At 61.7% G+C, this 55333-nt stretch carries 57 protein-coding genes and 1 riboswitch (2 of these 58 cut by a window edge); of the genes, 24 read left to right on the top strand and 33 right to left on the bottom strand.

All coding sequences use genetic code 11. The features are described from left to right. Positions 1 to 889, top strand: the end of a protein-coding gene (locus AD663_RS06420) for a PAS domain-containing hybrid sensor histidine kinase/response regulator (RefSeq protein ID WP_003179051.1). It extends 2582 nt beyond the left edge of the window; only the last 889 of its 3471 coding nucleotides appear in the window; its start codon lies beyond the left edge, outside the window; its stop codon occupies positions 887 to 889. Between the two features lie 146 nt (positions 890 to 1035). On the opposite strand, the gene rmuC is transcribed toward AD663_RS06420, so the two are convergent. Further along, positions 1036 to 2421, bottom strand: coding sequence for a DNA recombination protein RmuC (rmuC, locus tag AD663_RS06415; protein WP_172680588.1), 1386 nt, complete (start codon positions 2419 to 2421; stop codon positions 1036 to 1038). A 188-nt stretch (positions 2422 to 2609) separates the two neighbouring features. Next, positions 2610 to 2933 carry a hypothetical protein gene (locus tag AD663_RS06410; protein ID WP_003179045.1) on the bottom strand — a complete coding sequence of 108 codons (324 nt, stop codon included), beginning with the start codon at positions 2931 to 2933 and terminating at the stop codon, positions 2610 to 2612. A gap of 886 nt (positions 2934 to 3819) precedes the next feature. Here AD663_RS06410 and AD663_RS06405 point away from each other — a divergent pair. From AD663_RS06405 to AD663_RS06395, 3 genes are all read left to right on the top strand, one after another. Next, positions 3820 to 4044 (top strand): hypothetical protein, encoded by a 225-nt coding sequence (locus AD663_RS06405; protein WP_003179043.1) that lies wholly within the window; start codon positions 3820 to 3822, stop codon positions 4042 to 4044. Positions 4045 to 4319: 275 nt separating this feature from the next. Beyond that, on the top strand, positions 4320 to 4802 hold the full coding sequence (locus AD663_RS06400) for a hypothetical protein (RefSeq protein WP_053213448.1): 483 nt from the start codon (positions 4320 to 4322) through the stop codon (positions 4800 to 4802). 144 nt (positions 4803 to 4946) lie between these two features. Continuing rightward, positions 4947 to 6230, top strand: coding sequence for an OmpP1/FadL family transporter (locus AD663_RS06395; RefSeq protein ID WP_053213447.1), 1284 nt, complete (start codon positions 4947 to 4949; stop codon positions 6228 to 6230). Between the two features lie 90 nt (positions 6231 to 6320). Here AD663_RS06395 and AD663_RS06390 read toward each other — a convergent pair whose 3' ends face one another. The 3 genes from AD663_RS06390 to AD663_RS06380 all read right to left on the bottom strand — a co-directional run bounded on the left by AD663_RS06390 (position 6321) and on the right by AD663_RS06380 (position 8721). Next, the gene (locus AD663_RS06390) at positions 6321 to 6872 is read right to left on the bottom strand and encodes a glutathione peroxidase (RefSeq protein WP_003179037.1); all 552 of its coding nucleotides are present in this window, start codon (positions 6870 to 6872) and stop codon (positions 6321 to 6323) included. A gap of 183 nt (positions 6873 to 7055) precedes the next feature. Next, on the bottom strand, positions 7056 to 8264 hold the full coding sequence (locus AD663_RS06385; RefSeq protein ID WP_003179033.1) for an MFS transporter: 1209 nt from the start codon (positions 8262 to 8264) through the stop codon (positions 7056 to 7058). Positions 8265 to 8316: 52 nt separating this feature from the next. Beyond that, complete coding sequence (locus tag AD663_RS06380; RefSeq protein ID WP_003179032.1) at positions 8317 to 8721, bottom strand: MarR family winged helix-turn-helix transcriptional regulator; 405 nt, start codon at positions 8719 to 8721, stop codon at positions 8317 to 8319. 372 nt (positions 8722 to 9093) lie between these two features. Between AD663_RS06380 and AD663_RS06375 the strand changes: the two genes are divergently transcribed. Next, the gene (locus AD663_RS06375; protein WP_033045937.1) at positions 9094 to 9369 is read left to right on the top strand and encodes a response regulator transcription factor; all 276 of its coding nucleotides are present in this window, start codon (positions 9094 to 9096) and stop codon (positions 9367 to 9369) included. Between the two features lie 58 nt (positions 9370 to 9427). Continuing rightward, entirely contained in the window at positions 9428 to 10162 is a 735-nt protein-coding gene (locus AD663_RS06370) for a response regulator transcription factor (RefSeq protein ID WP_053213446.1), read from the top strand. Between the two features lie 43 nt (positions 10163 to 10205). Here AD663_RS06370 and AD663_RS06365 read toward each other — a convergent pair whose 3' ends face one another. The 10 genes from AD663_RS06365 to cobO form a co-directional block, all read right to left on the bottom strand. Continuing rightward, positions 10206 to 10937 (bottom strand): adenosylcobinamide-GDP ribazoletransferase, encoded by a 732-nt coding sequence (locus AD663_RS06365; protein ID WP_003179028.1) that lies wholly within the window; start codon positions 10935 to 10937, stop codon positions 10206 to 10208. A gap of 2 nt (positions 10938 to 10939) precedes the next feature. Continuing rightward, entirely contained in the window at positions 10940 to 11515 is a 576-nt protein-coding gene (gene cobC, locus AD663_RS06360) for an alpha-ribazole phosphatase family protein (protein ID WP_053213445.1), read from the bottom strand. Next, on the bottom strand, positions 11512 to 12567 hold the full coding sequence (cobT, locus tag AD663_RS06355; protein WP_003179023.1) for a nicotinate-nucleotide--dimethylbenzimidazole phosphoribosyltransferase: 1056 nt from the start codon (positions 12565 to 12567) through the stop codon (positions 11512 to 11514). The genes cobC and cobT overlap by 4 nt, the downstream gene beginning before the upstream one ends. Further along, a complete protein-coding gene (gene cobU / locus AD663_RS06350) occupies positions 12564 to 13085 on the bottom strand; it encodes a bifunctional adenosylcobinamide kinase/adenosylcobinamide-phosphate guanylyltransferase (RefSeq protein WP_053213444.1) in 522 nt (173 codons plus the stop codon). Before cobU ends, cobT begins: the two co-directional genes overlap by 4 nt. 122 nt (positions 13086 to 13207) lie before the next feature. Then, positions 13208 to 14659, bottom strand: coding sequence for a cobyric acid synthase (locus AD663_RS06345; protein WP_003179019.1), 1452 nt, complete (start codon positions 14657 to 14659; stop codon positions 13208 to 13210). Beyond that, the gene (gene cobD / locus AD663_RS06340; protein ID WP_003179016.1) at positions 14656 to 15648 is read right to left on the bottom strand and encodes a threonine-phosphate decarboxylase CobD; all 993 of its coding nucleotides are present in this window, start codon (positions 15646 to 15648) and stop codon (positions 14656 to 14658) included. Before cobD ends, AD663_RS06345 begins: the two co-directional genes overlap by 4 nt. Continuing rightward, positions 15641 to 16549, bottom strand: a complete 909-nt coding sequence (gene cbiB, locus AD663_RS06335; protein ID WP_003179014.1) for an adenosylcobinamide-phosphate synthase CbiB — start codon at positions 16547 to 16549, stop codon at positions 15641 to 15643. The genes cobD and cbiB overlap by 8 nt, the downstream gene beginning before the upstream one ends. Further along, the gene (bluB, locus tag AD663_RS06330) at positions 16546 to 17196 is read right to left on the bottom strand and encodes a 5,6-dimethylbenzimidazole synthase (RefSeq protein WP_003179012.1); all 651 of its coding nucleotides are present in this window, start codon (positions 17194 to 17196) and stop codon (positions 16546 to 16548) included. Before bluB ends, cbiB begins: the two co-directional genes overlap by 4 nt. Continuing rightward, positions 17193 to 18605, bottom strand: coding sequence for a cobyrinate a,c-diamide synthase (locus AD663_RS06325; RefSeq protein WP_003179010.1), 1413 nt, complete (start codon positions 18603 to 18605; stop codon positions 17193 to 17195). Before AD663_RS06325 ends, bluB begins: the two co-directional genes overlap by 4 nt. Further along, positions 18602 to 19213: a cob(I)yrinic acid a,c-diamide adenosyltransferase gene (cobO, locus tag AD663_RS06320; protein WP_003179008.1), complete on the bottom strand. Its 612-nt coding sequence runs from the start codon at positions 19211 to 19213 to the stop codon at positions 18602 to 18604. Before cobO ends, AD663_RS06325 begins: the two co-directional genes overlap by 4 nt. 80 nt (positions 19214 to 19293) lie before the next feature. Then, positions 19294 to 19503, bottom strand: a riboswitch (cobalamin riboswitch). Positions 19504 to 19662: 159 nt separating this feature from the next. On the opposite strand from cobO, the gene AD663_RS06315 reads away from it, so the two are divergent. Both AD663_RS06315 and AD663_RS06310 read left to right on the top strand, forming a co-directional pair. After that, the gene (locus AD663_RS06315; protein WP_053213443.1) at positions 19663 to 20247 is read left to right on the top strand and encodes a hypothetical protein; all 585 of its coding nucleotides are present in this window, start codon (positions 19663 to 19665) and stop codon (positions 20245 to 20247) included. 106 nt (positions 20248 to 20353) lie between these two features. After that, on the top strand, positions 20354 to 21664 hold the full coding sequence (locus tag AD663_RS06310) for a sorbosone dehydrogenase family protein (RefSeq protein ID WP_053213442.1): 1311 nt from the start codon (positions 20354 to 20356) through the stop codon (positions 21662 to 21664). Positions 21665 to 21809: 145 nt separating this feature from the next. Here AD663_RS06310 and AD663_RS06305 read toward each other — a convergent pair whose 3' ends face one another. The 5 genes from AD663_RS06305 to AD663_RS06285 form a co-directional block, all read right to left on the bottom strand. Then, the gene (locus tag AD663_RS06305) at positions 21810 to 22343 is read right to left on the bottom strand and encodes a C40 family peptidase (RefSeq protein WP_003179003.1); all 534 of its coding nucleotides are present in this window, start codon (positions 22341 to 22343) and stop codon (positions 21810 to 21812) included. Positions 22344 to 22508: 165 nt separating this feature from the next. Continuing rightward, positions 22509 to 23135 carry a C40 family peptidase gene (locus AD663_RS06300; RefSeq protein ID WP_003179001.1) on the bottom strand — a complete coding sequence of 209 codons (627 nt, stop codon included), beginning with the start codon at positions 23133 to 23135 and terminating at the stop codon, positions 22509 to 22511. Between the two features lie 212 nt (positions 23136 to 23347). Next, positions 23348 to 24052, bottom strand: a complete 705-nt coding sequence (gene hda / locus AD663_RS06295; RefSeq protein ID WP_003178999.1) for a DnaA regulatory inactivator Hda — start codon at positions 24050 to 24052, stop codon at positions 23348 to 23350. Between the two features lie 169 nt (positions 24053 to 24221). Beyond that, a complete protein-coding gene (locus AD663_RS06290) occupies positions 24222 to 25295 on the bottom strand; it encodes an AI-2E family transporter (protein ID WP_003178997.1) in 1074 nt (357 codons plus the stop codon). A 30-nt stretch (positions 25296 to 25325) separates the two neighbouring features. Continuing rightward, on the bottom strand, positions 25326 to 26375 hold the full coding sequence (locus AD663_RS06285; protein WP_003178995.1) for a DUF2066 domain-containing protein: 1050 nt from the start codon (positions 26373 to 26375) through the stop codon (positions 25326 to 25328). A 365-nt stretch (positions 26376 to 26740) separates the two neighbouring features. Here AD663_RS06285 and purM point away from each other — a divergent pair, with 365 nt between their 5' ends. The 4 genes from purM (at position 26741) to AD663_RS06265 (ending at position 29656) form a co-directional block, all read left to right on the top strand. Further along, positions 26741 to 27799, top strand: coding sequence for a phosphoribosylformylglycinamidine cyclo-ligase (purM, locus tag AD663_RS06280; protein ID WP_053213441.1), 1059 nt, complete (start codon positions 26741 to 26743; stop codon positions 27797 to 27799). Next, on the top strand, positions 27799 to 28449 hold the full coding sequence (purN, locus tag AD663_RS06275; protein WP_003178991.1) for a phosphoribosylglycinamide formyltransferase: 651 nt from the start codon (positions 27799 to 27801) through the stop codon (positions 28447 to 28449). The genes purM and purN overlap by 1 nt, the downstream gene beginning before the upstream one ends. Positions 28450 to 28457: 8 nt before the next feature. Beyond that, a complete protein-coding gene (locus AD663_RS06270; protein WP_003178990.1) occupies positions 28458 to 29171 on the top strand; it encodes a DUF3108 domain-containing protein in 714 nt (237 codons plus the stop codon). 290 nt (positions 29172 to 29461) lie between these two features. Continuing rightward, on the top strand, positions 29462 to 29656 hold the full coding sequence (locus tag AD663_RS06265) for a hypothetical protein (protein ID WP_003178988.1): 195 nt from the start codon (positions 29462 to 29464) through the stop codon (positions 29654 to 29656). 126 nt (positions 29657 to 29782) lie between these two features. Here AD663_RS06265 and AD663_RS06260 read toward each other — a convergent pair whose 3' ends face one another. The 5 genes from AD663_RS06260 to cysM form a co-directional block, all read right to left on the bottom strand. Then, positions 29783 to 30322 carry a DUF2058 domain-containing protein gene (locus AD663_RS06260; RefSeq protein ID WP_003178987.1) on the bottom strand — a complete coding sequence of 180 codons (540 nt, stop codon included), beginning with the start codon at positions 30320 to 30322 and terminating at the stop codon, positions 29783 to 29785. 26 nt (positions 30323 to 30348) lie between these two features. Then, complete coding sequence (gene mazG / locus AD663_RS06255) at positions 30349 to 31182, bottom strand: nucleoside triphosphate pyrophosphohydrolase (RefSeq protein ID WP_003178985.1); 834 nt, start codon at positions 31180 to 31182, stop codon at positions 30349 to 30351. A gap of 129 nt (positions 31183 to 31311) precedes the next feature. Continuing rightward, positions 31312 to 33558, bottom strand: coding sequence for a GTP diphosphokinase (gene relA, locus AD663_RS06250; RefSeq protein ID WP_003178984.1), 2247 nt, complete (start codon positions 33556 to 33558; stop codon positions 31312 to 31314). 101 nt (positions 33559 to 33659) lie between these two features. Beyond that, on the bottom strand, positions 33660 to 35030 hold the full coding sequence (gene rlmD, locus AD663_RS06245) for a 23S rRNA (uracil(1939)-C(5))-methyltransferase RlmD (RefSeq protein ID WP_053213440.1): 1371 nt from the start codon (positions 35028 to 35030) through the stop codon (positions 33660 to 33662). After that, complete coding sequence (gene cysM, locus AD663_RS06240; protein ID WP_053213439.1) at positions 35030 to 35932, bottom strand: cysteine synthase CysM; 903 nt, start codon at positions 35930 to 35932, stop codon at positions 35030 to 35032. The genes rlmD and cysM overlap by 1 nt, the downstream gene beginning before the upstream one ends. A 286-nt stretch (positions 35933 to 36218) precedes the next feature. Between cysM and AD663_RS06235 the strand changes: the two genes are divergently transcribed. From AD663_RS06235 to AD663_RS06220, 4 genes are all read left to right on the top strand, one after another. Next, positions 36219 to 38969 (top strand): response regulator, encoded by a 2751-nt coding sequence (locus AD663_RS06235; RefSeq protein WP_003178978.1) that lies wholly within the window; start codon positions 36219 to 36221, stop codon positions 38967 to 38969. Between the two features lie 66 nt (positions 38970 to 39035). Beyond that, positions 39036 to 40025, top strand: a complete 990-nt coding sequence (locus AD663_RS06230; protein WP_003178976.1) for a 2-hydroxyacid dehydrogenase — start codon at positions 39036 to 39038, stop codon at positions 40023 to 40025. A 199-nt stretch (positions 40026 to 40224) separates the two neighbouring features. Then, positions 40225 to 40659, top strand: coding sequence for a hypothetical protein (locus AD663_RS06225; protein ID WP_003178974.1), 435 nt, complete (start codon positions 40225 to 40227; stop codon positions 40657 to 40659). After that, positions 40659 to 41063, top strand: a complete 405-nt coding sequence (locus AD663_RS06220; protein ID WP_003178972.1) for an META domain-containing protein — start codon at positions 40659 to 40661, stop codon at positions 41061 to 41063. Before AD663_RS06225 ends, AD663_RS06220 begins: the two co-directional genes overlap by 1 nt. Before the next feature lie 158 nt (positions 41064 to 41221). On the opposite strand, the gene AD663_RS06215 is transcribed toward AD663_RS06220, so the two are convergent. After that, positions 41222 to 41689, bottom strand: coding sequence for a TlpA disulfide reductase family protein (locus tag AD663_RS06215; RefSeq protein WP_003178970.1), 468 nt, complete (start codon positions 41687 to 41689; stop codon positions 41222 to 41224). A gap of 113 nt (positions 41690 to 41802) precedes the next feature. Between AD663_RS06215 and arsC the strand changes: the two genes are divergently transcribed. The 3 genes from arsC to AD663_RS06200 are packed head-to-tail and all read left to right on the top strand — an operon-like array spanning position 41803 to position 43176. Continuing rightward, complete coding sequence (gene arsC / locus AD663_RS06210; protein WP_003178969.1) at positions 41803 to 42156, top strand: arsenate reductase (glutaredoxin); 354 nt, start codon at positions 41803 to 41805, stop codon at positions 42154 to 42156. Beyond that, positions 42153 to 42758: an NAD(P)H:quinone oxidoreductase gene (wrbA, locus tag AD663_RS06205; RefSeq protein ID WP_003178967.1), complete on the top strand. Its 606-nt coding sequence runs from the start codon at positions 42153 to 42155 to the stop codon at positions 42756 to 42758. Before arsC ends, wrbA begins: the two co-directional genes overlap by 4 nt. Beyond that, positions 42751 to 43176 carry a DUF2069 domain-containing protein gene (locus tag AD663_RS06200; RefSeq protein WP_003178965.1) on the top strand — a complete coding sequence of 142 codons (426 nt, stop codon included), beginning with the start codon at positions 42751 to 42753 and terminating at the stop codon, positions 43174 to 43176. Before wrbA ends, AD663_RS06200 begins: the two co-directional genes overlap by 8 nt. An 89-nt stretch (positions 43177 to 43265) precedes the next feature. Here the strand turns inward: AD663_RS06200 and AD663_RS06195 are convergent, their stop codons facing one another. Then, entirely contained in the window at positions 43266 to 43940 is a 675-nt protein-coding gene (locus AD663_RS06195; RefSeq protein WP_003178964.1) for a DNA-3-methyladenine glycosylase I, read from the bottom strand. Between the two features lie 67 nt (positions 43941 to 44007). Further along, complete coding sequence (gene ttcA / locus AD663_RS06190; protein ID WP_003178962.1) at positions 44008 to 44832, bottom strand: tRNA 2-thiocytidine(32) synthetase TtcA; 825 nt, start codon at positions 44830 to 44832, stop codon at positions 44008 to 44010. Between the two features lie 390 nt (positions 44833 to 45222). Here ttcA and AD663_RS06185 point away from each other — a divergent pair, with 390 nt between their 5' ends. Together AD663_RS06185 and AD663_RS06180 are read left to right on the top strand one after the other, a co-directional pair. Next, positions 45223 to 45825, top strand: a complete 603-nt coding sequence (locus tag AD663_RS06185) for a Yip1 family protein (RefSeq protein ID WP_003178961.1) — start codon at positions 45223 to 45225, stop codon at positions 45823 to 45825. A 162-nt stretch (positions 45826 to 45987) separates the two neighbouring features. Beyond that, entirely contained in the window at positions 45988 to 46482 is a 495-nt protein-coding gene (locus tag AD663_RS06180) for a SprT family zinc-dependent metalloprotease (protein ID WP_003178959.1), read from the top strand. 123 nt (positions 46483 to 46605) lie between these two features. Here the strand turns inward: AD663_RS06180 and AD663_RS06175 are convergent, their stop codons facing one another. Both AD663_RS06175 and AD663_RS06170 read right to left on the bottom strand, forming a co-directional pair. Beyond that, positions 46606 to 47787 carry a CaiB/BaiF CoA-transferase family protein gene (locus AD663_RS06175; RefSeq protein WP_053213438.1) on the bottom strand — a complete coding sequence of 394 codons (1182 nt, stop codon included), beginning with the start codon at positions 47785 to 47787 and terminating at the stop codon, positions 46606 to 46608. Positions 47788 to 47994: 207 nt separating this feature from the next. Further along, positions 47995 to 49347 (bottom strand): dicarboxylate/amino acid:cation symporter, encoded by a 1353-nt coding sequence (locus AD663_RS06170; protein ID WP_003178954.1) that lies wholly within the window; start codon positions 49345 to 49347, stop codon positions 47995 to 47997. A 333-nt stretch (positions 49348 to 49680) separates the two neighbouring features. Here AD663_RS06170 and AD663_RS06165 point away from each other — a divergent pair, with 333 nt between their 5' ends. Next, positions 49681 to 50679, top strand: coding sequence for an AraC family transcriptional regulator (locus AD663_RS06165; protein WP_003178952.1), 999 nt, complete (start codon positions 49681 to 49683; stop codon positions 50677 to 50679). 162 nt (positions 50680 to 50841) lie between these two features. Here AD663_RS06165 and AD663_RS06160 read toward each other — a convergent pair whose 3' ends face one another. From AD663_RS06160 to AD663_RS06150, 3 genes are all read right to left on the bottom strand, one after another. After that, positions 50842 to 52188: an ATP-binding protein gene (locus AD663_RS06160; protein ID WP_003178948.1), complete on the bottom strand. Its 1347-nt coding sequence runs from the start codon at positions 52186 to 52188 to the stop codon at positions 50842 to 50844. Continuing rightward, on the bottom strand, positions 52185 to 52862 hold the full coding sequence (locus AD663_RS06155; RefSeq protein WP_003178946.1) for a response regulator: 678 nt from the start codon (positions 52860 to 52862) through the stop codon (positions 52185 to 52187). Before AD663_RS06155 ends, AD663_RS06160 begins: the two co-directional genes overlap by 4 nt. A 103-nt stretch (positions 52863 to 52965) precedes the next feature. After that, positions 52966 to 53565 (bottom strand): outer membrane beta-barrel protein, encoded by a 600-nt coding sequence (locus AD663_RS06150; protein ID WP_003178945.1) that lies wholly within the window; start codon positions 53563 to 53565, stop codon positions 52966 to 52968. A gap of 152 nt (positions 53566 to 53717) precedes the next feature. Here AD663_RS06150 and AD663_RS06145 point away from each other — a divergent pair, with 152 nt between their 5' ends. Together AD663_RS06145 and AD663_RS06140 are read left to right on the top strand one after the other, a co-directional pair. Next, positions 53718 to 54509 carry a dienelactone hydrolase family protein gene (locus AD663_RS06145; protein ID WP_003178943.1) on the top strand — a complete coding sequence of 264 codons (792 nt, stop codon included), beginning with the start codon at positions 53718 to 53720 and terminating at the stop codon, positions 54507 to 54509. 105 nt (positions 54510 to 54614) lie between these two features. Beyond that, positions 54615 to 55333, top strand: partial view of a 4'-phosphopantetheinyl transferase gene (locus tag AD663_RS06140; RefSeq protein ID WP_003178941.1) — the 5' portion only. Its footprint extends 7 nt past the window's final position; the window shows 719 of its 726 coding nt (coding positions 1–719); it begins with the start codon at positions 54615 to 54617; its stop codon lies beyond the right edge, outside the window.

Genomic DNA, 55333 nt, shown 5'->3' with positions numbered 1-55333 from the left:
AAACGGCAAGATCAACCCCGACCGCAAGCCCTTCGCCCTTAATGAGCTGTTCGATATCCTCGGCGCCGAGTTCACCGCGCTGGCCCAGGAGCAGGGCCTGAAGTTTCGCGTGCGAGGCTCACACCTGCGGGTGGACAGCGACATCAAGCTGCTGCGACGGGTCTTGCAGAATTTCCTTACCAACGCCTTTCGCTATGCCAAGGGACCGGTGTTGCTGGGCGTGCGCCGACGCAGCGGCGAGTTGTGCCTGGAAGTCTGGGATCGCGGCCCGGGTATTGCCGAGGATAAGCAGCAGGTGATCTTCGAAGAATTCAAACGCCTGGACAGCCACCAGACCCGCGCTGAAAAAGGCCTGGGGCTGGGACTGGCAATCGCCGATGGGCTGTGCCGCGTGCTGGGCCACACCTTGCGCGTGCGCTCTTGGCCGGGGCGCGGCAGCGTGTTCAGCGTCAGCGTTCCCCTGGCCCACGCACCGGCAGTCGTACCCGCCGCCGTAGCCGAACCCAACGGCCATTTGCCCAGCGGCGCGCAGGTGCTGTGCGTGGACAACGAAGACAGCATCCTGATCGGCATGAACAGCCTGCTGACACGCTGGGGCTGCCAGGTGTGGACGGCGCGCAACCGCGATGAATGCGAGCGTTGGCTTGCCGAGGGGGGACGGCCGCAATTGGCCCTGGTGGACTTCCATCTGGACGACGGCGAGACCGGTACCGAGTTGATGGCCTGGTTGCGCACGCGCATGGGTGAGCCGATCCCGGGTGTGGTGATCAGCGCCGACGGTCGCCCCGAGATGATCGCCCAGGTGCACGCGGCGGGACTGGATTACCTGGCCAAACCGGTGAAGCCAGCGGCGTTGCGGGCGTTGTTAAGTCGGCATTTGCCGTTGTAGGGAACTCGGGGGATGTAGGGTGGCCTCTGTGGCGAGGGAGCTTGCTCCCGCTTGAGTGCGCAGCTTTCACAAAAAGGGGCTGCTGCGCAGCCCAGTGGGAGCAAGCTCCCTCGCCACAGGGTTTTGCATCAAGCCTAAGGGTTTCATTAATCCTGGGCTTTTGCCGTTTCTTCCGGTAACTCAGGCAACCCATCCGCATCCGTCATCGCCCGTTCGAGCAATTCGGCAGGCAAGCTCTTGCTGGCCCGGGCCCCGAGCAGCTTGAGCTGTTCGCTGCGGCTGATCAGGTTGCCACGCCCTTCTGTCAGCTTGTTGCGTGCGGCGCTGTAGGCTTTGTCCAGTTGCTGCAAGCGACCACCAATCTCGTCCAGGTCCTGGATGAACAGCACGAACTTGTCGTACAGCCACCCCGCCCGCTCGGCGATTTCCCGGGCGTTCTGGCTCTGGCGTTCCTGTTTCCACAAGCTGTCGATCACCCGTAAAGTCGCCAACAGCGTGGTCGGGCTGACGATCACGATGTTGCGGTCGAAGGCTTCCTGGAACAGGTTCGGCTCGGCTTGCAGGGCGGCGGAGAACGCCGCTTCGATCGGCACGAACAACAACACGAAATCCAGGCTGTGCAACCCGTCCAGACGCTTGTAATCCTTGCCGGCCAAGCCTTTGACGTGGGCTCGCAATGACGCCACATGTTGCTTGATAGCATGCTGGCCGATGGCGTCATCTTCGGCGGCCACGTACTGCTGATACGCGGTAAGACTGACCTTGGAATCGACCACTACTTGTTTGTCGCCGGGCAGATAAATCAACACGTCAGGCTGGAAACGCTCGCCGTCCGGGCCCTTGAGACTGACCTGGGTCTGATATTCGCGCCCCTTCTCCAGGCCCGCGTGTTCGAGCACCCGCTCCAGGATCAATTCGCCCCAGTTACCCTGGGTTTTCTGGCCCTTGAGTGCCCGGGTAAGGTTGGTGGCCTCATCGCTCAGGCGCAGGTTCAGCTGTTGCAGCCGCTCCAGTTCCTTGCCCAGGGAGAAACGCTCGCGCGCCTCGGCCTGATAGCTTTCCTCGACGCGTTTTTCGAAAGATTGGATGCGCTCTTTCAGTGGATCGAGCAACTGGCCCAGGCGCTGCTGGCTGGTTTCGGCGAAGCGCTGCTCACGCTCGTCGAAGATTTTGCCGGCCAGTTCGGCAAACTGCGCCCGCAGTTCGTCTCGTGAACCTTGCAAGTCCTCCAGGCGCTGTTGATGGCTGTCCTGTTGCTCGCGCAGCTCGGCCTGCAACGACGCCGCCTGGGCGTCGAGCCGCCGCAGCTCGGCTTCTTTGTTGGCGCGCTCAAGATTCCAGGCGTGGGCCGCGTCCCGGGCGTTGTCGCGCTCGATCTGCAACAACTCGACTTCGCGACAGGCGGCGGCGAGTTCAGCTTGCTTGGCGGCGTTGGCCTGGCTCAGGTCGCTGATTTCATCGCGGCAAGCGTCGAGCTGGGCGTTCAGGCCGTCGTGGGCCATGTGGGCAGTGGCGAGGCGCTCTTCCTGCAGCGCCAGCTCGGTCCGCGCGGCACTGGCCTGGCGTTGCAGGTGCCATGACAGTGCGAGCAACGGCAACGCTGCCCCCGCCAGGCCCAGCAACAAGCTGGTCAAATCCATAGCCATGACATTTCCTGCCGATGAGATAAAGCCCGAAGGTTAACCAAGCGGCTGGGGGTTGCCCAGCTCGGACTGCGGTTTCAGTCTTCGATTTCGCCGAGGGCCTGACGAGCCCGGTGATCGCCGGCCCGTGCAGCCTGGCGCAGCAGGTCGTGGCCGATACGCCGGTCCCGGGCATTACCGCATTCGCGGCACATCAATTGCCCGAGGCGACTTTGCGCGGCCACCACGCCTTCACGGGCTGGCTGCTTGAGCAGGCGACCGGCCAGGTGTTTGACGCTGGGGCTTTCTCCCAGGCGCGGACTGTCGAGCAACCACTCAGCCACTCGCATCGAAATGCGCTTGGGTGGGGTAACACTGGCGGGCGTGGAAGTAACAGAATTTGATACTGAGCGAAACTTCATAAAGCACTGTGAGACAGATCGGAAGGCGCGCCACTCTACTCTTTTTTTCGCGCGGGTAAAGCCGAAAAAAACCGGCACGCCCGTGCTAGAGCAAGCGCTTGGGACAATCCACAGAAGCTGTGGATAACTCAGTGGACAACCTACCCTGAACTCGCCGCAAGCCCTGTGGAACGGGGCCTGCGCTTAAACTGACGATTTTTTCACCAGTAAAAAAAAGCGATGTTTTTCATTGACTTAAATTTTGGATACAGGCACCCACCCTCAATTGTTCCCACATGACAGTACGGTGACAAGCGGCGTGGCGAGTGTGCACAAGTAACATGCGAACGGGTTATAACGCTGCTATTTTTCTGGCGCATCGGGTCGCGAAACCCGAGCTTGAAGGTGGTGAGGGCATCGGCTTGCGACCCGCTTGAATATTTTTTGACCAATGCCCTTCCCTTCAGGGATTCGATCCGTTAGTATCCGCGACGTTAGTACCAAGCTGAAAGTCAATTCCGGGTCGAACACATCTCTGCGGTCAGCCATCCCTCAAGGGACGCAGCACCGATAAAAAGAGACCGGCCCCCTCGATGGTTTCCAGGTAAACCTTGCGCCAACACAGCCTTTGATCGAATGCAAAGGGTGTTGCCAGGCTCATTACTCTGACCGAACCAACCTGCAAATTGATCAGGATCTTCACCCCGGGCCCAGAACCTTTGCCCTTGATGTGTTGCCTGCCCTCCTAAGTACCTACCTGCCAGCCCAAGCGCGCACTTTTTATAGCGCTCAAACTGGCTGCTTTGTTCCAGTCGGGTTCTTCGTTCGACCAATGGTGGTCGACGTTACTGGAACGTTTTAACGTTGCACGGTTCTTAACCGTGTCATTTGTAGGAACACCCATAACATGTCTAATCAAATCCATACACAGGATGCCATCCGCACCCTAACCAACGCTTTTGCTCCAATGAACTGCCTGATCATGGCCGCTCGCAAAGGCTGCTTCAGCTTTACCCTGGTCAACGAACATGGCATCGCTCGTCACAGCGAACGCCTGTACCCCGATCAATACTCCAGCGCCGAACCGCTGCAGGCCGTGATCGAGCGTACTCGCCAGGCACTGGTTGCCTGATACGCCAGAAAGGCTGAAACCCCAAAGGCCCCGCCCAGAAAGCGGGGCTTTTTATTGCCTGGAATTTCTCGATAAAGCGCAACGGCGTAAGCACCAAGGGATATAACGGTTATAACCGTTCGCTGAAGATGTTTTAAAAACAGCCCTTTACAGCAGGAATATGACACTACACTTCAACTCAAGCGGCATGATCCGCTTTCGGCGGGGCCTGAACCGATCCACCGCTGCCAAGCCCACACCTTCAGGCTCCGCCCATCTCGCATTCCGAGGGCTTTATGGGTATCGCTGCCAGCGAACTGTGTCGATATGTGATCCGCCCGACGCTCCTTTACCTGGGGCGTCATAGCGCAACCGCGGAATCCTTGTTGCTGGGCATAGCCGCCAGCCAGTCGGCGCTGGGTTCGGCCCTCCATGACCGGCGCGGGCATGGCCTGTATCGCATCACCGAACCTCGACACCAAGCGCTTTGGGATCATTACCTCGCGCTGGACCCGGAGCGCGCCAGCCTGGTTCGCGGCCTGGCCAGCCAACACGCCTTTCTCAGCGGCCCGCACCTGGAATTGACCGTCAACCTGCGCTATGCCACTGCCATCGCCTGGCTGCTGGTGGAGGAACAGAACACCACGCTTCCCGAAGCCAATGATCTGCTCGGGATGGCCCGCATCTGGCGGCAAGCATTCCACCCTCAGGGACGCCTGCGAGATTTCACTTGTGCCTGGCAGAGCTGTGTTTCACCACTGAATCAGGTCGCTTGCTGATGGGAAATTCGGAAAGTTCCTACAACGGTCGCGATTCTGGTCGGATTGTCCTACAAAACCCCTCTAAATCAAGCCATACAAGCTATAGCGCTTGAACGAAAATGTTGGTAATTTTCGCCCCGGTGACCATCAGGAGTTCTAACAATGAAAAAAATCATGCTCAAAACCACCCTTGGCCTTGCCGTTACCTTGGCATCCACACAACTTTTCGCCAGTGGCTTTGCCTTGAACGAACAAAGCATCAGTGGCATGGGCACTGGTTTTGCGGGCCGTTCTTCCGCTGCCGATGACGCAAGCACCGTGTTTGGCAACCCTGCCGGGATGTCGCGCCTCAAGCGCCAACAGGTCACCGGTGGCTTTGCCGCCATCGATGCTTCCACCGATATCAACGATGCCAGCGGCACCAAGTCCGGTACCAACAAGGGCGACATGGTCCCGCTCACGGGCGTTCCGATGGGCTATTACGTTAAGCCCATCGATGACCAATGGGCCTTCGGCCTGGGTGTCTACGCCCCGTTCGGCCTGATCACCGATTATGAAAACGGCTTCCAGGGCGGCAACTTCGGCAGCAAGAGCGAAGTGAAGGTCGTCACCTTCCAACCCACCGTCAGCTATGCCTTCAATGACAAGGTATCGATCGGTTTTGGCCCGACCATCAACCGTATCTCCGGTGCACTGGAATCGACCCTGAACACTCCGCTGTCGCCAAACGACGGTGACGTGAAGATCAAGGGCGACGACATCGGCTACGGCTATAACATCGGCGTGCTGGTCCAGGCGACCGACACCACCCGTGTCGGCCTGACTTACCACTCCAAGGTCAAGTACAAGCTCGAAGGCCACACCGAAGTGAGCCCGGGCGCGGGTACACCGGCGTTCCTGCTCAACGGCGCGCGCTATGACGCGTCGCTGGACATCACCACACCGGAGTCGGTGGACTTTTCCGTCACCCAGCAGCTCAATGATGCCTGGACCGTCTATGCAGGCAGCACCTGGACACGCTGGAGCCGCCTGAAGGAAATCACCGTCAACAACGAAGGCGTGACCCCGGCCGCCGGTGGCGCGCTGGCCCCTGCGTTTCTCGGCACCATCACTGAAGAACAGAACTGGCATGACACCTGGGCCTACGCCATCGGTACGTCGTATCAGTTGAACAAGCAGTGGGTGTTGCGTACCGGCCTGTCCTTCGACCAGTCGCCGACCAACAACACCGACCGCTCACCACGCATCCCTACCGGTGACCGGACCATCTTCAGCTTGGGCGCAGGCTGGAGCCCAACCGACGACCTGACCATCGATGTGGCTTATTCCTACCTCAAGGAAGAAAAAGTCAACATCAATCGAACCAATGCCCTGGGCCAGTCCTACAACGCTGAATACGAAAACAGCGCCAACGGTTTTGGTGTCGGTGCGACCTACCGCTTCTGATGCTGCAAGGCGAATCTGAACCACTCGTCACCTGAAGCGAAAAAAAGCCCCGCTCTCTACACAGAGGCGGGGCTTTTTCGTGGCTGGCGCTCAGGGCTTGGAGGCGATAGCCGCTTCTACCGCCTTGATGAATTCGGGATCGTCGGGTTTGATCCGGCTGGAAAAACTGCCGACAACCTTGCCCTGGCGGTCCACCACGTATTTGTAGAAATTCCATTTCGGCGCGCCGGATTGTTCGGCCAGATGCTTGAACAACGGAATGGCATCAGAACCGCGCACCGGTTGCGGCTCGGTCATGGTGAAGGTCACGCCATAATTGACGTAGCAGACCTTGGCCGTTTCCGCGCCGTCCTTGGCTTCCTGCTTGAAATCATTGGACGGCACGCCAAGTACTTGCAGCCCTTCGTCCTTGTAGCGCTGGTTAAGCGCCTCCAGACCTTTGAATTGCGGGGCGAACCCACAAAAACTGGCGGTGTTGACCACGACCAATGGCTTGCCGGCGAAACGTTGGCACAGATCGATAGTTTCCTTGGCCCGCAACTTGGGCAGCGAGCCCTCCAGCAACGGCGGGCAGTCGGCCGCCAAGACCGGTCCAGCCACAGCCAATAACAGAGCAGGAACAGCAAACCAGCGCATCAACATGTCGGAATTCCCTTAAACGCACGTCAGACCACGACGTTACTCCGCCGCGCCCGACGTCGTCCACCGCTCAACAATTACCCATGCCCAGTTGCATCAAGGCCAACCCGCCCTGATGCCAACCCCACCAGGCGAACGCCAGCAGCAGACCAGCGCCGACGGCAATCAACCATGGGCCGACGCGACTCATGCTGTACCGGCCTGGGCTTGCAGGCGCGCCACCGGGCGTTCGCGTACTGGCCAGTTCAGTGCTGCGGCCAACAGGCTGAGCAGGATCGACACTTGCCAGATCAGGTCGTAACTGCCGGTGCGGTCGTACACCACCCCGCCCAGCCAGCCCCCGAGGAACGAACCCAATTGGTGGAACAGGAACACAATCCCACCGAGCATCGAAAGATTTCGTACACCAAACAGCGTCGCTACCGTGCCGTTGGTCAAAGGCACGGTCGACAGCCACAGCAAGCCCATCGCCATACCGAACAGATAAGCCGTGGTAGTCGTCACCGGCGCCCACAGGAACAATCCGATCACCACCGCCCGCACCAGGTACAGCCCGGTCAACAGCCGTGGCTTGGACATGCGCCCGCCCAGCCAGCCGGCGGTATAGGTGCCGAAGATATTGAAGAGCCCGACCAGGGCCAGCACGGTGGTGCCGACACTGGCCGGCAGGTGTTGGTCCACCAGGTAGGCCGGTAAATGCACGCCGATGAACACCACCTGAAAACCACAGACAAAAAAACCAACCGCCAGCAGCCAGAACCCCGAATGGCTGCACGCCTCGCGCAACGCCTCGGACAAGGTTTGCTCATGGCCCAGCAGCGGCGCCGGCACGTCCTTGAGCATGCTCACCAACGGCACGATCAACGCCACCAGCAAACCCAGCACCAACAAGGCCGCCGACCAACCGAGCCAGCCGATCAGCCCCAGCGTGCCGGGCAACATGGCGAACTGGCCGAAGGAGCCGGCGGCACTGGCGATGCCCATGCCCATGCTGCGTTTCTCCGGAGGCACGGCACGTCCGACCACGCCGAGGATCACCGAGAACGATGTACCCGAGAGACCAATACCGATCAAAAGCCCCGCGCTCAACGACAACGACCATGGCGAGTCGGCCATGCCCATGAATACCAGGCCAACGGCATAAAGAACGCCGCCGATGAGCACGACTTTCGCCGCACCGAAGCGGTCAGCCAACGCGCCGGTGAACGGCTGCGCCAGGCCCCAGATCAAGTTCTGCAAGGCAATGGCGAAGGCGAACACCTCCCGGCCCCAGCCGAACTCGGCGCTCATGGGGGCCAGAAACAGGCCGAAGCCATGCCGCACGCCCAAGGACAACGCCAGGATCAGCGCACTCCCCACCAGGACCCAACCACAGGTACGCCACATCGATGTCATTCTTATTCTCCGCTCGCGGGTATATACCCGCTTGTCATCGAACGAACCGGCGTTACGCCAACTCATCCAGCAAGGCCAGCAAGGCTGTGCGCTTCTCGGCACCCAGTTTATCGATCAATCGTTGTTGCGCCGCTTCCCAAGCCGGCAACGCTGCCGCCAACCGCGCATGCCCGGCTTCGGTCAGCTCGACGATGCGGTTGCGCAGGTCTTCACCTTCGGCCAGCGCCACCAACCCCTCGCCTTCCAGCACCCGCAGGTTACGCCCCAGGGTGCTGCGATCCAGGCCCATGGCCTCGGCCAGGGACGAAATACTCGGCTGGTCCAGGCGCGCCAGGTTGCTCAGCAAAGAATACTGGGCAACGTTGATCCCGAAGCCGTCGAGGGCGCCGTCGTAATACCTGCTGACGCCACGCGCGGCACGACGCAGGTTGATGCACAAGCATTGGGAAGGAAGCATGGTGCGTGTATATACCCGGGATTGAGGGAATGCAAATTTAAAAGGCAATTTTCACTTATGCCATGTTCCCTAGCCTCGCTTTCTCCTGGTTTTTTGCTTGGTCAGGACAAACGGAATCGTCAACCAGACGGAAATAAATCCCACAAAATCAGGCGCTTTGGCTGACAGCCTTTTCAACCATTACTCATTAGAGTCCCCCACCTGTAATGTCTGACAGGTTTCAGGTGCTTTGAATCAAGCTATAAACGAAACCGTGCTTTCAGCCCTGCCTGCGGGCTTGAAGACGGGTTGTGCGAACCATGCCATCAAGAAGTGGGAAGATTCCGCCATCCCCACGCCATCAAATAATGATGATGAATGGGAGTTTCAGTCATGTACCACAGCACCGCGATTTCTGGACGTTCGGCGCCATACCAGGACCATTACCACTCCACGGAAAAAACCCCTGCTCAAACGATCCGACTCACTAAGCGGGAGAAGGAATTTCTGCAATGGAGCGAGGCTGGCAAATCTTCTTGGGAGATTGCCGTCATCGTTGATTGCAGCGAGGCCAACGTTAATTATCACTTCAACAACATTCGCCGAAAATTCGGCGTCAGTTCGCGTCATCTCGCGGGAAAAATCGCGCGCGAACGAGGCTTGATCTGAGCGCTCCGATGGCTTGTCAGCAGCGGTCGGGATGTACTTGGCCCCTGTAGAGGCAGCAATGAATCTGAACCACACGCCCGAATGCCGCGACATTTTCGGCCTCAGCACCTGTGACGATACGCGAGTGTCGCACAGGCCTCCTTCGGACAACCCTATACGCGTCATCCTTGCCGATGATCACCCCGTCGTGCTGACGGGTATCGAAATGGTCCTGGCGGGGGCTGGATTTTCAGTGGTTGCCAAGGCTCGCAACGCCGATGAACTGCTCCAGCACTTAGAGCGCACCCCCTGCGACCTGGTCATCAGCGACTATTCGATGCCCGATGGGCAGTTCCCGGACGGCCTGGCCCTGATGGGCTATTTGAAACGCCACTACCGCGCCTGCCCCCTGATCGTGATCACCATGCTACGCAATCCGTCCGTGTTGCAGGCCTTGCTCAATACCGGCGTGAACGGCTTGTTCGATAAACGCAGTCCTTTGATGGAACTGAAACAGGCCATCCTCGGTGTAACCCAGGGGCGGCAGTATGCATGCCCGGCTTTTCTTGAGCTTCTGCGAGGGCAATCCTTGGCCGCCACGCGCTCGGACGCCAACCGGGTGAGCCTTTCCGAACGGGAGCTGGAGGTGGTGAGGCTGTTCGTGCACGGGATGTCGGGCAGACAGATTGCAGCCCAGCTCAATCGCAGTGAAAAAACTATCAGCCGACAAAAACGCACCGCCATGGACAAATTGGGGCTTGGGCATGACGGTGGATTGATGGAGTTTGCTCGGATGAGTGGGTTAAAGGGTTGACCCCTCAGATCCCGAAACGGCCCACCATCGCGTTCCCGTCAACTCAGACCCACCCCAACCCCACCAACACCGCTATTTCAAGCAACTCCAGCAACGCCCCGGCGGTATCCCCGGTGCAGCCCCCGAGCCTGCGCAGCATCATCCGCCGCAAGCCAACGAACACCGCGAAGGCAACGGCCAATGCACAAACGCCGTGCCACCCCGCCACCAGCACACAGCCCAACGCACACACCAACAACACCCATCCACCCGCGCGCCGGGGCAGATGATCGGCAAGCGCTTGGCCCAACCCGCCGGCGCGCACGTAAGGTGTGCTGAGAAACAGGCCAAGCAACGCCGCACGCCCCAGCACCGGCACGATGATCAAGGCCAACGCTTGCCCCTGCTCGATCAATGCCAGCAGCGCGGCGAACTTGAGCAACAACACCAACACCAGGGTGATCACCGCAATCGGCCCGCTGCGCGGATCCTTCATGATCAGCAGCGTGCGTTCGCGGTCACCAAAACCGCCCAGCCAGGCGTCGGCGCTGTCGGCCAGGCCGTCGAGGTGCAGGCCTCCGCTGAGCATCACCCAGGCCGTCAGCAACAGCGCGGCGTGGAGTAGCGACGGTGCACCCATCAGCAGTGCATTGAGCAGCCACAGCAAAGCACCGAACACCAGCCCCACCAATGGATAGAACAGCAGCGAACGCCCCAGTTGTTCGGGCTCGGGCATGCCAGGCAGGCGCACCGGCAGGCTGCTGAGAAATTGCAGGGCGATCCAGAACGGCAACATGGTCAATCCGTCTCTTCGAGCACTGAACCTGCCGACACGGTCAGGGAGAACAGTGCGCCATGGGCGACTTCGACGTTGAGCAATTGCTCCCGTGGCAAGCCGCGGGCCTGGGCCAGCAGCAGCCGCATCACGCCGCCGTGACTGACCAGCAAGACCCGCTGACCGGCATAGGCCGCGTGCAAGCGGTTGACCGCTGCCAGGACGCGGTTGGAAAACGCCAGCACTGGCTCGCCTTCGGGGGGCGTAAAGGCATAGGGATCGGCCCAAAACCGGCCCAGTGCTTCGGCGTCAGTCTCCATCAACGCCGCCGCGCTGCGGCCTTCCCAGGCGCCGAAATGCAGCTCTTGCAGATCCTTGTCCAGATGCACCGGCACACCGAGTCGGGCGCCAAGTAGCTCGGCGAAACGCGCGCAACGTTGCAACGGCGAACTCACCAGCCGATCCCAGGGCCCGCCCGCCACCACCGCTGCGTGCATCTGTTCCCAGCCCTTGGTGGTCAAGGCGTCGTCGAGGCTGCCGCGCAGTCCGCCGCCCAGCTCGGTTTCGCCGTGACGCAGCAGGTCCAGGCGCAAGGTCATGCCGGGCGATCCGCCACGGCGGCCTCGGCAAACGTCGCCATCTGCCCGTGAAGGTCACAGGCCAGGCGCAACAACGGCACCGCCAGCGCCGCGCCACTGCCCTCGCCCAGGCGCAGGCCGAGGTCCAGCAGCGGTTCGGCGCCGAGGGTTTCGAGCACGTGGCGATGGCCCGGTTCGGCACCGCGATGGCCGAACAGCAACCATGGCCGGCATTCAGGATTCAACCGCACCGCCAACAGGGCCGCGACGCTGCAGATGAAGCCATCCACCAGCACGGCGATGCCCTGCTGGGCACACGCCAGGTACGCACCGCCCAACGCGGCGATTTCAAAACCGCCGAGGTTGAACAAGGTCTGCAACGGGTCATCGCGCTGGGCATTGTGCCGCGCCAGGGCCCGCTCGATCACTTGGGCCTTGTGGCTGACACCCGCCGCGTCCAGCCCAGTGCCCGGCCCGACCAGATGCGCCACTGGGCAATCGAGCAAGGCACAGGCCAGGGCGCTGGCGGCCGTGGTGTTGCCGATGCCCATTTCGCCGCCGATGAACAAATGCGTTCCCGCCGCGACGGCGCGCGTCACGCTGTCGCGTCCGGCCTGCAAGGCTTGTTCGCCCTGGGCCGCGGTCATCGCCGGGCCGTGGACGAAATTCGCCGTGCCCGGCCCGACATGCAAATGCCGCACACCGGGCAGGTCAAGCGCAGGCGTCACGGTGCCCAGGTCCACCACTTCCAGAGACACGCCCAATTGCCGCGCCAGGACGCTGATGGCCGCTCCGCCGCTGACGAAGTTGAGCAGCATCTGCCCGGTCACTTCCTGGGGAAAGGCTGATACGCCCTCGGCCACCACGCCATGGTCGCCAGCGAAAATCGCGATCCAGACTTGATCCAGGCGCGGCTTGACCTGCCCTTGCAGCCCCGCCAGTTGCACCGCCACCGACTCCAACCGTCCTAGCGAGCCGGCCGGTTTGGTCAGTTGTTGCTGACGGGCCGTGGCCTGTTTCAGGGCCTGGGTGTCGAGGGGCTTGCATGGGTCCAGCCACCAGCGGTGAGTCATAACGCAGTACCTTTGAGAGTCAGGGGCAGGCCGGCGACGGTCAGCACGACGCGCTGACACCGTTCGGCCAAGGCTTGATGCAGCCAACCGGCTTCATCGACATAACGGCGAGTCAACTCGCCCAGCGGCACGACACCCATTCCGGTCTCGTTGCTGACAAAAATGATGTTCCCGGGCAGCGCGGCCAGGCAGTCCAGCAGTGCATCGCGTTCTGTGCCCAGTTGATCGGGGTCGTCGAGCATCAGCAGGTTGGTCAGCCAGAGGGTCAGACAATCCACCAGCAGGCATTGTCCAGGCGCGGCGTTCTCCCGCAGCACACGGGCCAGGGCCAACGGTTCTTCCACCAGCGCCCAGTCGGCCGGGCGGCGAGCGCGGTGTTGGGCGACACGGGCGTTCATCTCGCCGTCCAGGGGTTGGCTGGTGGCGATATAGGTCACTGGCAGGCCTGTTTCGGCCGCAAGTTTTTCCGCCAGGCGACTTTTGCCGGAGCGGGCGCCGCCGAGGATGAGTTGGAGCATGAGTCATTACCTTTTATTGGCGGTGTGGCGACCGGCCTCTTCGTGAGCAAGCCCGCTCCCACAGTTTGAAATGCATTCCCCTGTGGGAGCGGGCTTGCCCGCGAAGAGGCCAGTCAGCCACCCTAAATCCCACAAAGCTGACGCAACAACCCAATGTCCAAATGCCGTTCCACCAGATCCGCCAGCCGCTCGATATCGCGCTCGCGCAAGCCGTGGTAATCCACCGCCTGCACATCCTGCAACCCGGCCCAACGCAACAACGCGCTGCTGGCCTGGGGCGACTCGAACAGCCCGTGGAGATAGGTGCCGAAAATCTGCCCATCGAGGCTTTGCGCGCCGTCGCAACGACCGTCGTCCAAATGAACCGCCGCCTGCTCTAATGCCGGGCCCGAGGTCACGCCCGCGTGAATTTCGTAGCCGCTGACCTCGGCGTTTTCCAAGGCCAGGCGCCCGCGGACATTACGCAGTTGTTTCTCATGTTCCAGCGTCGTTTCGAAATCCAGCAGAGCCAGGCCAGCACTGGAACCCGCCGCGCCTTCCAGCCCCAGAGGGTCGTGGACCTGCTGGCCGAGCATCTGCAAACCACCGCAGATGCCCAGCAACTTGCCGCCGTAGCGCAGGTGCCGTTGGATCGTGGTTTCCCAGCCGTTGGCGCGCAGGTAGGTCAGGTCGCTGCGCACGCTTTTCGAACCGGGCAGGATGATCAGGTCGGCCGGCGGGATGGGCTGGCCGGGGCCGATGAATTGCAGGTCGACCTGTGGGTGCAACCGCAACGGATCGAAATCGGTGTGGTTGCTGATGCGCGGCAGCACCGGAACCACCACCTTGAGTACCTGCTCGGCCTTGTCGGCCTGGCGCTGGTCGAGGCCGTCCTCGGCTTCCAGGTGCAGGTCCATCACGTAGGGCAACACGCCCACCACCGGTTTGCCGGTGCGCGCTTCCAACCAATCCAGGCCCGGTTGCAGCAAGGCGATGTCACCGCGAAAACGGTTGATGATGAAGCCCTTGACCCGCGCTTGCTCGCTGGGCGACAGCAACTCCAAGGTGCCGACCAGATGGGCGAATACCCCGCCGCGATTGATGTCGGCGATCAGCAGCACCGGGCAATCCACTGCCTCGGCAAAGCCCATGTTGGCAATGTCACCGGCACGCAGGTTGATCTCCGCCGGCGAGCCGGCGCCCTCCACCATCACCACCGGATAGGCCGCACTCAGGCGTTGATGGGAAGCGAGTACCGCTTGCATCGCGATGGCTTTGTAATCGTGATAGGCCACGGCGTTCATGGTGGTGACGGCGCGGCCATGGATGATCACTTGGGCGCCCGTGTCGCTGTTGGGCTTGAGCAGCACCGGGTTCATGTCGGTATGCGGTTCAAGGCCGGCGGCCTGGGCCTGCACGGCCTGGGCGCGACCGATTTCGCCGCCGTCGGCTGTCACGGCGCTGTTGAGCGCCATGTTCTGCGGTTTGAACGGCACCACGCTGACACCCTGGCGCCGAACCCAGCGGCACAACGCCGTAACCAGGGTACTTTTGCCGGCATCGGACGTGGTGCCTTGCACCATCACTGTGGTCATTGGATGTCCTTGGTGTAGGCCTCGAGCGCCTGTTCGAGACGCAGGAACTCGGCGTCATCAGCCGGCAGCCCGAAGCGCAGGCTGCTGTTGTGGACGAACAAGCGCAGGAGAATGCCGCGCTGGGCCATGAAATCGTGAAGCTCCTGGGCCTGATCCGTGACCAGCCATTGGAACAGGCCGCAGCCGCCCTGGGGTTTGAAACCGTAGCGTTCGAGGATCAGCGCCAGGCGTTGACTGCTGGCTTCGCAGCGTTGTCGCTGGCGGACTTGGGCAGCGGTATCCAGCAGGCAGGCCTGGCCCAGCACCCGGGTCGGCCCGCTGACAACCCACGGCCCGACCTGTTCGGCGAGTAACTTGAGCAAGCGACGCTCGGCCAATACAAACCCTAGGCGCACCCCGGCCAAGCCAAAGAACTTGCCAAACGACCGCAACACGATCAGCCCGACCTGATGGGTTTGGTCCGCCAGGCTGAGGTGCGGCGTAACGTCCATAAAGGCCTCGTCCACCACCAACCAGCCGCCGCGTTGGGCCAAACGGGCGTGCCAGTCCAGCAAACGCTCGGGAGTCAGGCTCAGGCCGGTGGGATTGTTCGGGTTGACCACCACCAGTACGTCGAGGCTGTCGAGAAAGAAATCCACCTCCGCTTCCAGCACTTCACGCACGATGTAGCCGGCGCGGCGCCAGGCTTCGGCGTGCTCGGCGTAGCACGGTGACAAGACGCCAACCTTGCCCGCCCGGCGCAGGCGCGGCAGCAATTGGATCGCCATCTGCGAACCGGCCACCGGCAATACCTGCGCCGCGCCGTAATAATCGCAGGCGGCGTGCTCCAGTCCGTCATCGGTTTCCGGCAGGCGTGCCCAGGCGCGCAACGGTATCGTCGGGACATCGAACGGCCAGGGTGCCAGGCCGCTGGACAGATCCAGCCAATCGGCTTCGGCAATGCCGTATTGCAAGGCCGCGTTGCGCAAGCGTCCGCCGTGCTCAAGCATAAAACTCAGCTCCCAGGCAGAGAATCAGCAACCACAACCATACGCCGCGCTGGACCAATTGCCAGCCGCGATCAATGGAGTCCGCGCTCGCCGGCACGCCTTCGCCCAGCGGCGGACGTTGGTGCAGTTCACCGTGGTAAACCGCCGCCCCGCCCAACTCGACACCCAACGCACCAGCACCGGCGGCCATGACCGGCCCGGCATTGGGGCTGTCCCAGGTCGGACCCTGGGTGCGCCAGCACTTGAACGCCAGGCGGGTTTTGCCGAGCAACGCGTAGGTCAACGCCACCAGGCGCGCAGGGATGTAATTGAGCACATCGTCGATCTTGGCCGCCGCCCAGCCGAAGCGTTCGAAACGTTCGTTGCGGTAACCCCACATGGCGTCGAGGGTATTGCTCAAGCGATACAGCACCACGCCAGGCGCGCCGGCCACCGCAAACCAGAACAGCGCGGCGAACACCGCATCGCTGCCGTTCTCCAGCACCGATTCGGTGGCGGCGCGAGCCACGGCGGTTTCGTCCAGTTCCGCGGTTTCGCGGCTGACCAGGTAACCGACACGCTTGCGTGCTTCGTCCAGATCCCCGCCGCGCAGCGCCCGTGCCACCGGCTCGACGTGTTCGCCGAGGCTGCGCAGGCCGAGGGCGCAGTACAGTGCGAGAATCTCCACCAACCACCCAACCATCGGCGCCCAGGATAAGGCTGTGGCGAGCAAGGTCAGCGGCAGCACGGTGATGATCCATGCCGTCACGCCATGACTGCGCCAGCCACGTCCGCCGGCGTTGAAGCGTTGTTCGATGCGTTCGGCAAAACCGCCGAATGCTACCAATGGATGCCAACGCCGGGGCTCGCCCAGCAACGCATCCAGCGCCACCGCAGCGACACTGAGCAACGCGACGCTCATGGGCGCACTCCCCAATGGTTTTCATAGAGCAACTCATTCAGCGAACGCGGCTGCGCCCAGCCTTCCAACGCGAGCATTGGCGCCGGATAAAAACCTTCGACCGGGCCGAGGCACAATATCGCCAGCGGCTTGGCGCCGGCGGGCAGGCCCAGCAGGTCAGCCAGGGCCTGGGGTTCGAACAGAGACACCCAGCCCATTCCCAGCCCTTCAACGCGGGCGGCCAGCCATAGGTTCTGGATCGCACAGGACAGCGAGGCCAGGTCCATTTCCGGCAACGTCCGGCGACCGAAGATGTGCCGCTCGCGGTCATCCATCAACGCCGCCACCAGCACTTCGGCGCAGTCGTTGATGCCTTCGACCTTGAGCTTCATGAACTCATCGCTGCGCTCGCCCAAGGCCTCGGCGGTGCGGATGCGTTCTTCTTCCACCAACTGCTGGATGTTTGCGCGTAAAACCCGGTCGCTGATGCGGATAAACCGCCACGGTTGCATCAGCCCTACGCTGGGTGCCTGGTGCGCGGCCTCCAGCAATCGGCGCAGCAAGGCCGGTTCAACCGTGCCGCCGGTGAAGTGGCGCATGTCACGGCGTTCGGCGATGGCGCGGTAGACCGCGTCGCGTTCGGCCTGGGGGAAGGCGTTGTCGGTCATGGCCGCTTCGCGAGCAAGCTCGCTCCCACACTGGATTGCGTTGCACTTGAGATCACAGGGTCCCTTGTGGGAGCGAGCCTGCTCGCGAAGGCGGCCTCGAGGTCAGGCGCAAACAGCGCGGCAATCGCCCTGGGATTGGATGGAAAATAAAAATGCACATAAGAAGCCGTCATTCGCCCTTGCCGGAAAACCGCCTCTGCGCCACGCCCGCCATTAGGGCTATGGCCACGGGCAATCGGCTCAAGCTCGGTGCTGGTCAGCGAATGATGATAAGTGTGCCCACGCAAGGTGCCTTCCGGCAGATCCACTGCTTGCAGGGCCAGGGCCGCCAGACGCTTTTGCATCTGCGCATCGCCGGCGAGCAAGCCCAGCAGTTCGGCGCGGGTGCCCTCGACGTCGGTCAGGGAATCGAGCAGATACAACATGCCGCCACATTCGGCGAGCAAGGGTTTATCCGCTGCATGATGGGCACGGATCGCCGCCAGCATCGGTGCGTTACCGGCCAGCGCCACGTGGTGCAGTTCTGGGTAGCCGCCAGGCAGATACAGGCTATCGGCTTCGGGTAATGCGCTGTCATGGATCGGCGAGAAAAAGCTCAACTGCGCGCCCATCGCCCGCAGCAGATCCAGGCTCGCGCCATAGGTGAAGGCAAACGCTTCGTCCCGGGCCACGGCGATGCGCACACCGTCGAGCCATGGCTGCGCGGTGATCACTTCGGGGGCGGCGAATTCGACCGCGGGCGGCAGCGCCACTTCGCAACTGCCGGCCAACGCATCGGCTGCCGCGTCGAGGCGCAGGTCGAGGTCGTTCAACTCGCTGGCCTGCACCAACCCGAGATGACGGCTGGGCAATTCGATGCCGGTTTCCCGGGACAACGCGCCGTACCAGCGCAAGCCTTCGGTCAGGCTGCCTTCGAGCAACTGTGCATGGCGCAAGGTGCCGACCCGGTTGGCCAAGACCCCGGCGAATGGCAAGTCAGCTTGATAACGCGCCAGGCCCAAAGCCAGGGCGCCGAAGGTTTGGGCCATGGCCGTGCCATCGATCACCGCCAGCACCGGGACGCCAAAATGTCGCGCCAGATCAGCGCTGGACGGAGTGCCGTCGAACAGCCCCATCACCCCTTCGATCAGGATCAGGTCCGCTTCGCCGGCGGCTTCCCACAATAGTCGGCGACTTTCCTGCTCGCCAACCATCCACATGTCCAATTGATAGACCGGCGCGCCGCTGGCCCGCTCCAGAATCATCGGGTCGAGGAAATCCGGGCCGCACTTGAAGACACGCACCTTGCGTCCCTGTTTGCGGTGCAAGCGGGCCAGTGCGGCGGTGACGGTGGTCTTGCCTTGCCCCGAGGCAGGCGCCGCGATCAGCACCGCCGGGCATTGGCGGTTCGCCAGGGAAGCATCACTCACAATTCGACGCCTTTCTGCGCCTTGATTCCGGCCTGGAACGCATGCTTGATCATGCCCATTTCAGTCACCGTGTCGGCCAATTCGATCATTTCCACCTTGGCACCGCGCCCAGTCACCACCACGTGCTGCATCGGCGGACGGGCCTGCAAGTCGCTCAAGACCTGATCGAGGTCGAGGTAACCGTGCTTGAGGGCGATGTTGAGTTCGTCGAGCACCACCAGGCCGATGCTTGGGTCGCTCAGCAATTGCCGCGATACCGCCCAGGCCGCTTCGGCGGCGGCGATGTCACGCTGGCGGTCCTGGGTTTCCCAGGTGAAGCCTTCACCCATGACATGAAAATGCACCTGTTCCGGGAAGCGCCGGAAAAACAACTCCTCACCGGTGCTGTTGCGCCCCTTGATGAACTGCACCACGCCGCATTGCATGCCATGCCCCATGGACCGCGCCAGCATGCCGAACGCCGAGCTGCTCTTGCCCTTGCCGTTACCGGTCAGCACCAGCAACAGGCCGCATTCGTTCGGCGAATTGGCGATGCGCTCGTCGATCACGGCTTTTTTGCGCAGCATGCGCGCCAGGTGGCGTTCGTCGCGATCAGACGTATCGGTCATGGGGGAGCTCTCCGTTGGGATTGGATAACGGCGGGCGGGCACAAAAAAAGACGGCAGCAAGCCTGGCATCGCCCACCGTGATGCCGTTGGATGAGTCAGGCCGGTCTCCGGGCTCATGAGCGGCGGGATGCCGAGCTGCGCGCCTTCCCATGTCCGCGACACAGTGGCGTAGGCGCAGCGTTGACTCATTTACCGTTGCGGGGGCAGCGCCGGGTTCGTGTGCACTCACCGGCTTCCCTGTTTCACTCTGTCGACCGAGGCCACAGAGCACCTGAAACAAGCCGCGAAGGTTAGAGGGTTGGGGGTGGAGCGTCAATTAAAGCTGCCACAGGCCCAGCGCCGATTATTGGCCGGGATCAATGGAATGACGCCAATCTTGTGTCACGCTGGCGGAAGTGATATCAAAGAGACACTACGACCCGATATCACAAGAACAAGAGGGCAAGGTTATGCAAGGCATGATCATCAGCAACCCAAAACTGGAATTCCTGCGTCCAGTGCTGGAACGCTGGTTTGACTGTATCGACCGCTACAACGCCGTGCGCGGCGATAACGACACGCCCTACTGGTTCGATGAAAGGACCAACCTCGGCCTGTTGTCGGCCGCCGCCTGGATGGCCGAGATGGTCACGTTGCAAAGCGCCCCGACCCGCAAGCAGAACGAGGAAGGCGAACGCAACGTCAGCGCCGACCTGGTCATCGCCAGCACGGAGGAACGCGCCTTTATCCAGGCCACCCAGCGCTGGCCCAAGGTCAACCAACTGAACCTGACCCAGCCTTTGCTGGAAGTCACCAGCGATGCCAAGCGCATCAGCTATGCCAGCGACTTGAAACTGGGTTGCCTGTTCGTCGCGCCGCAAAAAGTCCAGCAGAGCGCCACGCCAGAGGAACTGCAGGACATGGTCGACGACCTGCAGAAGGAAACCACCTGTGCCGTGGCCTGGTACTTTCCCTATGCCTACCGGAAATTGCGCAACGAGGCCGGCCACTATCACCCAGGCGTCGCCGTGCTGTTCAAACAGGCCCACGGCTGACTCGCTCCCACAAGGTTTTGCCTGGCAAACTGGCCTACCCGCAGTTGAACCATCGCGCGTCTACGCTTCTCTATGAATAACCACATGCATTCATAGGGAAGCCAGCATGCTCAAGCCATCCCATCTCTTGATCGTCACCCTTGCCGCAGGACTTGTCGCTTGCGGCGAGTCTTCCCGCCTGAAAGTGTCCGATGGCACCGGCCCCTCGCCGAAACTGCCCGAACCGAACAAGACCCTGATCCCCACGGTGAATATTGCCGAAGCCGTCGGTTGGCCCCAAGGCGCCAAGCCAACCCCGGCCCAGGGCCTCCAAGTGGAGGCATTCGCCGAAGGGCTGGATCATCCACGCTGGCTCTACGTACTACCCAATGGCGATGTGCTGGTGGCCGAGACCAACGCCCCGCCCAAACCGGACGATTCCAAGGGCATTCGTGGCTGGGTCATGAAGAAAGTCATGGGCCGCGCCGGCGCCGGCGTGCCCAGCCCCAATCGCATCACGCTGTTGCGCGATGCCAATCACGACGGCATTGCCGAAACCCGCACCGTGTTCCTGGAAAACCTCAACTCACCGTTCGGCATGACCCTGGTGGGCAATGACCTGTACGTGGCCGACACCGATCGGCTGATCCGCTTTCCCTACAAAGACGGTGAAACGCAGATCAAGGCGCAACCGACCAAGGTCGTCGATTTGCCGGGCGGGACTATCAACCACCATTGGACCAAGAATGTCATCGCCAGCCGCGATGGCAGCAAGCTTTATGTCACCACCGGCTCGAACAGCAACGTCGCGGAAAACGGCATCGAGGCTGAAGAAGGTCGCGCGGCCATTTGGGAAGTGGACCGTGCCAGCGGCAGCCACCGCATCTTTGCCTCGGGCCTGCGCAACCCCAACGGCCTGGCCTGGGAACCCAGCAGCGGCGCGTTGTGGACGGCCGTGAACGAGCGGGATGAGATCGGCAGCGACCTGGTGCCGGACTACATCACCTCGGTCAAGGACGGGGCTTTCTATGGCTGGCCCTATAGCTATTATGGGCAAAACGTCGATGTCCGGGTCGAGCCGCAAAACCCGGCCCTGGTGGCCAAGGCCATCGCCCCGGATTACGCAGTTGGGCCCCACACGGCCTCACTGGGCCTGACCTTCGCCGAAGGCAGCCACTTGCCGGCACCGTTTACCGAAGGGGCTTTCATCGGCCAGCACGGCTCCTGGAACCGTAAGCCCCACAGTGGTTATAAGGTAATTTTCGTGCCCTTTAGCGGTGGCAAACCCGCAGGTGAACCGGTGGATGTGCTCACTGGATTTCTGAACGCCGACGAGAAAGCCCAGGGCCGGCCGGTGGGCGTGGTGATCGATAAACAGGGTGGGTTATTGGTGGCCGATGACGTGGGGAACAAGATTTGGCGGGTGTCGGGAAAATAACCCACCCTTGAAGACTCGAGGATGAGCCCGGTGGCGAGGGAGCTCGCTCCCGCTGGGCTGCGAAGCGGCCCCAAGCATCTGGCGATTGCTGCGCAACCGAGCGGGAGCAAGCTCCCTCGCCACTTCAGCCTCTGTAGCGGCTTTTTCAGGGATTGCGCGCCAGATGCTCCGGCTGCAACACCCGCTTGGCGCTCAGATAGGCTTTCTGCCAGTAAGCCTTGGACAAGCTGTCGAGCTTGACCGTGCCACCGGTGGCTGGCGCATGGACAAAACGGCCTTCACCGACATAGATCCCCGCGTGGCTGACCTGGGAACCGCCGTTGGTGGCAAAGAAGATCAGGTCCCCGGTCTGCAGCGCTTCCTTACCCACATCCGGGGCGCGCATGCCGATCATCTCGCGGGTGGACCTCGGCAAGGTAATACCTGCCGCATCACGGTAGACATAGCCGATCAGGCCACTGCAATCGAAACCCGAATCCGGCGTGTTACCGCCCCAGCGATACGGCGTCCCCACCAGGCCCAGCGCTCGGAAAAGCACATCTTCGGCAGCAGGAGAAAAAGGTTGCGAGGGGGCAAAGACCACCGGAGCCCGCACCGGCGCAGGCGGCGGGGTGCGGCTGGCACAGGCGCTGAGTAGCGCGGCGAGGAACACAAGAGCGAGGCGGGCCGACGTCGACATATGCAGAACAATCCTGATCTGGATGCGGCTTTTTTGCCGTGGAGATGGAAACAAATCCGCCCGCGTAATACGCAGGCGGATTGCCATCAATCAATGATCATGGATTCTAGCGGCTATGTCGCAAACTTCAAGTAAGACTTTAAGTTTGCCTTACAAACTGTGGGCTTACTTGCGAGCCGTCATCACAGTCGGTGCCATCGCGAGGGCGCGCTTGGCTTCGATGAAGGTCTTGTTCCAGTAGGTGTCGCCCAGGCTGTCGATTCGCACGCCACCGCTGCGGCGGCTGCTGGAATGGATGAACTGGTTGTCACCCAGGTAGATCCCGGCATGGCTGACGCGACCGCGACGACCATTGGTGCTGAAGAACAGCAGGTCACCGGGTTCCAGTTGGTTGCGCGCAACCAGCGGAGCGTTAACGTTGATCATTTCGCGAGTCGAGCGCGGCAGGTTCATGCCGGCCTCTTCGCGAAACAGATAACCGATGAAACCACTGCAATCGAAACCGGCTTCAGATGTACCGCCAAAACGATAACGGGTACCGATCAACGACATGCCCCGCTCCAGAATGCTGTCGGCCAGCACTGGAAGCTGATAAGGCTTGCTGCCGGCGAAGGCGGCCAGTTCTTTGTCGGAGGCCATTTCTTCCTGGAACGCAACGGAGGAAGACTGGGCGGTAACGGAGTTCTTGACCTGTGGTTGTTGCTCTTGCTGGGACACTGGGGAGTGGGCAGCGCAACCGAACAACAGGGTAACGAGTGCGAGAGGCACGAGGGGTGCGAAGCGATTTAGCATGGGCACGACCGTGGCTGAAGTAGTAAAGATGGCGAGACTATGCCTTCTATCAACCTCATTTGCAAATTCAATCGATGCAAATGTGACTTCTCGGTTTTACGTTGCCATCTAAGCGCTTAAACCCGTTTTGAAGATCACGCAGCCTGCAGCCCAGCAGGACCGCGGCTTTTGCCGTGTCCGGAGCAGGCTAAGAGCCACTATCTATTACTGTTCTACCAGCCCAGGGTTTCTTTCAAAAAAGGAATAGTCAGCTTGCGCTGGGCCTGAAGCGAGGCCTGATCGAGGCGTTCGAGCAACTCGAACAGAGCGCTCATGCTGCGGGTGCCACGGGTGAGGATGAAATGCCCGACTTCATCGGTCAGGTGCAGGCCACGTCGGGAAGCGCGCAACTGCAATGCGCGGAGTTTGTCTTCATCGGATAACGGGCGCATCTGGAATATCAGCGCCAGGGTGAGCCGGGACTTGAGATCCGCCAGCTTCACCGGTAACTCCCGCGGCGACGTCGAGGCAGCAATCAGCAGCCGCCGACCGCTGTCGCGCAGCCGGTTGAACAGGTGAAACAGTGCTTCTTCCCAATCAGCCTTGCCGGCCACCGCCTGGAGATCGTCCAGGCAGACCAGTTCGTACTGTTCGAGGTTGTCGAGGATTTCAACGCCACGATCCAGCAATTCGGCCAATGGCAGGTACACCGCCGGTTCGCCCAGTTGCTCGAACCGCAGGCAAGCGGCCTGCAACAGGTGCGTGCGCCCTACCCCGTCCTTGCCCCATAGATAGATCAGGCTCTCGGTCCAGCCGGCGTCGGCTTCGCAAAGCCGCTCGACATAGCCGAGTGCAGCGGCATTGGCGCCTGGGTAGTAATTGATAAAGGTAGCGTCATCACGCAGACGCACACCTAGGGGCAGCTGAATCGGTTTCATGCTGACTGAACAGTTCCAAAGGAACCGTTAGTGGCCTCTGTGTAAAGTTCGCAAAGTTTATACCCGTGACACGGACCGCACAATGCGCCGGACCACGAGTAAAATCAAAGGTTTGCAGCAGCAAGCGAACGGAACGTCGGTTTCCCTGACGCCCCGCCGGCGATTTGCCCTACAAGTCAGGGTCTTCGGCGCCACTATAAATGTCCGAATCCTTGTACAGATCGTGCATATGGCGCACCAGTACCATGATGACCGCCGCCACCGGCAGCGCCAGCAGGATCCCGGTGAAACCGAACAACTCGCCGCCCGCCAGGATCGCAAAGATTACCGCCACAGGGTGCAGGCCAATCCGATCACCCACCAGCAACGGCGTCAGCACCATGCCTTCCAAGGCTTGGCCGACCATGAACACCGCGACGATTCCGATCATTGGATACAAGTCGCCGCCAAACTGGAACAACCCGGCGATCAACGCCGCGCCGATGCCAATCACAAAACCCATGTACGGCACGATGGCCGCCAGCCCGGCGATCAGGCCTATCAACAGCCCCAACTCCAGCCCCACCAGCATCAGCCCCGCCGCATAGATGAAGCCCAGCGCCAGCATCACCAGCAACTGCCCGCGCACGAACGCCCCCAGCACCTCGTGGCACTCGCCGGTCAGGGTCATGATCCGTTCTTCGCGATTGCGCGGCAGCAGACTGCGGATCTTGGCCATCATCAGGTCCCAGTCTCGGAGCAGATAAAAGGCTACCACCGGGATCAGTACCAGGTTGGCCAGCCAGCCGATCAGCGCCAGGCTCGACGCCGTGGCCTGGCTCAAGACCACGCCAACGATGTCCGTGGTCTGGCCCATGTGCTCGCTGATGGCGGCCTTGACCTTGTCGAACTTCCAGAAGCCGTCCGACAGCCCCAGCTTCGACTGCACCCACGGCACCGCGCTGTGCTGCAACCAATCGAGCATCTGCGGCGCCAATTCATACAGGCGCAACAGTTGCTTGGCGAGCATCGGTATCAACACCAGCAACAGGGCGCCTACGATCAAGGTGAATAGCGCGAAGACCGTCACCACGCCCCAGGTCCGCGACAAGCCGAGTTTTTCCAGGCGATCCACCACCGGGTCGAACAGATAGGCCAACAGCAACGCAACCAGAAATGGCGTCAGGATCGGATGCAACAAATAGATGAAGGCGAACAGCAGGGCGAACCCACCCAACCAGAACCAACGCCGCGTATCGCCCATGAACCACTCCTGGCTATATAAAGAAAGAAACTACCAGTGGAACCGCAAATTGGCGGTCGGCGCCGGTGTCGCCGGGACCGAGCCATCGGCGGCCGGCTGAGGCGCTGGCGTCGGCGCAACGGCCTCGCCGGCAGGGATTTCCTGCAGCTTCGCCAGGGCCAGTTGCGCCTTCAATTGCTCGGCGCTGCCGTTGACCCGATAGAAGACCCGGTCACCCTCAACCTGTTGCAACTGCCCCGAAAACGGCTCGAGCAATCGACCCAGCGCCGCGTAACGCTCGAAATTCATGCCCTGCACCTCCAGCGTCTGCTCCGTGGCCACGCCCGGCTTGGCGACAAAGCGCGGTGCCAACCGTTGACTCACCGCCAGCATCACCGCATCGGCCAGGGCTGCAGCATTGGCGCCCTGGGCATTGCCTTGCTCGCGCTGGTCGCCCAGCCACAGGCGCCAGGTGCCTCGCCACTGGCCGCCCTCTTCCTTGGCATGGACCGCCAGCAAGGCATCCGCCGCGTATCGCTCCGAGGCATCGCGCAATGGCGCCGGGTCGCTGCCTTCAAGGTTGGGCGCGGTGGCGACGATCTGTTCGCTCAAGTCGGCCAGCGGCAGGTGCAGCGCCAGGCCCCGGTGCTGCGCGGCGCGGCGCAATGGCGTGGCGCTGGCCTGGCCGTCACCCACCAGGCTGGAGCCTTCGGTCGAGTCGTTCAGCCACCAGCCCAGGATCGATGGCCGGTTCGCGCTCCACAGCGACAACCCCGCCGACCGCAAGGCCCGGTCGGTGCTGGCCGGATCGAAGTCCACCTTGAGGCTTTCCGGGGGGCCGGCGTCGTAGCCGTATTGAAGAATGATCTGCTGCGGATCCTTGCGGATCGCCGCCAGGCCGGGATTCTGGGCGGCCTTGGCATCGCCGGTCAGGCGCAGCACCAACGTGTCCAGGGCGCGCAGCGTCGCCTGGTTACGCTCCTCCGGGGTCTGGTTACTGACCGGTTCGAGTACCTGATAAAGCCCATTGAGGGTTTCGGCATGGCTCGCCAGGCTGATCAGCGCCAGGCAGCCCACAGACAAGAATTTGAACAGACGCATGGAAGATTCCCGGACATAACGGCTGGAACAGGCCGTGTGAAGAAAATTGAGCATGGCTGTGACCACGGCACCCGGCAAAACATTCACACGCCCGGTGCAAGTTTCGCACTGTCATCACCATAGTCGCTTACCGCTACACCTTATACAGACGCGCTGCGCAGTACCAATATAAGAAATATCGTTTTTTTTCCGAGGATATGTCCCTGCCCGTCGGCGCGAGGATGGCCGCTGCCCCTCAAGCCTGATAAAATCGCGCGCCTTCGCAGACCGGCAACGGCTGGGCACCCGGAATAATCCGTACAACGGCTATTCGACGGTTCCGGCGGTCGGTCGTTACCCAGAAATCCCCCCTAAAGGCCTGGATCATGAGCAAGCAACCCTCCCTGAGCTACAAGGACGCCGGTGTAGACATCGACGCCGGTGAAGCATTGGTCGAACGCATCAAGAGCGTCGCCAAGCGCACTGCGCGCCCGGAAGTCATGGGCGGCCTGGGCGGTTTCGGCGCCCTCTGCGAGATCCCGGCCGGCTACAAACAACCCGTGCTGGTCTCCGGCACCGACGGCGTCGGCACCAAGCTGCGCCTGGCCCTGAACCTGAACAAGCACGACAGCATCGGCATCGACCTGGTGGCCATGTGCGTGAACGACCTGGTGGTCTGCGGCGCCGAGCCGCTGTTCTTCCTTGACTACTACGCCACCGGCAAGCTGAACGTCGACACCGCCGCCCAGGTCGTGACCGGCATCGGCGCTGGCTGTGAACTGTCCGGCTGCTCCCTGGTTGGCGGCGAAACCGCAGAAATGCCCGGCATGTACGAAGGTGAAGACTACGACTTGGCCGGCTTCTGCGTCGGCGTCGTGGAAAAAGCCGAGATCATCGACGGCTCGAAAGTCGCCGCCGGCGATGCCCTGCTCGCCCTGCCGTCTTCCGGCCCGCACTCCAACGGCTATTCGCTGATCCGCAAGATCATCGAAGTCTCGGGTGCCGACATCGAGAACACCCAGCTCGACGGCAAGCCACTGGCCGACCTGCTGATGGCCCCGACCCGCATCTACGTCAAGCCACTGCTCAAACTGATCAAGGACACCGGCGCCGTCAAGGCCATGGCCCACATCACCGGCGGTGGCCTGCTGGACAACATCCCGCGCGTACTGCCAAAAGGCGCCCAGGCCGTGGTCGACGTGGCGAGCTGGACCCGCCCGGCGGTGTTCGACTGGCTGCAAGAGCAAGGCAACGTCGATGAAACCGAGATGCACCGCGTGCTGAACTGCGGCGTGGGCATGGTGATCTGCGTGGCCCAGGAGCATGTCGAGACCGCCCTGAACGTACTGCGTGAAGCCGGCGAGCAACCTTGGGTCATCGGCCAGATCGCCACCGCCGCCGAAGGCGCTGCCCAGGTCGAGCTGAAAAACCTTAAGGCGCACTGATGTCCGCAACCTGTGACGTCGTGGTGCTGCTGTCCGGCACCGGCAGTAACTTGCAGGCCCTGATCGACAGCACCCGGACCGGCGACAGCCCGGTCCGTATCCGCGCGGTGATCTCCAACCGCGCCGATGCCTACGGCCTGCAACGCGCCCGGGAGGCGGGTATCGACACCCGCGTCCTGGATCACAAGCTGTTCGATGGCCGCGAAGCCTTCGACGCCGCGCTGATGGAACAGATCGACACTTTCAATCCGCAACTGGTGGTACTGGCCGGCTTCATGCGCATCCTCAGCGCCGGCTTCGTGCGTCACTACCAGGGCCGCCTGTTCAATATCCATCCCTCGCTGCTGCCCAAATACAAAGGGTTACACACTCATCAGCGGGCCCTGGAGGCCGGAGACACGGAGCACGGCTGCTCCGTGCACTTCGTCACCGAGGAACTCGATGGCGGACCACTGGTCGTACAGGCAGTAATACCGGTAGAGTTGCACGACACGCCGCAAAGCCTGGCGCAACGGGTTCACGCCCGCGAGCACCAGATCTACCCGATGGCCGTGCGTTGGTTTGCCGAAGGACGGCTGACCCTCGACGATCGCGGAGCCTCACTGGACGGCCAGTTACTCGCCGCCAGCGGCCATTTGATTCGATACTAGGAGATTTTATGCGTCGCGCCCTGCTCTTCGCTTGCGCTCTGCTTGCCTTGCCCCTGGCACAGGCTTCGGAACTTCAACCGTTCTCCGCCAGCTACACCGCCGACTGGAAACAGTTGCCCATGAGCGGCACCGCCGAACGCAGCCTGACCAAGGAAGCCAACGGCACCTGGAAGCTGAGCTTCAAGGCTTCGATGATGATCGCCAGCCTGACCGAAGAAAGCACCCTGACCCTGGACAAGGACACCTTGCTGCCACAGTCCTACCACTTCGAGCGCGGTGGCCTGGGCAAGGCCAAGAAGGCCGACCTGGACTTCGACTGGAACACCAAGATGGTCACCGGCACCGATCGTGGTGACGCGGTCAAGCTGCCCCTGAACCGTGGCATGGTTGATAAATCCACCTATCAACTGGCCCTGCAGCATGACGTGGCGGCTGGCAAGAAAAGCATGAGCTACCAGGTCGTCGATGACGGTGAAGTCGATACCTATGACTTCCGCGTGCTGGGCTCGGAAAAGGTCGACACCAAGGCCGGCCAGATCGAGGCCATCAAGGTCGAACGCGTGCGCGATCCGACACAAAGCAAGCGCATCACCGTGCTCTGGTTCGCCAAGGACTGGGATTATCTGCTGGTGCGCCTGCAACAGGTCGAGACCGACGGCAAGGAGTACAACATCATGCTCCAGGACGGTACGGTCAACGGCAAGGCTGTGAAAGGCAGCTGACCGACGCTGTTTATCAAGAAGCCCCGCAGATGCGGGGCTTTTTTATGCCCGGATCTTCAAGCCCTCCCACAGGGTTTTGCATGAATTCAAGGGTTGCCTACAAACCATGAAATTTTCTTCACAAACCACACCTGCGACCAAACGCCGCGCATAGCCTGACCTGCAGGATTGCTGCGATTTTCATGAAAACTTCTTAACGGGCCCAGGCATTTACTTAGCACGCTATCCAAATCTATAACAAAGGCCTGCACACGCCTTGCTGCAGATTAAAAGATTGGAGAGTTTGCAAGATGACTGTGAAAGTAACTGAACGCGACGACTCCCATATGTCCCACGAAGGCATTGCCGCCGGTATCCGGATCTGGGATGTGCATCAACAGGATTTGCTGGTAGGGATGTTCCACTCCGAGACGGATGCCCAAAGCTACAAGGCTGAGCTGGAGCGCGAAGAGAGGTTGCGCTCGCGAGAAATGGCGGAGTCCTGAATGACACGAGGACCCTGTGGCGAGGGAGCTTGCTCCCGCTGGGCTGCATAGCAGCCCATTTTTGTGAGCGCTTCGCACTCAAGCGGGAGCAAGCTCCCTCGCCACGGGTTGTTTCAGGTTGTTGGCTTACCACATCAAATCATCAGGAATCTGATACGCCGCGTACGGATCATCAGCATCCACTTCTTCAGTCTGTGTGTTGAGCTGGACGATGCGCTGAGGGTCGCGCTCCTGGATCTTCAGGGCCGCCTCCCGGGGGATCACCTCGTAACCACCGGCGTGGTGGACGATCGCCAGCGAGCCGCTGCTGAGCTTGTTGCGCATCAGCGTGTTGACCGAGATGCGCTTGACCTTCTTGTCGTCGACAAAGTTGTAGTAATCCTCAGTCGTCAGCTTTGGCAAGCGCGAGACTTCGATCAATTGCTTGACCTGCGCGGCCCGGGCCTTCTGTTCGGCCTTTTCCTGCTGCTGACGGTTGAGTTCCTGGTCGCGCTTGACCTTCTCAGCCATAGCTTCCTGGGCCGCGCGTTGCTGGGAGTCATCCAGTTCGACTTGGCCTTTGTGGGCCAGGCGCTGCTGCTTCTGTTTCTCTTTGCCGACCTGCTTGGCCTGCTTTTGGTTGACCAACCCTGCCTTGAGCAGTTGATCGCGAAGGGAAAGGCTCATGGTGCTTACTCACTTAGGCAACGGCCTCAGCCACAGCTGGGCAAATTCTTTTCCTGACGTTTGGCTTCGCCCCACAAGGCGTCCAACTCTTCGAGGGTGCAATCTTCCATGGGACGGTGGGTGTCGCGCAATGCCTGTTCGATAAATCGGAACCGTCGCTCGAACTTTGCGTTGGCGCCACGCAGGGCCGTCTCGGGGTCGACTTTCAGATGGCGAGCCAGGTTCACCACGCTGAACAGCAGGTCGCCCACTTCGTCATTGATGGCCGCCACGTCGTTGTCCGCCATGGCTTCGAGCACTTCGTCCAACTCCTCGCGGACTTTATCGAGCACCGGCAGCGGACCTGGCCAATCGAAACCAACCTGCCCCGCACGCTTTTGCAACTTCGCCGAACGAGACAACGCCGGCAGCGCGCCGGGCACATCGTCGAGCAATGACAACTGTTCGGGCGCCGAAGCTTTCTCGGCCCGCTCCTGCGCCTTGATCTCCTCCCAGCGCTGCTTGACCTGCTCTTCGCTCAGGCGCGGGATATCCACAGGCGCATACAGGTCACCGGTAGGAAACACATGGGGATGACGACGGATCAGCTTGCGGGTGATGCTATCGACCACGCCGGCGAATTCGAAGCGGTTTTCTTCCCGGGCCAACTGGCTGTAATACACCACCTGGAACAACAGGTCGCCCAATTCACCCTGCAAGTGATCGAAATCGCCGCGCTCTATGGCATCGGCCACTTCGTAGGCTTCTTCGAGGGTATGGGGGACGATGGTCGCGTAGGTTTGCTTGATGTCCCACGGGCAGCCGTACTGCGGGTCTCGCAGGCGGTTCATCAAATGAAGCAGGTCTTCGAGGCTATACATCAAATCCGTCTCATCACACAAAACCCTGTGGGAGCGGGCTTGCTCGCGAAAGTGGCGTATCAGACAACATTAATGTCGACTGACACATTGTCTTCGCGAGCAAGCCCGCTCCCACACTTAGTCATGGGATCACCCTGGCGTCCGGTTACGCCGGGTCTCGATGATGTTCGGCAACTGGGAAATCCGCCCCAGCAACCGCCCCAGTGCATCCAGGCCCGGAATCTCGATGGTCAGGGACATCAGTGCGGTGTTGTCTTCCTTGTTCGAGCGGGTGTTGACCGCCAGTACGTTGATCCGCTCGTTCAGCAGCACCTGGGACACGTCACGCAGCAGGCCGGAGCGGTCGTAGGCACGAATGATGATGTCCACCGGGTAAGTGAGCACCGGCACCGGGCCCCAGCTGACCTGGATGATCCGCTCCGGTTCACGACCGGCCAACTGCAGCACCGAGGCGCAATCCTGGCGGTGAATGCTCACGCCACGGCCCTGGGTGATGTAGCCGACGATCGCATCCCCTGGTAACGGCTGGCAGCAGCCGGCCATCTGGGTCATCAGGTTGCCCACGCCCTGGATCTGGATATCGCCGCGCTTGCCCGGCTTGTAGCCAGTGGCCTTGCGTGGGATCAGCTCCAGTTGCTCGTTGCCACGCTCCGGCTCCACCAGTTGCTGGGCCAGGTTGACCAACTGCGCCAGGCGCAAATCGCCGGCACCGAGGGCGGCGAACATGTCCTCGGCGGTCTTCATGTTGGCTTTTTCGGCCAACTTGTCGAAATCCACCTGCGGCAGGCCCAGGCGGCCGAGTTCGCGTTCGAGCAGGGTCTTGCCGGCGGCGACGTTCTGGTCGCGGGCCTGCAGCTTGAACCAGTGGACGATTTTCGCCCGCGCCCGCGACGTGGTGATGTAGCCCAGGTTCGGGTTCAGCCAGTCGCGGCTTGGCGTACCGTGCTTGCTGGTGATGATCTCGACCTGCTCACCGGTCTGCAGGCTGTAGTTGAGCGGCACGATCCGCCCGTTGATCTTCGCGCCACGGCAGTTGTGGCCGATCTCGGTGTGGACCCGATAGGCAAAGTCCAGCGGCGTCGCGCCCTTGGGCAGGTCGATGGCGTGGCCGTCGGGGGTGAAGATGTAGACCCGGTCCGGCTCGATATCGACCCGCAGCTGTTCGGCCAGGCCGCCGATATCGCCCAGCTCCTCATGCCACTCCAAGACCTGGCGCAACCAGGAGATCTTCTCTTCGTAGTGGTTGGAGCCGGACTTGACGTCAGTGCCTTTGTATTTCCAGTGGGCGCAAACCCCCAGCTCGGCTTCCTCGTGCATGGCGTGGGTGCGGATCTGCACTTCCAGCACCTTGCCTTCCGGGCCGATCACGGCGGTGTGCAGCGAGCGGTAGCCGTTTTCCTTGGGGTTGGCGATGTAGTCGTCGAATTCCTTGGGAATGTGCCGCCACAAGGTATGGACGATCCCCAGCGCGGTGTAGCAATCGCGCATTTCCGGAACCAGCACGCGAACGGCACGAACGTCGTAGATCTGGCTGAACTCCAGGCCCTTGCGCTGCATTTTGCGCCAGATCGAATAGATGTGCTTGGCCCGGCCACTGATGTCGGCTTCAACGCCGGTGGCCTGTAATTCTTCACGCAACTGGGTCATTACGTCGGTGATGAAACGCTCGCGGTCCAGGCGTCGCTCATGCAACAGCTTGGCGATCTGCTTGTACTGGTCGGGCTCCAGGTAGCGGAAGGACAAGTCCTCCAGCTCCCATTTGATGTGACCGATGCCGAGTCGGTGGGCCAACGGGGCATAGATGTCGAAGACTTCCCGGGCGACGCGATTGCGCTTCTCGTCATCGGCGGATTTCACCGCCCGGATCGCGCAGGTCCGCTCGGCCAGCTTGATCAGGGCGACGCGCACGTCGTCGACCATCGCCACAAGCATCTTGCGCAGGTTTTCCACCTGGCCCTGGGTGCCCAGGACCATGGATTGGCGCGGGCTGAGGCTGGCACTGATGGCGGCCATGCGCAGCACACCGTCGATCAGCTTGGCGACCACGGTGCCGAAGCGCTGGCTGACCACCGGGAGCTGGATCTGGCCTTCGCGTACGCCACGGTATAGCACCGCCGCCACGAGCGAGTCCTGATCGAGCTTGAGGTCGGCGAGGATTTCGGCGATTTCCAGGCCCGTCTGGAAACTCGAGGTGCCTTCGGACCAGAGGTTCTTCGCCGCGTTGTGTTGCTGCTCCGCCTCGCGAGCGAATTCGCAGGCCTGCTTCAAGGCTTCGCGATCCAGTGCCAGGTCGATACTGACGGCGTGATCGAGCCAAGCCTCGAGATTGATACTGCCGTCGGTGTTGATCGGCTGGTGTGCTCTCACCTGTACCATCGTTACTTACCTTCCCTACGACGCAGATTCAATGCGTCAACATCGCTGACCTTCATTGTCCGTACCTTCGCCCAGGACTGTGGCGGGTATGCACGAACGGGTCAGTCGGACAAGCCATCCTGGCTCGCTTCAAATAACGCCATGGCCTCGACATGTGCCGTCTGAGGAAACATATCGAGAATCCCGGCACGTTTTAACCGGTAGCCCTGCTTGATCAATTCGACCGTGTCCCGGGCCAAAGTTGCCGGGTTGCACGATACATAAACCACCCGTTTGGCGCCCAGGGACGCCAGCTTGCGCACCACCTCGAAAGCACCGTCACGGGGTGGGTCCAAGAGTACCGCAGAAAAGCCTTCGCCGATCCATTCGGCACCCGCCAGAGGCTGGGATAAATCGGCCTGAAAAAAGGCAGTGTTATTCAAATTGTTGCTGAGCGCATTGGCGGCCGCACGATCCACCATGGTTTGCACGCCTTCCACGGCCACCACTTGGCGCACGCGCTTGGCCAGCGGCAAGGCAAAATTGCCCAGGCCGCAGAACAGGTCCAGCACCCGCTCCTCGGATCGGGGTGCAAGCCACTGCAAAGCCTGGGCGATCATCGCCTCGTTAACGCCGGCATTTACCTGGATGAAATCCCCTGGCCGGTAAGCCAGCGCCAGATCCCAAGTGTCCAAGCGATAACCCAAGGGTTGCTGCGGATCGACCGGTTGCGGCTCGCCTTCGCCATGGAGCCACAACTGGGCTTCGTGGAAAGTGCAGAAGTCCTTGAGGATGCTCAGGTCGGCCTCCGACAACGGCGCCATGTGTCGCAGCAATACCGCCAGGGACGAGCCGGCGAACAACTCCACATGCCCCAGCGCCTGGGGTTTGCTCAAGCGGCGCAGCATGTCCGGCAAGCGGCTCATGATCGGCTGCAAGGGCTGTACCAGCACCGGGCAATCGCCGATGGCGACGATGTCCTGGCTGCCGACGGCACGGAACCCTACTTCAAGCGTCTTCGTCTTCTGGTCCCAGCGCACCGCCACGCGGGCGCGACGCCGGTATCCCAATTCCGGACCGCTCAACGGCGCGGCCCATTCGTCAGGCTCAACACCGGCCACTCGCGACAGTTGCTCGGCCAGCATGCGCTGTTTCAGGGCGAGTTGTTCGTCGTGGGGCAAATGCTGGACGCTGCAGCCACCGCAGCGACCGGCGTGGATGCACGGCGCCGGACGCCGCAGCTCACTGGGCAGGAATACCCGTTCGGTACGCGCCTCGACCACTTTGCCATGGGCACCCAGCACCCGCGCCTCGACTTCTTCACCGGCCAGGGCGCCGATGACGAACCAGGTCCGGCCTTCGACAAACGCAATGCCCCGGCCATCGTTGGCCAGGCGCTCGATGGTCAGGCGTTGCTTTTTACCAGTGGGCACTTGCGGGGCCCGGCTTCCGCCGCTGGGCTGGAAGCGCAGGCCTTTCTCTTGCTTGGCCATCAGTTGGGCGCGTCGAAGATGCCGGTCGACAGGTAGCGGTCGCCTCGGTCGCAGATGATCGCGACGATCACCGCGTTTTCAACTTCCTTGGACAGGCGCAACATGCCCGCCACGGCTCCGCCCGAAGACACGCCACAGAAAATCCCTTCTTCACGCGCCAGGCGACGGGTGATGTCCTCGGCTTCGTGCTGGGCCATGTCGATGATCCGGTCCACGCGGTCGGCCTGGTAGATCTTCGGCAGATACTCCTCGGGCCAACGACGAATGCCAGGAATGGCCGCACCTTCCATCGGTTGCAGGCCAATGATCTGCACGTTCGGATTCTGTTCTTTCAAATAGCGCGAGGTGCCCATGATCGTGCCCGTGGTGCCCATCGAGCTGACGAAATGGGTGATGGTGCCGTCGGTCTGGCGCCAGATCTCAGGACCAGTGCTGGTGTAGTGCGCCTCTGGGTTGTCGCCGTTGGCAAACTGATCCAGCACCTTGCCGCGCCCTTCGGCTTGCATGCGCTCGGCCAGGTCCCGGGCACCTTCCATACCCTCCTCCTGAGTCACCAGGATCAGCTCGGCACCGTAGGCAGTCATCGCCGCCTTGCGCTCGGCGCTGGAGTTGTCGGGCATGATCAGGATCATTTTGTAGCCCTTGATCGCCGCAGCCATGGCCAAGGCGATGCCGGTGTTGCCGGAGGTCGCTTCGATCAGCGTGTCGCCAGGCTGGATCAGCCCGCGCAATTCGCCACGGGTGATCATCGACAGCGCTGGCCGATCCTTGACCGAGCCCGCGGGATTGTTCCCTTCGAGCTTGAGCAAAAGCGTATTGCTGGTGACGCCAGGCAGGCGCTGCAAACGGACCAGCGGAGTGTTGCCGACGCAATCGGCGATGGTTGGGTACTGCAAAGTCATGGCGTATTCGCAATCCGGACTGCGGGGGCGCCTATCATACCGGCAAACCTGGCGCGGCCATATCACGCAAAGTAAGGAGGTTATGGCTTATAGGAATAAGCAGGGCCCGTGGCGAGTCAGCTTGCTCCCGCCGCGCAGCGCACAGCCCAAAACCTGAGCCGGCGGCGTGCCAGATCCGCGACACGATTTTTACGAAGATCGCCCGCCCGCAAATCGCTACACTGCGCAGGTATTGCGTGCCGGATGCACGCGAGCTCAATCAGACCGCTGGATGCAGGAGACACGTGTGCTCAAGAAACTGGGAATCAAAGGCCGAGTGCTGTTGCTGACCCTGTTGCCGACCAGCCTGATGGCGTTGGTCCTGGGCGGCTATTTCACCTGGATGCAGCAATCGGACCTGCACGCCCAGTTGTTGCAACGCGGCGAGATGATCGCCGAACAGCTTGCCCCGCTGGTCGCGCCGGCCATGAGCCGCCAGGACACCGATCTGCTGGAGCGCATCGCCACCCAGTCCCTCGAACAAACGGACGTACGCGCCGTGACGTTCCTCGCGCCCGATCGCTCGCCGCTGGCCCATGCCGGCCCGACCATGCTCAACCGGGCACCGGAGGGCAACAGCACCCAACTGTTGCAACGCACCGGCAACGACGCCACCCGCTACCTGCTGCCGGTATTCGGCAAGCACCGCAACCTGGCAGGCGAACTGATTCCCGAGGAAGCCGACCGCCTGCTGGGCTGGGTCGAGCTGGAGTTGTCCCACAGTGGCATGCTGCTGCGGGGTTATCGCAGCCTGTTCGCCAGCCTGTTGTTGATTGCCGCCGGCTTGGGCCTGACCGCGCTGCTGGCCCTGCGCATGGGGCGCACGATCAATCGCCCGCTGAGCCAGATCAAGCTCGCAGTGGCGCAACTCAAGGACGGTCACCTGGAAACCCGCTTGCCTGCGCTGGGCAGCCAGGAATTGGATGAGCTGGCTTCAGGCATCAATCGCATGGCCAGCACCTTGCAGAATGCCCAGGAAGAGTTGCAGCACAGCATCGACCAGGCCACCGAAGACGTGCGCCAGAATCTGGAAACCATCGAGATCCAGAACATCGAGCTGGACCTGGCCCGCAAGGAGGCCCTGGAGGCCAGCCGGATCAAGTCCGAATTCCTGGCGAACATGAGCCATGAAATCCGCACGCCGCTCAACGGCATCCTTGGCTTCACCCATTTATTGCAGAAAAGCGAACTGACCCCGCGCCAGCTCGACTACCTGGGCACCATTGAAAAATCCGCCGACAGCCTGCTGGGCATCATCAACGAGATCCTCGACTTTTCGAAGATCGAGGCCGGCAAGCTGGTGCTCGACAATATCCCGTTCAACCTGCGCGACCTGTTGCAGGACACCCTGACCATCCTCGCGCCCGCAGCCCACGCCAAACAGCTGGAGCTGGTGAGCCTGGTGTACCGGGACACGCCGCTGTCGTTGGTGGGCGATCCGTTGCGCCTCAAGCAGATCCTCACCAACCTGGTGAGCAATGCCATCAAGTTCACCCGCGAGGGCACCATCGTCGCCCGGGCCATGCTTGAAGACGAACACGAAGACAGCGTGCAGTTGCGCATCAGCATCCAGGACACCGGCATTGGCTTATCCAGCCAGGACGTGCGGGCGCTGTTCCAGGCATTCAGCCAGGCCGATAATTCGCTGTCCCGGCAACCGGGCGGCACCGGGTTGGGCCTGGTGATTTCCAAACGTCTGGTGGAGCAGATGGGTGGCGAGATCGGCGTCGACAGCACGCCGGGCGAAGGCTCGGAATTCTGGATCAGCCTGCGCCTGCCCAAGACCCGCGACGACGCCGAGGACCTGCCCGGTCCACCGCTGCTGGGACGGCGCGTGGCGGTGCTGGAGAACCACGAACTGGCGCGCCAGGCCTTGCAGCACCAGCTCGAAGACTGCGGCCTGCAAGTGACGCCGTTCAACACCCTGGAAACCCTGACCAACGGCGTGACCATCGCCCACCAGACCGACCAGGCGATCGATCTGGCCGTGCTCGGCATCACCAGCAACGATATGCCGCCGGAGCGCCTCAACCAACATATCTGGGACCTTGAGCATCTGGGCTGCAAAGTCCTCGTGCTATGCCCCACCACTGAACAGACGCTGTATCACCTCTCGGTGCCCAACCCCCACAGTCAGTTGCAGGCCAAGCCGGCCTGCACCCGCAAGTTGCGCCGTTCGCTTTCCGACCTGGTCAACCCGCGCCCGACCCGCAGCGAACCCAACGAGCCCGTGGCCAGCCGCGCGCCAAAAGTGCTGTGCGTGGACGACAACCCGGCCAACCTGCTGCTGGTACAGACACTGCTCGAAGACATGGGGGCCAAGGTGCTGGCGGTGGAAAGTGGTTACGCCGCCGTCAAGGCCGTGCAAAAGGAGACCTTCGATCTGGTGCTGATGGACGTGCAGATGCCCGGTATGGATGGTCGCCAGAGTACCGAGGCGATCCGCCAATGGGAAAGCGAGCGGCACTGCACGCCGTTGCCGATCGTCGCCCTCACCGCTCATGCCATGGCCAACGAAAAACGCGCCTTGCTGCAAAGCGGCATGGACGATTACCTGACCAAACCCATCAGCGAACGGCAACTGGCCCAGGTGGTGTTGAAATGGACCGGCCTGGCCCTGCGCAACCAGTCGCCGGAGCGCAACGGCGACGCCCCGGCCGGCAGCGAACTCTTGGTGCTCGATCACGAGGAAGGCCTGCGCCTGGCCGCCGGCAAAGCCGACCTGGCGGCAGACATGCTGGCGATGCTGCTGGCGTCCCTGGAAGCCGACCGCGAAGCGATCCGCCAGGCCAACGAGGCCAACGATCACAATGCGCTGATCGAACGGGTGCATCGTCTGCACGGCGCCACCCGCTATTGCGGCGTACCGCAATTGCGTGCCGCCTGCCAGCGCAGCGAAACCCTGCTCAAGCAACAGGACCCTAAAGCCACCGCAGCCCTGGAAGAACTGGAGCGCGCCATCAATCGCCTGGCCAGCGAGGCACGCATCAGCGCCTGATCCAGGGCAATGGCGGCAGGGACGATGGCGGTTATGCTGAGTCCATCCCAGAGCCAGGAGGCCGCCATGCGCGCTATTCTTTTCAGCAGCCAGACCTACGACCGTGACAGTTTCAGCAAAGCCCCGCCGCCCGCCGGCCTGGAGTTGCAGTTCCAGCCGGCTCGCTTGAGCCTGGACACCGTGTCCCTGGCCGAACGGCATGAAGTGGTCTGTGCGTTCATCAATGATGACCTCAGCGCCCCGGTACTGGAACGACTGGCCCACGGCGGCACCCGGTTGATCGCGCTGCGCTCGGCCGGCTACAACCATGTCGACTTGCCCGCCGCAAAGCGCCTGGGGTTGAGCATCGTGCGGGTGCCCGCCTACTCGCCCCATGCAGTGGCCGAACATGCCGTGGCGCTGATCATGGCGCTCAATCGCTGCCTGCACCGTGCCTACAACCGCACCCGCGACGGTAATTTCAGTCTTCATGGGCTGACCGGCTTCGACCTGGTGGGCAAGACCGTCGGCGTGATCGGCACTGGGCAGATCGGCGCGACATTTGCGCGGATCATGGCCGGTTTCGGCTGCCAGTTGCTGGCATACGACCCCTACCCCAACCCTCAGGTCGAAGCCTTGGGGGCTCGCTACTTGCCCCTGGCCGATCTGCTGGCGCAAGCGCAGATCATCAGTCTGCATTGCCCGCTCAACGAACAGAGTCGACACCTGATCAATGCCCGATCGCTGGCGACGATGCAGCGCGGCGCCATGCTGATCAACACCGGGCGCGGCGGCCTGGTGAATACACCGGCGCTGATCGAGGCGTTGAAAAGCGGCCAGCTGGGTTACCTGGGGCTGGACGTGTATGAGGAAGAGGCCGATCTGTTTTTCAAGGACCGCTCCGACCAGCCCTTGCAGGACGACGTGCTGGCACGGCTGTTGACCTTTCCCAACGTAATCATTACCGCCCACCAGGCATTCCTGACCCACGAGGCCCTGGCTGCGATTGCCATGACCACTCTGGATAACATCGCTGCCTGGGCCGCCGGCGCACCGAGGAACCTGGTGGACCACTAAGCCTGAGCCCCCCCGTGGGAGCGGGCTTGCTCGCGAAGGCGGTGTGTCAGAACCACATTCATGAACTGACACGCCGCTTTCGCGAGCAAGCCCGCTCCCACAGAGATGGAGTTTCGTCGGTCAGCTCTATGGTTGGCCGGCATCAAGACCATCCCCAGCCATGCCCCGTGCTAGCATGTCGCGCCTATTTGGAGGACCCATGGCCGAACACGATTTCCGCTACACCCTGATGAACCCCCAGCACACCCTGACCGAAGTCCGCGCCCTGGCGCCGGGCCGCTATCAGGTCACCGGTAATGGCGGTTCGATCCAGGCCAACGATGTATTGCTCGTTACCCTCAAGGGCAGCAAGGATTTGTCCATGCGCCTGACCGTGGACACCGTCCGGCACTTGCTCAAACCCATGGGCCAGTGGACCGCCATGACCACCGGTCCGGTATTTGGCGAACTGGCGATCCATACCTGGGAGGTCAACTGTGACGGTTGCGCCAAGGCACTGAGCTTCGAATTCGCCGTCGATGCCAAGCTCGGCGTCAAGGCCCAGAAGCCGGCGGCCAGCGCGCGCATCGCCGAACTGGGTTGGACCACCGTCGGCGAAAAGCACCTGTGCCCCAAATGCCAGGAAGCGGCCTGATGAAACGTTTGGCCCTGGCGGCGCTGATCAGCGCCGGTCTGATGGGTTGCGCTGCCGAACCGGTGCAACTGCAGCACAACCGCAGCTACATCCTGGAATGGATCGGTGAACGGCCATTGATGGACTACAGCCACCTGACCATTACGCTTGGCGATGACGGCCGGGCCTATGGCAACGGCGGCTGCAACCACTGGTTCGCCCCCTATACCCTGGAAGGCCATCGCTTGAGCTTCGGCAAGGTCGGCAGCACCCGCAAGCTGTGTGCCCCGGCGGTGATGGAGCAAGAGACGCGCTTCTTGCAGGCGTTGGAAAAGGTCGAACGCTGGGACGTCTCGCCCATCGAGCAAATGCGCTTCTGGCCAGCCCAGGGCAAGCCGCTGCGCTGGTGGTTGGAGGAAGGCTGAGACTGCCCCCTGTGGCGAGGGAGCTTGCTCCCGCTGGGCTGCGAAGCAGCCCCAAAATGTATCTGTCACCCCAGTGTCGGAAAGGACGCAGGGGCCTGCTGCGCAGTCCAGCGGGAGCAAGCTCCCTCGCCACATAAAGCCATCTGCCGAAACCGGGGTTATTCAAGCGCCTGCAACGCCTCTAGCTTCGCCATCACCCCCGCTGCGGTCTGCTCCCCCAGCAACTGCTCGCGCACCTTGCCCTGGTTATCGATGATGTACGTCACCGGCAGCCCTTCGCTGCGAGGCAGGTCGAAGATTTCCGCGGGATCGCGGGCCAGCACCGTGAAGCCAATCCCCATCTTGTCACTGGCACTCTTGAGTTCTTCGCCCTGCACCTGGTCGAAATTGACCCCGAACACGCCGACGTTGCGCCCCTTGAGCTGCTCAGCCAGGGCATTGAACTCCGGGATTTCGGTGCGACATGGCGCGCACCACTCTGCCCAGTAATTGAGCACTACCCATTGCTTGTCCAGCCGTTGCGAGGCGATCGCCTGGCCGTTCTGGTCCACGCCGTAGTCGTTCCCGCAGCCGGCGAGCAACAAGATGCCCATGAATGTCAGTGCCGCCGTCAATCGCCTTGCCATGTGCCAGTCCTTGTCTGAATGTGAACGCTGCCGCGACCGATCGCCTCTCGATGTGCTCAAGGCCTCGCGGCACAGTAGAATAGCCGCCACCTTACGCAAGATGCGACCCGCTCATGACCGATCTGACGCTTTATCACAACCCGCGCTGCTCGAAATCCCGCGGTGCGCTGGAACTGCTGGAGGCCCGCGGCCTGACGCCCACGGTGGTCCGCTACTTGGAAACCCCGCTCGACGCCACGCAGCTCGAACGTCTCCTGGGCAAGCTCGGCATCACCGCCCGGCAATTGCTGCGTACCGGCGAAGAGGAGTACGCAACGCTGAACCTGGCCGACCAAAGCCTGAGCCAGGCCCAGTTGATCGCCGCTATCGCCGCCCACCCGAAGCTCATGGAGCGACCGATTCTCGAATCCGGTGAAAAGGCCATGATCGGTCGTCCACCGGAGAAGATCCTGGAGATCCTGCCGTGACCACGCCGTACATCCTGGTGTTGTATTACAGCCGCAGCGGCTCCACCAATGAGATGGCCAGGCAGATCGCCCGCGGCATCGAGCAGGCCGGGCTGGAAGCCAGGCTGCGCACGGTGCCGGCGATTTCCACCGAGTGCGAAGCAGTGTCACCGGACATTCCTGAGCAAGGCCCGCTGTACGCCAGCCTCGACGACCTGAAAAACTGCGCCGGACTTGCGCTGGGCAGCCCGACCCGTTTCGGCAATATGGCCGCGCCGCTGAAATACTTTCTCGACGGTACCAGCAATCTCTGGCTGACCGGCGCCCTGGTGGGCAAGCCCGCCGGGGTGTTCACTTCCACCGCCAGCCTTCACGGCGGCCAGGAAACCACCCTGCTGTCGATGATGCTGCCGCTGTTGCATCACGGCATGCTGATCACCGGCCTGCCCTACAGCGAATCGGCCTTGATCGATACCGTGGGTGGCGGTACGCCGTATGGCCCGAGCCATCACGCCGGTGCCGACGGCAAAAGCGGCCTGAACGAGCACGAGATCGCCCTGTGCCGGGCCCTGGGCTCGCGCTTGGCGAAAACCGCGCATCTGCTGGAGAACGGCCGTGGCTAAGAAGCCGAAAATCCTGCCGCCCTTGGAGTGGCTGGAGCCGCGCGTACGCATCGCCCGCGTCGTCAGCCTGCTGTGCTTTCTCGGGCTGGTGGGTTTGCTCAGTGCTTATTACCTGTTGGTCGCCGACCTGCACGGCGCAAGGCCCTGGGTCATTCTGCTGATTGAACTGGTGCCGTTGCTGATCCTGGCGCCAGGCATGCTCATCGGCAGCGCTCGCGGGCATTCGTGGATGTGCTTTGTGGTGAACCTGTATTTCATCAAGGGCGCGCTGGCGGCCTATGACCCGAACCGGCAGTGGTTCGGCGTGCTTGAAATGATGGCGAGCGTGGCGGTGTTCTGCTCGGCCTTGCTGTATGTGCGCTGGCGGTTTCAGTTGAACCGGCGGCTGGCGGGGGAAGGCGAGATTTCTGTCGCCTGATACACCGCTATCGCGAGCAGGCTCGCTCCCACATTTGAAATGCACGCCTCTGTGGGAGCGAGCCTGCTCGCGAAGGGCGCGACGCGGCCTCAATGATTGACGGTATACGCCAGCATCATCGATATCTGGCTCATGGGCCTTCCCCCACTCTCTTCATGCCACTGGTTGAAAGCATTCTGCATCACCGCCAGGTCCCGCTGGCTGGTGGGGACTTTGTCGATGATGTCCTGGGCATTGAGCGCTGCCACTACGTCATAACTGGACGTAAAGGTGTCCTTGCCCATCATCCGCAAGTAGCGCGGCGCCGAGTGACCGCCCATCTGATGGCCGTGTTTTTTCAGATAGGTCCACAGGCCCACGATATCAGTCACCGGCCAGTCAGCCACCAGCGCGCCGAAACTGCCCTTTTCATGGGCCACATCCAATATCAGTTGCGCGTTGCGCGGCACGCTCTTGAGCTTGCCCAGGTGGCGGATGATCCGCGCATCTTGCATCAGTCGCTCCAAGTGTTCGGCGCTCATGAGCACGACCTTTTCCGGATCGAATTTGAAGAACACTTCTTCGAATGCCGGCCACTTGGCGTCCACCAGGCTGTGCTTGAGACCCGCGCGGAACACCCTCAGCGCCATGGTCGAGAGATAGCGGTCGTCGCTGATCTTGCGCAATTGCGCCGGGGTCTTGGGCACCGGCAGGTGGGCTTCCAGTTCAGCCGCCGAACCGAAACGGTTCAGACAATACTCGTGCAGCCACTTGTAATCGCGCATGCCCTCTCCTGGGGTTCAAAATGAAAACGGCGCTCGCAAGCGCCGTGTATGGAAGCTGTCGCAAGCGTCAGAGGTTCACCACGTTGACGAACCGCGGCGTGGCGTTTTCGTCGATGCGCAGGTTGGTAAAGTCGAACAGGTTGCGGTCCGCCAGTTGCGACGGGATGACGTTCTGCAAGCCACGGAAGATGCTCTCGGTACGTCCTGGGGTCTTGCGCTCCCACTCCTGGAGCATTTCCTTGACCACCTGGCGCTGCAAGTTCTCTTGGGAGCCGCACAAGTTGCAGGGGATGATCGGGAATTGCTTGAAGTCCGAATACGCCTGGATATCTTTTTCGTTGCAATACGCCAGCGGGCGGATCACCACGTTGCGCCCGTCATCGGCACGCAGCTTGGGCGGCATGGCCTTGAGCGAGCCGTTGTAGAACATGTTCAGGAAGAACGTCTCGACGATGTCATCGCGGTGGTGACCCAGGGCCATCTTGGTCGCCCCGATCTCATCGGCGAAGGTATAGAGGGTTCCGCGCCGCAGGCGCGAACACAGCGAACAGGTGGTCTTGCCTTCGGGGATCAGTTCCTTGACCACCGAATAGGTGTCTTTTTCGACGATGTGATATTCCACGCCGAGCGATTCGAGGTACGCCGGCAGCACATGCTCGGGAAACCCGGGCTGCTTCTGGTCCATGTTCACCGCGACGATGTCGAACTTGATCGGCGCCACCTTCTGCAGGTGCATCAGCACATCAAGCAAGGTGTAGCTGTCCTTGCCGCCGGACAGGCAGACCATGACCTTGTCGCCGTCCTCGATCATATTGAAATCGGCGACCGCCTCACCGGCCAGGCGGCGCAGGCGCTTTTGCAGTTTGTTCTGGTTGACCGTAAGAGTGCCCATGACGCGAAATCCGTGAGGTGTGACGAAAGGGCGGCATTTTACGCAAAAAACCTCCGGTATGGCACCGCCCCCCGGGTGGCGAGGGAGCTTGCTCCCGCTGGGGTGCGCAGCAGCCCTAAGATTTTGCGGTCGCTGCGCAACCGAGCGGGAGCAAGCTCCCTCGCCACGGGGGGACCTCTTGGGCCGTAGGGTTGGGGACACAGATCAAGCCGCGATTAGGCAGCTTTTTTACAGCGCTATTTGCTCTAAGCCACCCATCCCCCTGGCGATAACTCCTTTCTATACTGCGACATAAGGTCGCACACATATTCAGACCTTTACTTACTTGGCCACCTTGGCCCGTAGGCGCTCCGTTGGGGGGCGATGGCAATAACAAAGGAGTGACTGGCTATGATCCATCATGTCGTGGGGCTCTTTACCCACCCTGATCAAGAATGGAAAGACATCCGTGGCGATCAGGAGGAAAGCATCAGCCACATGTACCTCACCCACACGCTGATCCTGGCGGCCATCCCCGCGATATCGGCGTTCATCGGCACCACCCAGGTGGGATGGGTCATCGGCAATCGCCCACCGGTGATGCTGACCCAGGAAAGCGCGCTGTGGATGACCGTCATGTCCTACCTGGCCATGTTGGGCGGTGTGGCGGTGATGGGCGCTTTCATCCACTGGATGGCCCGTACCTACGACGCCAACCCGAGCCTGGCCCGTTGCGTCGCGTTCGCCACCTACACCGCGACACCGCTGTTCATCGGCGGCCTGGCGGCGCTCTACCCACACATGTGGCTGGGGATGATCGTCGGCACGGCAGCTATCTGCTACACGGTCTATTTGCTTTACGTCGGCCTGCCCACCTTCATGAATATTCCGCAGGATGAAGGCTTCCTGTTCTCCAGTTCAGTGCTGGCCGTTGGCCTGGTGGTGCTGGTGGCAATCATGGCATTCACGGTGATCGTCTGGGGGCTGGGCGTCGGCCCGGTCTATACCAACTGAACAACCGAGGCTCTCTCACAAAAAGAACAGATCTGCCCGCACAGGCCGCCGCAAGGCGGCCTTTCTGTGTTTGAGCCCCTGGAAAAATGACCGCTGGGCGCCTGAGCGATTCGCAACGCTGAAGGCTTGCGGCATACTCGGGTTTCTGGAGACCCGTAAAGCATGCTTGAGCAACTCAATACCCGCGTCGAAGAGTGTTACCAACAAGCCGAATCCTTTTTCAAACGTCCTTTCAAACGCCCAGTGGTCAGCTTCAAATTGCGTGGCCAGAAGGCCGGTGTCGCGCACCTGCATGAAAACCTGCTGCGCTTCAATCCACAGTTGTACCAAGAAAACGCCGAAGACTTCCTCAAGCAGACCGTCGCCCACGAAGTCGCGCACCTGATCGCTCATCAATTGTTTGGCGACCGTATCCAGGCCCACGGCGAAGAGTGGCAACTGATCATGCGCGGGGTCTACGAACTACCGCCCAACCGTTGCCACACCTACGCAATCAAACGCCGCAGTGTGACCCGCTACATCTACAAATGCCCGTGCGATGGCAGTGATTTCCCGTTCTCGGCCCAGCGCCACAGCCTGGTGCGCCAGGGGCGACGGTATCTGTGCCGCAGTTGCCGCAATACCTTGGTGTTCAGCGGGGAGACGCGGGTGGAGTAGCAGGTTTAGGTGGCGCCTGGGCTGGCCTCTTCGCGAGCAAGCCCGCTCCCACAGTAGGGGAGTTGTGGACGCCAAAGGTCCAGTGTGGGAGCGGGCTTGCTCGCGAAGAGGCCCTGAAGAACACTACAAAACCACCCCAACAGCCCGCAACTCGGCAATCCGCTGCGCACTGAACCCCAACTCCCCCAGCACCTGGTCGGTGTGTTCCCCCAACCCCGCGCCAATATGCCGAGGCTCGGGCAGCCCTTCGGAAAACTTCAGTGGGCAGGCCATCTGCGTCTGGCTCGAACCGTCGCCCCGAGGCACCTGGGTCACCACGTCCCGGGCTCGCAATTGCGGGTGCCCTATGGCTTCTTCCAGGCTCAGCACCGGCTCGACGCAAGCATCAATGTCGGCAAACAGACGGCAAAGCTCGGTGAAATCATGCTTCTCGAACTCGGTTTGCAAGGCCTGCTTGAGCGTGCGTTGCTGCTCGGGTTTCGGCGACAAGCCATGGGCCGCCAACTCCGGTCGCCCGAGGGCTTCGCACAAAGCCAGCATGAACGCCGGCTCCAGGCTACCCACGGACATCCAGCGTCCGTCCCGGGTGCGGTAGTAGTCGTAGAAACTGCCGCCATTGAGTAGTTGGTTTTCCGGACCCGGCTCCACACCGCAGGCCAGGTAGCCGGCACCGGCCATGGCGTTCAGGCTGAACACGCAATCGGTCATGCTGACGTCCAGGTGCTGGCCTTGCCCGGTCTGCTGACGGGCAATCACCGCCGCCAGCAGGCCGATCACCCCGTGCAACGACCCACCGGCTATGTCCGCCGCCTGGATCGCCAATGGCAACGGGCCGCTGTCGGCACGGCCGGTGTGGCTGGCCAGGCCCGCCAGGGCCAGGTAGTTGATGTCATGGCCGGCGCGATCCTTGTAGGGCCCGGTCTGGCCGTAGCCGGTGATTGAAACGTAGATCAGCCGGGGATTGATCGCCTTCAGGGTTTCGTACCCCAGCCCCAGCCGCTCCATCACGCCAGGGCGAAACTGTTCCAAGAGAATGTCGTAGCCCCCCAGCAATTGCCTGATCACTTCCAGCGCTTGCGGCTGCTTGAGGTCCAGCGCAAGGCTGCGCTTGTTGCGGTTGAGATAGGCGTGGCTGGCCGAGACCCCTTGGTCATGGGGCGGCAGTATTCGCAAGAGGTCCGGGCGAGTCGGTGATTCGATGCGCAACACCTCGGCGCCCATGTCCGCCAATAGCAGCGAGGCGAACGGGCCAGGCAACAGGGTCGAGAAATCCAGAACCTTGAGCGATGCCAGTGGGCCTTGCATGGGCAATCTCCTAGGGACAATGGCTAAAGACTAGGCAGGCGTTTGCGGCGAGGCAATTACCACAGGTGTCACTGGGGATGACCATTGCGCTCAGTGTGAACCCCATTGTGGCGAGGGAGCTTGCTCCCTCGCCACAGAAGCACGCAGGCTTCAAAATTGAGCCAATAAAAAACCCGCCGAAGCGGGTTTTTCATTAGAGCCTGAAGATTACTTCACAGCGCCGGAAGTAGAGGTTTCAGCCGCCGCAATCTGCGCCGCCGCGATCTGCTCGTCATCTTCACGAACATCGGAGATACCGCGACCACCGGAAGCCAGCTCAGTGTGCAGTTGATCTTCGTCCAGCTCCTTGACCCACTTGGCAACCACGATGGTCGCGACAGCGTTGCCCACCAGGTTGGTCAGGGCGCGGGCTTCGGACATGAAGCGGTCGATACCGAGGATCAGCGCCAGGCCGGCCACCGGCAAGGTGCCCACGGCCGACAGGGTCGCCGCCAGCACGATGAAGCCACTGCCGGTCACGCCCGCAGCGCCTTTGGAGGACAGCAGCAGCACCAGCAACAGGGTGATCTGGTGAGTCAGGTCCATCGGGGTGTCAGTGGCCTGGGCGATGAACACCGCGGCCATGGTCAGGTAGATCGAAGTACCGTCGAGGTTGAACGAGTAGCCAGTCGGGATAACCAGGCCCACGACCGATTTCTTGGCACCCAGGCGCTCCATCTTGATCAGCATGCGCGGCAGGGCCGATTCGGAGGAGGAAGTACCCAGCACGATCAACAGTTCTTCACGGATGTAGCGAATCAGCTTGACGACGCTGAAGCCGTGAGCGCGGCAGATGGCGCCCAGCACGACCAGCACGAACACCACACAGGTGATGTAGAAGCAGATCATCAACTGGCCCAGTTGCACCAGCGAACCGACACCGTAGGCGCCGATGGTGAACGCCATGGCACCGAAAGCACCCAGTGGCGCCAGCTTCATGATCATGTTGATGATGATGAACATCACGTGGGCGAAGCGATCGATGAAGTCCAGCACCGGCTTGCCGTAGGCACCCAGGCGATGCAGGGCGAAACCGAAGATCACCGAGAACATCAGCACTTGCAGGATGTCGCCGTTGGCGAATGCGCCGACGATGGTGTTCGGAATCACGTTGAGGATGAAGGCGATGATGCTTTGGTCTTTACCGGCCGAGATGAAACCGGCGATCTTGCTGGTGTCCAGGGTCGACACGTCGATGTGCATGCCGTTGCCCGGTTGCACGACGTTGACCACGACCAGGCCGATCAGCAGGGCGATGGTGGAAACGATTTCGAAGTACAGCAGCGCGTAGCCGCCGGTCTTGCCGACCGATTTCATGTTCTGCATGCCGGCGATGCCGCTGACGACGGTACAGAAGATGATCGGGGCGATGACCATTTTGATCAGTTTGATGAAGCCGTCGCCGAATGGCTTGAGGGCAACGCCGGTCTGCGGGTAGAAGTGGCCGAGCAAAATACCGATGGCAATGGCTACGATCACCTGGAAATACAGGGATTTGTACAGTGGCTGACGAGTCGTCATGGCAAACCTTCCTCAAGAGTCCCGTTCGACGACTTCCACCTGTCGTCCACGGCACCTTAATTGCGAACCCTCCTGCAACTGGAGGGATTTGTTTTGTCGGCTGCACGCGGCAGACCTACGTAACGCATCGCAAACCGCGTGCCATTTTCAACAAACGTCCTACATCCGGTATAGCAGACGGCTTGGCGGATTTCACATGGGTGTTAAACAAGGCGTGCAAGTGGCGAATTTCCGCCAATGGCCTGCTTGCAGCTCCAGGATTTGGCGGATATCCGCCTTGCCGAGCGTCGAGCCCCTGCTACCATCGCGCGCTTGAACGGACGGATTTCTGCCATGCGCCAACGCACGATCGCCAGTCACTTCGCCCGCGCCGCCCTGGGCGGTGCGCGCCGGCAAGGGTTCGACTATTTACCCTTGCTGCAACAACTGGGCATCAGCCCGGAACTGCTGGACGAACCGCGCGCGCGAATCGCGCCGGAACAGTTCGCCCGGCTGCTGCAAGCGCTGTGGCAAAGCCTTGATGATGAATACCTGGGCTTCGGCCAGGCCCCGAGTAAACCGGGGACATTCGCGATGATGTGCCACGCGTTGATCCACTGTCGCACCCTGGAAAAAGCGCTTCAACGCGGCCTGTTGTTCTACAGCCTGTTCGCCGATGCCCCGCGTCTGACGCTGGTGAGCGAAGGTGAACGGGTGCGCCTGGTGCTGGACGAATCGACGCTGCAGGACCCGGATCACTTCCTGAGTGAAAGCCTGCTGGTGGTCTGGCATCGCCTCGCCAGTTGGCTGATCGGCCAGCGCATCGTCCTGGAGCAAGCGACCTTCGGCTACACCAAGCCCGCCCACGGCGCCGAATACGATTTGCTGTTTCCCTGCCCGCTGGTGTTCGACGCGCCGGACACCAGCCTGTTATTCCGCAGCCGCTACCTGGATATGCCGCTGCTGCAAGACGAGCGGACCCTCAAGCATTTTCTCGAACGCTCCCCCGCCGACCTGCTGTCGCGCCCGGACGACGGCCATAGCCTGAGCAGCCAATTGCGCCGCCTGTTGAGCCGCGACACGGATCGCTGGCCTGACCTGGAGACTGTCGCCGCTCATTTGCACATCAGTCCGCAGACGTTGCGCCGGCATTTGCGCGAAGAAGGCACCAGCTTCCAGGAGCTCAAGGACCAGCTGCGGCGGGATATCGCCATCTACCATCTGGGCCGCGCGGACCTGTCGTTGCAGCAGATTGCCGAGCAACTGGGGTTCTCGGAGCCGTCGGCGTTCCACCGGGCGTTCAAGAAGTGGACAGGGGTGACGCCGGGTGCTTATCGGGAACGGGAGAGCTGAGTCATCACGTTTAACTTTTTCGGTGTATCTACCGGTGCCCGTGGCGAGGGAGCTTGCTCCCGCTGGGCTGCGCAGCGGCCCCGTTTTTTTGCGATTGCTGCGCAATCGAGCGGGAGCAAGCTCCCTCGCCACAGGGGCCAGCAAGCACCGGAAAAATTTCTGTCACACCGCCGGAAAATGAATCCGAAACGCCGCCCCGCCCAGCTCCGAATCCCCCAGGGTCAACTGGGCGCCGTAGCTCTCGATGATGTCCTTGACCACCGCCAGGCCGATGCCCTGTCCCGGGTGCTGGCGGTCAAGCCGTTCGCCACGCTGGAGAATCCGCGCGCGCTGATCCGGCGGCACACCCGGCCCGTCGTCTTCAATGCTCAACTCGGTGCCGCCGAGGGTCTGGTGCACACTGACGCGGACTTCGCCCAGGCATAGCCGGTAAGCGTTTTCCAGCAGATTGCCAAGCATTTCCAGTAAAGCGCCCTGCTCGATCGGCACCTGGCAGTGTTCCGGCAGATCGAAAACCACATGCACCTGTTTGTCGCGATAGACCTTGTCCAAGGTGTCGCACAGGCTTTGCAGCACCGGGCGCAATCGCACCTGATGGCGCACCAGCCCGCTTTTGCGCAGGCTGGCGCGCTGCAGCTGGTAGCCGATCTGCTGGCTCATGCGTTCGATCTGGGTTTGCAACACCCAGGCTTGCCCACGTTCCCCGGGGCGCCGGGCCATGTCTTCGCTGACACCCTGCAGCACCGCCAGCGGGGTCTTCAGGCTGTGGGCCAGGTCATCGAGGGAGTCACGATAGCGGCTGCGCTGCTCGCGCTCGCTGTACAGCAGGCGGTTGAGGGAACCGGTCAGGCGCAACAGCTCCCGAGGATGCTCGGTGCTGAGGCTTTCCCGGGTGCCGCTTTCGATTTCATCCAGCTCCTGGCTCAAGCGCCGCAGCGCCCGCAGGCCCCACGTCAGGCCGATCCACAACAGGGCCAGCAACACCAGCAGAGCCGCGCCGAAGCCCAGGTAAAGGTTGTCCCGTAGCCCTTGCAGGGTCACTTCGTAGTCGCGAACCGGTTGCAGGGTGACGATGCTGAACGCCGCATTCTGACCGCCGAGCAGCTTGATCTCGACGTCATAGACAAAAAATTCCTGGCCGTTGTTTTCACGGATACGCGCGAACTGGTTGCCCTGGCCGTCATAGCGCGGGGTGTAGTTGATGTTCTCTTCCTGAGTCGCCTTCGAGCGCCAGACCAGCCGTCCCTCGCGGTCATAGATGTAGCCCAGCAGGCGAGCATCGGCGAGGTTGAAGCGCTCATCGGGCAATTGCTCCGGCATCTTCAACCGATTGTTTTCCACTCGGGCGGCGGAAATCAGCGTGGTCACGTCCGAGGCCAGCCGTTGCTCGATGGATTCCTGCAATGCCAGGCTGAACGCGCCTTGCATGGCTGGCAGCAGCGCCAGCATGAACAGCACCGCCAGGGTCATGGCCGCCAGCATCAACCGCAGCCGTAGCGAACGAATCACTGGCAGCGCTCGTTGAACAGGTAACCCAGGCCACGCACGGTATCGATCGGCTTGAAGCCGGCCGGGGCTTCGAGTTTGCGGCGCAGGCGCCCGACCAGCACTTCGATGACATTGGGGTCGCGCTCGTCGTCATCGGGGTAAAGCTGCTCCATCAAGCGGTCCTTGGCGACCACCTGCTGGTGGTGACGCATCAGATATTCAAGAATGCGGTATTCGTAGGCGGTCAACGCCAGCGGTTCCTCGCCCAGGGACGCCTGCTTGCGGTTGAGGTCCAGCGACAGCGGGCCGGCGACGATGGTCGATTGGGTGAAACCGCTGGAGCGACGCAACAGCGCATTCAACCGGGCTTCCAGTTCTTCGAACTGGAACGGCTTGACCACATAGTCATCGGCTCCGGCAGCCAGGCCTTCGACCTTGTCCTGCCAGTTGCCACGGGCGGTCAGGATCAGGATCGGAAATGTCTTGTCCTGGGACCGCAGGCGGCGGATGAGCTCGAGCCCGCTGATGCCCGGCAAGCCCAGGTCGATCACCGCCAGGTCGTGGTTGAATTCACCGACCTGGTACAAGGCTTCCTCGGCATTGGCCACGGCCTGCACCACATGGCCGCTGTCGGTAAGACGGGTTTGCAGATGATGACGCAACAGCGCTTCGTCTTCGACGACCAGTAATTTCATGAAGCCTCCCCAGGCAAATCAAACAATCCAATGTTGCGCACCTCAACGTAAGACGCCGGATCATCGTTGGCCGATCCGGCTGGATACGCTCACCCTCAGCCGCTTAGAACGTGTAGTTGGCGGACAGGTAAGTCTGGGCGCTGCTGGTCAGGTCCAGCGAACCGACCTTGTCGCCGCCATGGGGGCTCATCTCGGTGCTGGCGTTGCTGCGCAGGTAACGGTACCCCAGTTCCACCGAGGTGTTTTGCGAAATTTGCTGCAACACGCCCCCCTGTAAGCCCACTGCGTAGCCAATGTCGCTGTCGCGGCTGAAGCCCGGCGAATCCTGGGTCAGTTTGGTCACGCCCGCCGTGCCACCGCCGAACAGTTTGGTGCTGCTGGTGACCGGATAAAACACATCGTAGCTGCCCAGCAGGTTTTCCTGCCGCAGTTTGATGCCGTTATGAGTCCCCGAGACGTTGTCGTAGGTCGCGTAGTAGCGGCCCTGGTCGTTTTGCTTGCCCAGGCGAACGCCATAGGTGGAGTCCTTGCCAATGATGCCATCGGCGTTCGGGTGGTTCAGATTGTCGTTCAGGGCATTGGATTTCTTGACCTTGTCGCTGGTCTGGCCAAGGGTCAGGCTGGCGAAATTGTCATCGGCGTGGGCCATGGCGCTGGCGCCCAGTACGGTAAAGGCCAGCAGCAGTTTTTTCATGTGCGTCATGGTCAAGCTCCTTTGAAGCGTGGGTAATGTGTGAAGTCGCAGCCACGTTAACCAGCGCTCCCTGAACACCCCTTGAACGCTCTCTGAACCTGCGCTGAATGAATCGGCTAAAGTGTCTTGCCTCACAAATCGGTTTTTCAAGGAGATCCACCATGCGCAGGTTGCTTGCTGTAGTACTTCTGGCGTTAAGCGGCGCGAGCCACGCCGCCATCCAGACCCAGGAGATCCCCTACACCAGTGCCGACGGCACCAAGCTGATCGGTTACTACGCCTACGACGATGCCGTCAAAGGGCCGCGCCCGGGCGTGGTAGTGGTGCATGAGTGGTGGGGCCTGAACGATTACGCCAAGCGCCGCGCCCGTGACCTCGCCGGCCTCGGCTACAGCGCCCTGGCCATCGACATGTACGGCGACGGCAAGAACACCGAGCACCCCAAGGACGCCATGGCATTCATGCAGGCAGCGCTCAAGGACGGCAAGGCGGCCAGCGCGCGCTTCCAGGCCGGGCTCGACCTGTTGACGAAACAACCCCAGACCGATCCGGACAAACTGGCGGCCATCGGTTACTGCTTCGGCGGCAAAGTGGTACTGGACGCCGCGCGCCAGGGTGTTCCGCTGGCCGGTGTGGTGAGTTTCCACGGTGCGCTGGTGACCAATACCCCGGCCACGCCCGGCAGCGTCAAGGCCAAAATCCTGGTGGAGCATGGCGCGCTGGACAGCATGGTCACCGAAGACAACGTCACCGCCTTTAAGGGCGAGATGGACAAGGCCGGGGCCGACTATAAATTCGTCAGCCTCGAAGGCGCCAAGCACGGCTTCAGCAACCCGGACGCCGACCGCCTGAGCCACGGTGAACATGGCGGGCCGGACATTGGCTACAACAAGCAAGCCGATGAAAAATCCTGGGCGGACATGAAGGCGTTTTTCAAGAAAATCTTCGGCTAACACCTAACCCTGAGGGAGCTTGCTCCCTCGCCGCACAAAGCCTGATCTCACCCATCAGGCTCCCCCCACTACCCAGTCTCAAGCCAACCCGGCAAAATGCCGGGCATGAACGCACTCCCCGACCTGCCCGCCTGCTGCTCGCCCCTGGATGACCTCTGGCTGTTGCCTGAAGTCCTGCCCGGTACAGTGCTGCTGAGCACTCGCTTCGATTCGCAGTTGCTGACCGGCAAAGACTTTTCGAACAGTGCCATCGAGCCGCCGCCGAGCATCCAGCGTTCGGTGGCCAAGCGTCAGGCAGAGTTCCTGGCCGGTCGGATCTGCGCCCGGGCGGCCTTGCAACGGCTTGACGGCCAGCCCTGCGTTCCGGCCATCGGCGAAGACCGCGCGCCGGTGTGGCCGGCCCATGTCAGCGGCTCCATCACCCACAGCACCGGCCGTGCGGCGGCCATCGTCGCCCGAAAAAGTGACTGGTACGGACTGGGCATGGACCTGGAAAACCTGCTCGATCCCGAGCGCGCCGAACGCCTGGCCGGTGAAATCCTCACCCCGCCAGAACTGCTGCGCATGGCAACGCTTGCCCGTGAAGACCGGGCCCTGTTGGTGACGCTGACCTTTTCGGTAAAGGAAAGCTTGTTCAAGGCGCTGTACCCCATCGTTGGGCAGCGCTTTTATTTCGAGCATGCCGAGGTGCTGGAATGGACACATGACGGGCAGGTGCGGCTGCGGTTGCTGACAGACCTGTCGACCGAATGGCGCCATGGCCGTGAATTACAGGCGCAGTTTGGGGTCAAGGATGGGCAATTGTTGAGCCTGGTAAGTATCAA

It is taken from the genome of Pseudomonas sp. Q12-87 (genome assembly GCF_001269755.1).
Lineage (GTDB): Bacteria > Pseudomonadota > Gammaproteobacteria > Pseudomonadales > Pseudomonadaceae > Aquipseudomonas > Aquipseudomonas fluorescens_S.
This window is presented reverse-complemented; position numbering and strand designations above follow the sequence as displayed.

What these genes read in the sequence shown, in the direction of transcription:
- cobT (WP_003179023.1), bottom strand. Translation starts at nt 12,567, where the DNA reads ATGACTCACCGCTGGTGGCTGGACCCATGCAAGCCCCTCGACACCCAG.
- AD663_RS06185 (WP_003178961.1), top strand. Translation starts at nt 45,223, where the DNA reads ATGATCCATCATGTCGTGGGGCTCTTTACCCACCCTGATCAAGAATGG.
- AD663_RS06380 (WP_003179032.1), bottom strand. Translation starts at nt 8,721, where the DNA reads ATGCTTCCTTCCCAATGCTTGTGCATCAACCTGCGTCGTGCCGCGCGT.
- AD663_RS06290 (WP_003178997.1), bottom strand. Translation starts at nt 25,295, where the DNA reads ATGGGCGATACGCGGCGTTGGTTCTGGTTGGGTGGGTTCGCCCTGCTG.
- AD663_RS06310 (WP_053213442.1), top strand. Translation starts at nt 20,354, where the DNA reads ATGCTCAAGCCATCCCATCTCTTGATCGTCACCCTTGCCGCAGGACTT.
- AD663_RS06175 (WP_053213438.1), bottom strand. Translation starts at nt 47,787, where the DNA reads ATGCAAGGCCCACTGGCATCGCTCAAGGTTCTGGATTTCTCGACCCTG.
- hda (WP_003178999.1), bottom strand. Translation starts at nt 24,052, where the DNA reads ATGAAACCGATTCAGCTGCCCCTAGGTGTGCGTCTGCGTGATGACGCT.
- AD663_RS06410 (WP_003179045.1), bottom strand. Translation starts at nt 2,933, where the DNA reads ATGAAGTTTCGCTCAGTATCAAATTCTGTTACTTCCACGCCCGCCAGT.
- cobC (WP_053213445.1), bottom strand. Translation starts at nt 11,515, where the DNA reads ATGACCTTGCGCCTGGACCTGCTGCGTCACGGCGAAACCGAGCTGGGC.
- AD663_RS06260 (WP_003178987.1), bottom strand. Translation starts at nt 30,322, where the DNA reads ATGAGCCTTTCCCTTCGCGATCAACTGCTCAAGGCAGGGTTGGTCAAC.
- cbiB (WP_003179014.1), bottom strand. Translation starts at nt 16,549, where the DNA reads ATGAGCGTCGCGTTGCTCAGTGTCGCTGCGGTGGCGCTGGATGCGTTG.
- AD663_RS06345 (WP_003179019.1), bottom strand. Translation starts at nt 14,659, where the DNA reads ATGACCACAGTGATGGTGCAAGGCACCACGTCCGATGCCGGCAAAAGT.
- AD663_RS06405 (WP_003179043.1), top strand. Translation starts at nt 3,820, where the DNA reads ATGTCTAATCAAATCCATACACAGGATGCCATCCGCACCCTAACCAAC.
- AD663_RS06170 (WP_003178954.1), bottom strand. Translation starts at nt 49,347, where the DNA reads ATGACGACTCGTCAGCCACTGTACAAATCCCTGTATTTCCAGGTGATC.
- AD663_RS06230 (WP_003178976.1), top strand. Translation starts at nt 39,036, where the DNA reads ATGCGCGCTATTCTTTTCAGCAGCCAGACCTACGACCGTGACAGTTTC.
- rlmD (WP_053213440.1), bottom strand. Translation starts at nt 35,030, where the DNA reads ATGGCCAAGCAAGAGAAAGGCCTGCGCTTCCAGCCCAGCGGCGGAAGC.
- cysM (WP_053213439.1), bottom strand. Translation starts at nt 35,932, where the DNA reads ATGACTTTGCAGTACCCAACCATCGCCGATTGCGTCGGCAACACTCCG.
- AD663_RS06370 (WP_053213446.1), top strand. Translation starts at nt 9,428, where the DNA reads ATGAATCTGAACCACACGCCCGAATGCCGCGACATTTTCGGCCTCAGC.
- AD663_RS06400 (WP_053213448.1), top strand. Translation starts at nt 4,320, where the DNA reads ATGGGTATCGCTGCCAGCGAACTGTGTCGATATGTGATCCGCCCGACG.
- AD663_RS06305 (WP_003179003.1), bottom strand. Translation starts at nt 22,343, where the DNA reads ATGTCGACGTCGGCCCGCCTCGCTCTTGTGTTCCTCGCCGCGCTACTC.
- ttcA (WP_003178962.1), bottom strand. Translation starts at nt 44,832, where the DNA reads ATGGGCACTCTTACGGTCAACCAGAACAAACTGCAAAAGCGCCTGCGC.
- AD663_RS06150 (WP_003178945.1), bottom strand. Translation starts at nt 53,565, where the DNA reads ATGACGCACATGAAAAAACTGCTGCTGGCCTTTACCGTACTGGGCGCC.
- AD663_RS06180 (WP_003178959.1), top strand. Translation starts at nt 45,988, where the DNA reads ATGCTTGAGCAACTCAATACCCGCGTCGAAGAGTGTTACCAACAAGCC.
- cobO (WP_003179008.1), bottom strand. Translation starts at nt 19,213, where the DNA reads ATGACCGATACGTCTGATCGCGACGAACGCCACCTGGCGCGCATGCTG.
- AD663_RS06265 (WP_003178988.1), top strand. Translation starts at nt 29,462, where the DNA reads ATGACTGTGAAAGTAACTGAACGCGACGACTCCCATATGTCCCACGAA.
- AD663_RS06390 (WP_003179037.1), bottom strand. Translation starts at nt 6,872, where the DNA reads ATGTTGATGCGCTGGTTTGCTGTTCCTGCTCTGTTATTGGCTGTGGCT.
- mazG (WP_003178985.1), bottom strand. Translation starts at nt 31,182, where the DNA reads ATGTATAGCCTCGAAGACCTGCTTCATTTGATGAACCGCCTGCGAGAC.
- AD663_RS06225 (WP_003178974.1), top strand. Translation starts at nt 40,225, where the DNA reads ATGGCCGAACACGATTTCCGCTACACCCTGATGAACCCCCAGCACACC.
- arsC (WP_003178969.1), top strand. Translation starts at nt 41,803, where the DNA reads ATGACCGATCTGACGCTTTATCACAACCCGCGCTGCTCGAAATCCCGC.
- bluB (WP_003179012.1), bottom strand. Translation starts at nt 17,196, where the DNA reads ATGACCGACAACGCCTTCCCCCAGGCCGAACGCGACGCGGTCTACCGC.
- AD663_RS06165 (WP_003178952.1), top strand. Translation starts at nt 49,681, where the DNA reads ATGCGCCAACGCACGATCGCCAGTCACTTCGCCCGCGCCGCCCTGGGC.
- AD663_RS06315 (WP_053213443.1), top strand. Translation starts at nt 19,663, where the DNA reads ATGCAAGGCATGATCATCAGCAACCCAAAACTGGAATTCCTGCGTCCA.
- purM (WP_053213441.1), top strand. Translation starts at nt 26,741, where the DNA reads ATGAGCAAGCAACCCTCCCTGAGCTACAAGGACGCCGGTGTAGACATC.
- AD663_RS06220 (WP_003178972.1), top strand. Translation starts at nt 40,659, where the DNA reads ATGAAACGTTTGGCCCTGGCGGCGCTGATCAGCGCCGGTCTGATGGGT.
- AD663_RS06375 (WP_033045937.1), top strand. Translation starts at nt 9,094, where the DNA reads ATGTACCACAGCACCGCGATTTCTGGACGTTCGGCGCCATACCAGGAC.
- AD663_RS06285 (WP_003178995.1), bottom strand. Translation starts at nt 26,375, where the DNA reads ATGCGTCTGTTCAAATTCTTGTCTGTGGGCTGCCTGGCGCTGATCAGC.
- AD663_RS06395 (WP_053213447.1), top strand. Translation starts at nt 4,947, where the DNA reads ATGAAAAAAATCATGCTCAAAACCACCCTTGGCCTTGCCGTTACCTTG.
- AD663_RS06300 (WP_003179001.1), bottom strand. Translation starts at nt 23,135, where the DNA reads ATGCTAAATCGCTTCGCACCCCTCGTGCCTCTCGCACTCGTTACCCTG.
- AD663_RS06155 (WP_003178946.1), bottom strand. Translation starts at nt 52,862, where the DNA reads ATGAAATTACTGGTCGTCGAAGACGAAGCGCTGTTGCGTCATCATCTG.
- AD663_RS06270 (WP_003178990.1), top strand. Translation starts at nt 28,458, where the DNA reads ATGCGTCGCGCCCTGCTCTTCGCTTGCGCTCTGCTTGCCTTGCCCCTG.
- AD663_RS06365 (WP_003179028.1), bottom strand. Translation starts at nt 10,937, where the DNA reads ATGTTGCCGTTCTGGATCGCCCTGCAATTTCTCAGCAGCCTGCCGGTG.
- AD663_RS06385 (WP_003179033.1), bottom strand. Translation starts at nt 8,264, where the DNA reads ATGACATCGATGTGGCGTACCTGTGGTTGGGTCCTGGTGGGGAGTGCG.
- relA (WP_003178984.1), bottom strand. Translation starts at nt 33,558, where the DNA reads ATGGTACAGGTGAGAGCACACCAGCCGATCAACACCGACGGCAGTATC.
- AD663_RS06145 (WP_003178943.1), top strand. Translation starts at nt 53,718, where the DNA reads ATGCGCAGGTTGCTTGCTGTAGTACTTCTGGCGTTAAGCGGCGCGAGC.
- purN (WP_003178991.1), top strand. Translation starts at nt 27,799, where the DNA reads ATGTCCGCAACCTGTGACGTCGTGGTGCTGCTGTCCGGCACCGGCAGT.
- AD663_RS06215 (WP_003178970.1), bottom strand. Translation starts at nt 41,689, where the DNA reads ATGGCAAGGCGATTGACGGCGGCACTGACATTCATGGGCATCTTGTTG.
- cobD (WP_003179016.1), bottom strand. Translation starts at nt 15,648, where the DNA reads ATGCTTGAGCACGGCGGACGCTTGCGCAACGCGGCCTTGCAATACGGC.
- cobU (WP_053213444.1), bottom strand. Translation starts at nt 13,085, where the DNA reads ATGCTCCAACTCATCCTCGGCGGCGCCCGCTCCGGCAAAAGTCGCCTG.
- AD663_RS06195 (WP_003178964.1), bottom strand. Translation starts at nt 43,940, where the DNA reads ATGCGCGATTACAAGTGGCTGCACGAGTATTGTCTGAACCGTTTCGGT.